The organism is Vallitalea longa, assembly GCF_027923465.1.
Taxonomy (GTDB): Bacteria; Bacillota; Clostridia; order Lachnospirales; family Vallitaleaceae; genus Vallitalea; species Vallitalea longa.
Window position 1 is genome coordinate 1 of the sequence record NZ_BRLB01000003.1, and the last position, 57,671, is coordinate 57,671.

The following is a 57,671-nucleotide window of genomic DNA, read 5'->3' on the forward strand; positions in this document are numbered from 1 at the left end:
AAGTTTACCTTTCTAATGATAATCACCTCTGTCTTTAAAATACATGAGGTTTTATTATATACCATAATTAATAAATAGGACATAATCAATTGTGGTACACTAAGACATTATCATAAATCAATCATACTTTCATAACGATTTTATTTTTATTATTGACATATAGTGATTCATAAGGTAAACTAATAATATATACACGATAACCGATAGGAATATTCGGTATTAAGAAAGGGGATTATAATTATGAGTAATATATATAATAATATATTAGAATTAGTAGGTAAAACACCACTAGTGAAAATCAATAAATTGAATGATACACATGCAAATTTGTATGGAAAAGTAGAATACTTTAATCCAGGTGGAAGTGTTAAGGATAGAATAGCTCTTGCTATGATTGAAGAGGGTGAGAAAAAAGGTCTAATCAATAAAGATACTGTTATACTGGAACCTACCAGTGGAAACACAGGAATAGGAATAGCTATGACTGGAGCGGTAAAAGGATACAAAGTCATATTGACAATGCCTGATACAATGAGTAAGGAAAGACAAAACTTATTAAAAGCATATGGCGCTGAATTGGTTTTAACACCTGGAACTAAAGGAATGAAAGGAACTATCGATAAAATAGAAGAATTGAAACAACAATATCCTAATCATTTCGTACCACAACAATTCAATAACCTAGCTAATCCAGAGATTCATAGAAAAACTACAGCTTTGGAGATAATTAATGATACTGACAGTAAAGTCGATATTTTCGTAGCTGGAGTAGGAACAGGAGGAACTGTAACTGGAATAGGAGAAGTATTGAAAGACAAAATTGATGACGTCAAGGTGGTTGCAGTAGAGCCAGATAATTCTCCAGTACTTTCAGGAGGTAATCCTGGCCCACATAAAATACAAGGTATCGGAGCCGGATTTGTTCCTAACGTATTGAATGAAGATGTAATAGATGAGATAATCAAAGTGAAAGATGAGGATGCTTTCAATACTATGAGAAGACTTGCAAAAGAAGAAGGATTACTTGTAGGAATATCTTCTTCAGCGGCAGTCTTCGCAGCGATTCAACTAGGTAAAAAAGAAGAAAATAAAGGTAAAAACATAGTTGTTGTTCTACCTGATAATGGAGAAAGATACTTGTCTATGAATATATTTTAGATAGAGGTGTACTTATGAACATATCCAATAAAAGCAGATATGGACTGAGAGCAGTAGTTTATTTAGGGATTAACTATCAAAAAGAAAATGTCTCTCTAAAAGAGATATCAGATAAAGAGAATATATCTAAGAGATATCTTGAACAAATATTTGCTGAACTGAAAAAAGGTGGTATCATCAATAGTACTAAAGGGACAAAAGGAGGCTATTTCTTAACACGAAAAACTTCTGATATTACAGTTAAAAGTATTATTGAATTATTTGAAGGAAATTTAGAAGTTGTAGAGAAAACGGATAATTACAATATTGAAGATCTGGAATATACCATCATAAATAAAGTATGGAACAAGATGTCAGATGCATTGGTTGAAGTAATTGACAACATCAATATTGAAGATATAATCAACGATTATAATTCATTGAGCAGGAGTATGTTTTATATATAATAAAATTCAATTATCCACTATCAATCATATAGTGGATAAAGAACTGAAAATTCGCTTTGCAGAGTAATAAGGCTATTAAGCTATTATTCTGCAAAGCTTTTGCTGGTTTCTGAGTGTTTGTTTTAATACATACAAAACAATGGTATAGATGATTCGTTTAACAATAACAACAAAAGAAAAATATATATAGTAGGAGAAAGAAAAATGAAATTAGGTACATTATGTTATATAGAAAAAGATGGAAAGACTCTTATGCTTCATAGGGTCAAGAAGAAAAACGATATTCACGAGGGTAACTGGATTGGGCTTGGCGGAAAAATAGAGAATGGGGAATCACCCGAGGAATGTGTCATTAGAGAAATAAAAGAAGAGAGTGGTCTTACAATTAAGAACCCTACATTGCGAGGAATATTGACTTTTCCTGAATTCGGCAAGGATGATTGGTATGTTTTCTTGTATACTGTAAATGATTTTGAAGGTCAACTCATTGAATGTGATGAAGGTAATCTCAAGTGGGTAAATAATGAAGATGTGCAGAAATTGAAAATGTCCCAAGGAGATAATCTTTTTCTTGAATGGTTAACTAAATATAAGATGTTTTCTGCCAAATTCACATACAAAGATAAAAAATTAATTGATTATGACTTGGTGGTTAATTATTGAGTTATAATTAATGGTAAGAGTTAATAATAAAACCATTAAATTAATGAAATTTAATAAAAAATTAATAAAAAATATAAATAGTGACATATATTTGACATATACTGCATTGAATAGTAAAATTAATTGCATAAATTTGTGAAAAAAAATAAAATAAATAACATTTGAGCTGATTATAGAGTATATTGTCGTATTTTATCTTTTTTGTAGATGTTATTATAATTAACACGTAGGCAAAAGTGGTTTTTCTAAGCTCAATTTATACCTCTAAATATATTGGATATAAAAAACTATTCATATATAAATTTATTATAATTCAATTTAGAGTGTATAATCATTAAAATTTAGCTCTAATGCTATTAAAATGAGAGGAATGATATATTATGAAAGATGCAATAATTTATATTTCGGATTGTATGTATATAAATAAATATGTGAAAAAGTATTGTAGTGAATACTATAATTTCTTGATTCTTCAAAAAAATAGTTTTTATTATAAGGATTCAGCAAAAGCTACGTATGATGATATAGGATTTATTGATGATATTTCAAATATAGATAGTATTAAAAATATCATAGATGAAAATCCGAATGTTAATGTAATAAGTAAAATAATAACTTTTGATGAGTTTTCAATAGAAGTAGCAGCGGAACTTAGAGAGATATATAATGTAGATGGTACAGATCTTAAAAGTTCTAAATATGCAAGAGATAAATTTTTAATGAAAGAATTAATGGTTAAAAACGGTATAAAAACTGCCAGATATGAAAAAGTTAACAGCTTTTCAGAGATAAAAACTGCCGTAAAAAAAGTTGGTACTCCTTTTATTATTAAACCTCTTAGCGGAGCAGGTACGATTGATACATATAAAATAGAAGATAATGAGCAATTATTAGAGTTGAAAAATAAAATGCTTAAAAATTTTCCATATATTATTGAAGAATATATAGATGGAAGAGAATATCATTTAGATTCAATTTCATACGAGAACAATGTTGATTTTGTAGCAATTTCTAAATATACGGAAGATTCGATATTGAAAGCCATAACTGAACAAAAGGCATATGGTTCTGTGACATTTCCACAAAAATATCATGATACGTGTTTACTGAAATCACTTATTGAAGTAAATGAGAAGGTAATAAAGGCGTTAGCTATAAAAAACGCTGTTTACCATGCTGAATATTTTGTAACAGATTATGGGGATATATATTTTGGAGAAATAGCAATTAGAGTTGGAGGAGGGCCAAGAATAAAAGCTTGTATTGAAAATACTCATGGTTTGGATATTTATGAAGCGGCTTTACTTGTAAATATTGGGAGGCGAGATTTTACAGTCAGCCATAGAGAAGTATTTACAGGAAGAATGAATTTTAATATTCCTTCTAAAAGCGGAGTAATTAATAAAATCTCAACTCCGGAACAATATCAAAAACAAGAAGGGGTTATTGAAACATTGATGCTAAGAAAAGAAGGTGATGTAATTCCAAAGTACAATAGTAGTGCAGTTCGCTTAGGACATATCATTATAGAAGATGAAAAATATTATCAACTAAAATTAAAATTGAAAAACTCGCTAAGTCAATTTGTTTTAGAGACTAGGAGTGAAGTTTAATAGAGTGATAATTTTTGTATATAATATGAAGTATTGTAGATTACAATTTCTATGGTGATAATAAAAGGGATTCAACTATGTAAAAACCAATATGGGGTTTTAAAACAAATAGAAGAATAACAGAAAATTACACTATAAAATTTTATTTAAAAATACCGGACATTTAATATCGCATTTATATAATTTGAAATATTTATACAATATTATTGGAATTATATGATATAATGTATAAAACTAAAGAAGGTGCAAAAGTAATGAAAGTGAAATATACTATTATATTTTTAATAATTGCAATATTAGTGGGTTGTGTAAAAAAAGAAACTCTTTTAATTGAATCAAAATTATTGATAAATAAAATACCTATGGATGATGATATTGTTGTACCATTAAGTTATTATAAAGTAAAATCAGCAGATACCCAAACATATTTATTAATGAATGATAATATTGAAAAGTATGATGAAGTTTATTTACATGCATGTATAGATATTGTACCTTCAAAAGCAATAAAACGCATTAGCCAGAAACTAAATTTTGAAAAATCTTTTCAAGAATTAAAGGAATCATTAATTAAGTATTCTTCTCAAAAAGATTATGAAGCCTTTTTTGTAGAAGCAAAAGATGGATTAAGTTGGAAGATTTATATACTTGATGAGGGAAAATTAAATGAAATGACTATAAACCACAATAAAGAGATGAATATACAAGATGTTCAAATAGATGAAAATGTTATATATATATATTCTGAAAAGATATATAAAATTAATTTGATTGATTACAGTACAGAAGTAATACTCGATGTTAAAGAAAAATTGGGATTAGATGGGACAGGAAATAAAGTATTTATCAAAGATAATATCTGTGTTCTATCAATTAATTCAAGTTCCAGTAAGTCCAAAGGAAATAAAGGATTATTGATAAAATATGATTTGGATAGAGAAACATTGTTGACAGTCGATGAAAAAGATAGGATAAATCAAATATTTCCATATAAGAATGGATTCGTTGCTACATGTAGCCAAAATGATACATGGGATCCAATTGTAAAGTATTATGATTCTGAATTTAACTTAACGATGGAAAAGAAGCTGAATATTGATTCCCAATTTGGTCATGTAACTTTTCCATACTATGGAAACTTAGTATATATATTTAATGATAAAATTTATACTTGTATGGAGGTAGATGGAAGTCATATAGAAGAAATTGTTATTATAGATATTGAATCTAGCGAAATACTATATCAACTGGAAATATCATATAAGGACAGGCAAGGGTTTATATTGTCAGGACCAAGTTTTTACAAATTGAATAATGGTAAATTGATAAATCTAAAAAAATTCTAGTGGTATGAAAATCAGATAAATAAATTGAATAAATATTCATTGACAAGTGTATTTATTAGTGATATAATTAATAAAAATATTTTATCGTAAGAAAGTTATACAGTATAAAAGCAGAGAAAAGGAAGAGTATAATATTCTAGATTTATAGAGAGGAGATGCTGGTGGGAATTCTCCATGAAGGAATATTGGAAGGTAGCCTTGGAGCTGTGAACCGAAATCGTAAGAGAGTAGGCTTCAACGGAATCCCACCGTTATTGGGGAGCTAATATCAGATTATGCATCTCGTATTAGACTAAGTGGCATAACATGCAAAATAGGTGGTACCGCGGAGATAATACCTTCGTCCTTGTAATTAAGGACGGAGGTTTTTTGTTTAAATAAAGAATTCAACTTCCTATTTTTATTAGAAAAAATTTTTTTATAAGAATCATATTTTTTATTTTTTACAACCATTAACTAATAATAATAAAAATATTAAAAAGGAGATGTTACATATGTTATTAACTGGTGCAGATATAGTTGTTGAGTGTTTGAAGGAACAAGAAGTAGATACCATATTCGGGTATCCGGGAGGAAATGTTATTCACATATACGATTCATTGTATAAAAATAAAAAGTATATTAAGCATATATTAACTGCTCATGAACAAGGAGCATCACATGCAGCTGATGGTTATGCAAGGTCTACAGGTAAAGTTGGAGTATGTATCGCTACTTCTGGACCAGGAGCTACTAATCTGGTTACTGGTATCGCTACAGCTTATATGGATTCTGTACCTATGGTTATAATAACAGGTAACGTTCCATTATCTTTACTAGGAAAAGATAGTTTTCAAGAAGTTGATATAGCAGGTGTTACAGCACCAATTACCAAACATAATTATATCGTAAAAGATATAAATAGATTAGCTGATACAATTAGAGAAGCTTTCTATATTGCAAAGGAAGGTAGACAGGGACCTGTACTTATCGATATTCCAAAAGACATAGCAATGGGTACTACCGATTATGAATATAAACAACCCAGATTGGTAAAAAGAGCTTGTAAGAATATTACGGATGAAGCATTAAATAATGCTGTTGAACTTATTACTGATTCCGAAAGACCTTTCATATATATTGGTGGAGGAGTAGTCAGATCAGAAGCATCAAAGGAATTATTATCATTCGCTGAGATGATAGATGCTCCAGTTACCTCTAGCTTAATGGGACTAGGAGGTTTTTCTGGCAACCATGAATTATTTACTGGTATGATTGGAATGCATGGAACAAAAGCATCCAATAAAGGTATAAATAAATGTGATTTGGTAATTGCCATAGGAGCAAGATTCAGTGATAGGGTAGTAAGTAAAGTGGAGAAATTTGCACCTAATGCCAAAATACTTCATATTGATATTGATCCTGCAGAAATAAATAAAAACATAGTATCCTATCATTATATAGTAGGAGATATAAAAGAAGTATTATCAAGGCTGAATAATCAATTACAAAAACAAGATAAAGTAGATTGGGTTAATGAAATTAAAGGATACAAAGAAAAATATCCGTTAAGATATAAGAACAATGGACTGAAAGCACAATATATAATTGAAAAGCTTAATGACCTGACTGATGAAAATACAATTATAGCAACTGAAGTTGGACAGCATCAGATGTGGACAGCTCAGTATTACAAATTCAATAGACCAAAAGAATTTTTGACATCTGGTGGTCTTGGAACAATGGGATTCGGACTTGGAGCAGCAATAGGAGCACAAATTGGGAATCCGGATAAAACTGTTATCAATATCGCTGGTGATGGCTGTTTCAAAATGAATCTTATTGAACTTGCAACAGCCGTTAATTATAATTTGCCAATAATCATCATACTCATCGATAACAACTCCTTAGGTATGGTTAGGCAATGGCAGACACTTTTCTTTGAAGGAAGATATTCAGAAACTACTCTTAATCATGTAACTGATTTTGTTAGGTTAGCAGAGGATTTTGGAATGAGAGGATTAGAGATTAGTAATAAAGAACAAGTAGAAGAGGTATTGAGTGAAGCTATAAATTGTAAAAGACCAGTATTGGTTCACTGCAGAATCAATGAAGACGATAAAGTATTCCCAATGGTTGCTCCAGGGGAATCTATTGATTCATTGATTATGGAAGGTTAGGATTGATAATTTTCTGTAGGTTATTAAACAGGATGCTATAATAAAAAAACATATTACAACATAATATCCTATATTAACAAAAAATATTTAGCGATGAAGAGTTGCTTACATTAGCAAAGCTCGCTTTGCAGTCGAACAAATACATACTTGTCATTGCAATAACAATTTTCATCTAGTTAATAGTTTAATAGTCGGTATGGTTCAAGCAATAAATTTGGAATTGGCTAATGAATAAAGCTAACAAATAAGAAAAAGTAAGAAAGATTAATACTGAAGTGCTCCCTGACAATAGACAGCAAAAATAACAAAACTTTTTATATCTCTAACCATTAAAGAAAGTGGTTAGAGATATTTTGATAAATATTATTATATAAGAGTAAAAGGGTATAATGGTTCAGGAAAATATTTATTAAGATGTAAAAATTATAATAAATCTACAAAAATAACTTTAAATGATCAAGTGGAATTAGCAAAATTAGTTAATACTCTAAAGACTGTTTCTTCAAGACTTATTAGGAAAAAACATAGTGAATATTTAAAAGAATATTACTGGAAACCCGTATTTTGGAGTAGAAGTTATTGCATTTTAACAACTGGAGGAGCAACAATAGAAATGATTGAGAAATATATTCGCTCTCAAGCAGGAGTTAAAGATTAAAAACCGTTCCGATTCATCTCCCTCCTAGTTAGAGGAGGTGGTTTTCTCGAAACATCTAGATAAAAAAACAATATTGTTGATGAAATTTTTCTGATATGTAATTTTGAACTTTAATAGATAATTAAATAACTATAAAGAAGTTCCAGTTACAACTACTGTAATTGGAGCTTTTATTTGTGAGTTCATGGACACAATCTTATAGATGAAATCCCTAGTGACGGTTAATAGTACCAAGAGCTAAGCTTAAGATAAAAGCACATACTTTGAAATCTAATCTTCTAAATTCACTTTGTTAAAAACATACTATTGCTACACAGAAAAAACATGGATTTACAATATGTGTTATTAATGATATAATAATTAATATTTAAAGAGATACTGATTTAAATTAGTGAAAAAAGTTAATGAAGGAAGTAATTATGAAAAAAGTTGTAGGAATACTAATTATTCTGTTAATTGTTATAATGGGTTGCATTCCTAATGTTAAAATAACAAATAAATCTTATAATGATACAACCCAAAATTGTTTATATAACTATAGCGAATTTTTAAGAGGAAATATAAGTGTTAAGGATAATAATGACATGATTGAAATAAGTGATATTTATTCCTTAGAAGAAAATTACAATAGATACACGCTTTTTGACTCTAATAAAAATGGTATTCCGGAACTGCATCTATCATCCATGAGAGAATATAAAATTATAGAGTGTGATGAAGACACTTTACAAACGATATTTTCAGGTTCTGGATATGATACATTATTGAATAATGGTGCTATATTATATAACAGATTTGGTAGTGGTCCTGAACATGTTAGTTATACATATACAGAGTTAGATGAAGATAACATTGTTACTCAAATAACATTTGATAAGTATAATACAATGAATAATATATTAGATGATGATTTATATTTATTTGAAGGCAAAGAAGTTACAAAAGAAGCATTTGAAGAAAAAACAAAGAATTACTTGGATGTAGGTTCTGACATGATAATATGGTCAGATTATTGGACGTTCCTAGTTAAAAATTACAACAATATTATATCAGCAACAAGAAAATTATGATGATGACATGAAGCTATATTCACAATCAATATATAACCTACAGCACACTGAAAATATCTCCAGTAAACTTAGAGAATTGCAAAAAGCAAATATATGATTAAAGTTGTATAATTTAACTGGATTTTAGCAATAAAAATTCCTTAACATATAGATTCTGAAATTACAGAAGCTATATCTATTAGTTTACAGGTACATATACTTCCCAAATTGTATCTTCTATATTATCAGTAATAAAGCGATTGCCAATTTTAATGATAAAAACACTGCCGGTAATCTCTAGTCCATTGTATTCTGCAAAGGATTGTATACGTTCAATGGACTTGTCAGCAAGATCTGGATGACCGAAATGATAAGTGAAGATTACATCTCCAATCTGCTTTACTTCAGGATTTGGGTAGCCTTTAGAAGAATAAGTCATTTTCATAATGGATTTAACATGATTATCATAAAAATAATTCGCATCATACAGATTATTGAACGCTTTACTTCTCTTTAAATCAAATTCATAAACTAAATTGTAATGATGAATATCTTGAGTATCCAGTGGGTGCTTTTTTTCAATTTCTAGTTGTGCTTCATTAAAATGATTCCAGTCTTTTATCCTTTTTGCAGATATTGTTATGCCCTTTAATTCAAAATCATGAATTATATGAATTGGTGTATTACCATTTTTTATATGTTTAAGAGCATTATCCAGACGTTGGAGCACATCTTCATATTCTTTTTGTTGGTATTGAAGTTTACGTATTAAGGCATCAAAGTCACTTTTTCTGTCGTGAAGGGTGCTTACCGAATCTTCAATGTTATCCAATGCATAAAAATCATTGATTTCACTTAATGAAAATCCTAGTATTTGTAAAAACTTAAGTCTAGAAAATTCTACGAATTGCTTGTTGCTATAGTATCTGTAATTATTTTTCTTATCTATGTATTCAGGTTTGATTATACCTCTTCGCTCATAATATCTTATTGCTTGCTTACTAAGGCCTTTGAGTTTGGCCATTTCACCAGTTTGCCAACTTTTATTCATCTTTTCACACACCTTATATAAAAAAACTTGACTGTATACCAAGTATATACTTTAGAATAACATAAAAGTAAGAAAATGACAATCATTATCAATTATTTCTAAATTGTCAATCGCATGAAAAAGAAAAAGTATATAATAAGGTATATAAAAGTAAAAAAATAAGAAGGAGGTTTAATAAAATTTTTAATCATTTAGAATATTTTGTAGACATGAGAATAAATTATGGGGGTAATGATGATTAGTTTAAAAGAGAATAGAAAAAATATGAATATATTAATAACATTTTTCTCTGCAACAGGTAACACAAAAAAAATTGCTGATGTGATACATAAAAATTTATGTGACTCTAATTTTTCTGTTACTATGGTAGATATTACTTCTTTTTTTAGCAGAAAAAAGGAAATTCAGATAGACCAATACGATGCTATTGTTTTTGGGTTCCCCATTTACTCAATGAGAGCTCCACGTGTATGTAGGGAATGGCTACAAACACTTGACGGAAAAGGAATGAATTGTTCAGTTTTTTTTACTTATGGAGGTTTTGGAAAGGATCCAGCCCATTATTTCATAAAAAGATTATTGGAGAAACAAAATTTTAATGTTGTGTCAACAGCAGAATTTCTAGGAGCACATACATTTAATCATAGTGGATGGAAAGCTGTTATGGATCGTCCCAATCAATTAGATTTTAAAGTTGCAGAAGAGTACATATCGAAGACGGTTAGACGATTTTTAGGTGATGATTTAAATGAATTAGGAGATTTTGATAAGCCCATATATGAAGAAAATTTATTTGATAAAGCAGAAAAATATAGATTCGGTTTAATTACAAAGCTTCCCACAAGGGATTCAAAAGATTGTTCTATGTGTGGTCTCTGTGAAAAACTATGCCCTGTAAATGCTATGGATATGAAAAAAGGTATTGCTGATAATCGTTGTATTGCATGTTTTAGATGTATAGCAAATTGCCCTGATGGTGTTTTGCATACAAATGATTTGTCAAATAGTTGGGATAAAAAATTAGAGATGCATAAAATGACAGAAGAAGAAGTAAATGATTTAGAAAGTAAAATATATTTATAATAAGTTTATTGAATAAGAATGCTATATATGACCTTATATAACCTCATATGTATGACCTCATTAATGATTATAGATTATATCCCATATTTTCACACAATATAACATCACTTTAGTGTATAATCAAATGACATACAATTATACAATATATTCAACAAGTCAAATATTAAGAAATATTAGTTAGTGAGGAATTTAATATGAAAAGCATTCAAAAAGTAAGATTAATAGTTCAATTAATATGTGTTGTATTGACGCTAATTGGATTTTTTATGAATTTTCGAGTAACCATGATCATTATTATGGTAACTACATTAATAGGTGGAGCCTACTACTGTGGGTGGGTTTGCCCATTTGGTACTTTGCAGGATATAGCCAGTAAAATTGGAAAAATGTTAAAAATCAAGAAATATAAGATGCCTAAGATTATTCAGCGATACCTAAAATATTCAAGATATGTTTTACTCGTTGCATATCTAGTCTTTAGCTTTGATATTATTTATGCGATTTTCTCGTATGATCCAAGAGTAAACTTGATAAAATATCTTGGTGGATCATTTTCAGGTATTGTTCCGTTGATTATTCTAATTTCTTTCTTGGTAATAGGGATGTTTTTTGAAAGACCGTTTTGCAATTATTTGTGTATAGAAGGGGCAAAGTATGGGGTAATCAGTTCATTAAGAGTTTTCACTATTAAGAGAGATGAAGCTAGCTGTGTAGGATGTACCAAGTGTGATAAGGCTTGTCCCATGAATATTGAAGTATCAAAAATGGAACAAGTTCAATCACTTCAATGTATAAACTGCTTTGAATGTGTTAGTGCTTGTCCTATAAAAGATACTCTATCCTATGAAAAAATATCATTTACTCATAAAATGAAACGTAAATATACTGCCGCAATCTGTATCATTGCGTCTATTGCAGTTGTTTCATTCATTAGTATCGGCATAACAGGAAAACTCCCATTGGGTATGAAATTGGGAGAGGATAGATTAACTAATACAACAACAGGAACCTCATCAGAAACTACAATAGATGGTAAATTAGTTTCTGTGGGAGAGGCAGCTGGAATTGATGACGGTGTATATGAAGGTACGGGGATGGGTTTTAGAGGTGAGATAAAGGTAGAAGTAACAGTGACTAACGAAATAATTATTAAAATTAAAGTAATAGAAAACATTGATGATAAAAAATTCTACAATCGTGCTGAACCTGTTGTTACGAAAGATATTATTGAATCACAATCTTCCGATGTAGATACTGTAAGTGGTGCAACCTACTCTTCCATAGGAATAATAGACGCAGTTGCCGATGCTCTGGAAAATGCTAGAAAGTAGATTGAAACTTATTTAGAAGAAATAGGCTACCAGTAATACCATTATGATGGTTTTAGTAAATAATTTTCATCAAGAATCCGCTAATATGTGGATTCCTGATATTATTTCTTAATCATATTGATTATATTCTTAACTTTGAAAGATGTACCAGCTGGAACAGTTGGAGTTACGATATCACAATTTTTACATAGACAATTCATTGACCTGTCTTTTAACATGGTTTTTCTGACTTTGTTGTATTTATCGTTATTCCAGATATCTATAAGCTTATCTTTAGTCAAGTCCCCCATAGTGACTTTACCAGTAGCATCGTTACAGCATAGACTGAGTTTACCATCAGGTCTTACTACTGCTTGTTCAAATGGATATAAACATGCGGATTTCAATTTGTGTTTTTTCTTTGTTCTGTTTTTGGCTTGTCCACTTCTGTTTAGCAATACTTCATTTTGTTTTCTAAGATATATGTGTACTTTATCTTGATAAGGTTTTGTCAAGGCATATTCGTATACCTTTTTAACTGGTTCAATAAGAGTAAGATCATCATTGTAATTATCAATGGTTATCCAATCTAGGTATTTCATCAATTCTTCAAATTTTTGTATAGTTAGAAGTGAACCGTTGGTAAATAAATATAATGTAGCGTTGGGCAGTGATTCTTTTGCTGTTTTTAAGAATTTGAATAATCTTTTATCAAGTAGTGGTTCATTATTAGAGTACAAACCTATACTTCCGTGATAGTCTAAGTCTTTTAGCTGATTGATTATTGAGTTGAATAATTCCGCATCCATCATCTTAAAAGGTCTAGGGTCAATGTTATGGTTGATGGGACAGAAGGAACAACTACCGTTACATCTGTTGATAGTTTCAATTTCAATTGTTTTGAATAGTGGATATTCTATTTGTAGATAATAATCTTTTGCTCTTTTTATACTTCTTTTTTTATATATTCTGTCAAATAATAATAGGCTATTGGGTAGAATGTATTTCTCAAATGCTTCAGGATGTTTAGTTTCTAGAGAAGATTTTACCTTCCCGATTAAGTTTTTATATGGATTAACAATCATGGTTTTTCTCCTTATTTTGTGTATTTTGGTATGTGATTTATTTTAATGTAACTAAAATTTATAATAGAAATAATAAATAGATTAAAAAGTAGTATATATGTTTTGATGAAATTATCATTGCATTATAAATTTTAGTTGTGTGAATTAAGTGTTATTACACTTATAATAATGAATAGATATTAGATAAATTACTTACTGATCTTTTTTAACACATAATAACTAGGTTTTGTATGTCTGTAAACATAATCTCCAGATTTCCATTGTATATATAGATACTTTTCATTATTGATTTCTTCAATTACATATGCCGCTTTTGTTTGATCAAGAGGAAAATTCATTACAAAACCATTCGTCCAACTTGAAAGAGGTTTCTCATCAATACTTCCATTTTGTTTAAAAGTAAGGCACTCAAATATAAATTCATTATCATTATTCTTAGGTATATAATTATTGTAATCTTTAACAAAATCAACTGTTTTCCATGTTCCTACAAGGTTAGTGTCTTCAACAAAAGGTACTTGTGTATCATCAATATTTCGATGAGAATAAACATAATATTGGGTGGTAAAATTAATTAATACAATAGTAATTATTATTAATATAATTATCTTTAAGTTCTTTGCTCTATTTCTATATTTATATCCTAAAATCTTACATAAAGTAATTATACAAATCAGAGATATTATAATTAACATAGTGATCTGATAAGATTCTATAAGATATATATTTATAAAATAAAAACCTAATAATAAACCATTATTAATTGTTATTAATTTAATTATTAATATTAAACTTAAAATACATATCAAAGCTGATAAAATTTGAATTTTAATATATTTATTTAATATAATATATATTAGTGTAGTTAATATGTAAAAAGTGAATATTAGATTTGTGATTACAAGTATTAATAAAGGTGGATTAAAGTTATAAGAGTTAACATAAATATATGCTATTATTATTCCAAAGATAATACAATCCATGTATACTACTATGCAATTTGCCATTACTATTTGAAATACACTTTTAGGTATTAGCCCCATATGTTCTCTATTACGTAATGTATCGTTGACAATATGATTAAGTCTTTTTAATAGAATTATAAAGGAAATACATAATAATATTATAGTTATTGAGATAGTAGTGTTTTTGTTAGTTAAATCATAAATTGATATATAAATAATAGAAAAAATTATAGTCATAACTAATAAAGCCCATATAAAAACTCTATCTCTTTTTAATTCATACTTTATTAAGCTTTTCATTTCATCACCTCTCTAAAAGTTTTCTCGATAGACTGACCCTTTTCAATTCGTAAGTCCTCACAATCATGTATACCTAATATCTGACCTTTTTTAATGAATATAACTTTATCAAGAAGTTTTTCAACTTCAGATATAAGGTGTGTAGCAATAATTATTGTTGAATCCATATCTATTTCATTTATAATGGTATCTGTCACTTGGTCTCTTACAAGTGAATCCATTCCACCTAATGGTTCATCTAATAGATAAAGACCACATTTACGAGAGATAGATAGAGCTACTCGTAACATCTGTATAGTTCCTTTGGAAAGATGTTTAATCTTTTTATTGTCAGGTATATCAAGATTAATATTCTTGAGTATGGAATAGAATTTATCTTTATTGAAATCATTGAACATTTCAGTATGGAAATTCACTATATCCTTTAAATTCATCCATCTTGGTATGGCATTGTTTTCAGTAAGTAATGAAACATAAGATTTTGTCTTTTCACAGGGACTCGTTCCGTTAATTAGTACTTGACCTTTTTTATATGGTAAAAGTCCAGAAACTACATTCATAAAAGTAGTTTTTCCACTGCTGCTAGGACCTAACAATCCAACTACTTCTCCTTTATCAATATGGATACTTATATCATTTAACACTCTATGTTTACCATAATTTATTGATAGATTCTTAATGTCCAACATATTCTTATTCTCCTTCCACATATGAATCAATAATCTTCATAATCTCTTTTTTGCTAAATCCCATATTAATCATACGATTAGCGAAATTCATAACCGTATCTTTTGCAATTTCGTCTCTAAGATTTATAATGCTATTACTGTCACTAGTTACAAAAGAACCCATACCTCTTTTGGAAACTATTATACCTTCGCTTTCTAATTCACGATAAGCTCTTTGGACAGTGTTTGGATTAACTTTTAGATCTTTTGCTAATTCTCTAACTGATGGCATTTTTTCACCTTCTTTCAATTGTCGCTTGATAACTAATTCTTTTAGATATGATAATATCTGAATATATACAGGAACATTATTATCAAATTCCATAATCACCCTCCTATCGAATACTGTATTAATACTATAATACAGTTATAGCATAATGTCAAGAAGTTATTTCTACGTATCTTACAAAAATGTAAGTTTATAGTAATATTTGTAAGATGAATTTATTGTTAAGTAGAGCGGTTATGTTTATAATATAACCTGTAATCAAGAAATAGTTGATATTAAAAATATTTTATAAATATTTCATAGATAAATGAGGAGGATAATATGAAACAAATAATAAAAGTTAGCAACGTAACGAAAATATATGGTTCTAAGATGAACAAAACAACTGCACTTGTAGATATTAATTTTGAGGTGAACCAAGGAGAATTCGTTGGTATTATGGGACCATCTGGTTCAGGTAAGAGTACACTTCTAAATGTCATATCTACAATAGATAAAACCACCAGTGGTACAATTAGCTATGAAGGTAGAGATATTGGACAGTTGAAAGAGGATGATTTAACTGATTTCAGAAGAGATGAATTAGGTTTTATATTTCAAGATTTTAATCTATTGGATACTTTAAGTGTTGAAGAGAATATTATTCTTCCATTAGCTATATCTAAGGTACATGTAAAAGAGATCAATAAAAGATTAATGGAAGTAACCAAAATTCTTGGTATCAATGATATACTAAAAAAATATCCATATGAAATATCAGGTGGTCAGAAGCAGAGAACAGCTGCTGCAAGAGCTATTATCAATAATCCAAAATTAGTATTAGCAGATGAACCTACAGGAGCTTTGGATTCAAAATCATCAGCAGAACTGCTTTCATGCATGAAGAAATTGAATAAAGAATATGACAGTACTATTCTTATGGTAACTCATGATGCTTTTGCAGCAAGTTATTGTGACAGGATATTATTCATAAAAGACGGAAATATCTATTCAGAACTTATTAGTAATGGCGATAGAAAGCAGTTTTATAATAAAGTTATTGATGTTCTTGCAATGATGGGGGGAGACCTTAATGACGTATTATAGTATTATGTTCAATAATATGAAAAAGAATTTTAAAAATTATTATATATATATCATGTCGACTGTATTTAGTGTATTGATTTTTTATTTGTTTAATTCAATTAAGTACAATAAAGAGATGATGGCGGCTGTTAATTCATCTGGGAATGTGACAGCTGTGTTTAGTGCTACTAGTTATATAGTTTTGCTATTTTCATTAATTTTCATATGGTATTCTAATTCTTTCTTTGTTAAGAAGAGAAAAAATGAAATAGCACTTTATTCATTATTAGGTTTGAAGAAAAAGAAAATAGGAAGAATGCTTTTTGTTGAGAATATGATTATTGCTGTAATTGCACTAGTGATTGGTATTGCTGTAGGTACACTGTTTTCTAAATTAATTGTAATGCTCATTCTAAGAATGCTAAATGAATTCGTTTATGTTAGTTTTTCATTTTCAATTAGGGCAGCAAGAGATACTGTAATATTCTTCTTGATTATATTTTTGATTGCATCTATTCATAGTTATAGGTTGATTTATAAAGTCAAATTAATAGAATTATTTGCCTCTTCTAGAAAAAAAGAGAAACCTTTTAAGACAAGACCAATATTTGCAATAATTTCATTAGCTCTTGTCATATATGGATATTACTTATCTCAGCATATGGTTAATGCGCTTTTTGTAATTAATGTATTTATTGTACTTGGTACCGTAATTGCAGGTACTTATGGATTATTCTCATATTTTCTAGTATTTATAGTAAGAATGCTGAAGAAAAGAAAGAAAATATTATATAAGGGTAATAATATATTAGCGATTTCAAATATAGCTTATAGAATCAAAAGTCATACGGTTACTTTTGCAACTATCGCTATACTTAGTGCTTCTACTATAGCGGCATTAGGAATGGTAGATAGTGCGTATTATGATTTTAAAACCAATGAAGCTGAGAATTACCCATATACATTCACTTATAAATATATTGATGAAGCAACTAATGATAAGGTGTTAGACATAGTTAACAATAGTGATAAAAATGAACTTATAGGTAATATGAAGATTGATAGGGCTAAAGTTAGTGGTATGATAAATTATGATTTTGAAACAAAAGTAGCTGAATGGAATCTAGGAAGTGATCAAACATTTTATACAATTTCCAATTCTACTTTTAATAAAATGATGGATATCAGAGAAATGGATAAGCAGATAAAATTAAAAGATGATGAGTGTGTTCTGAACTTTTCAAGTGTCCAGTTGTATGATCTCCATAAATTGAAAGGTTCTACAATAGACGTAAATGCCAATGACATATCAGCAGGAAAACTGACTATCCAAAAATTATATAAACAAAGTATTGTAAAAAACGGATATGATCCTATGTATTTAGTGGTTAGTGACAATATTTATGATAAAATCATTGAAAGTGGAGCTGAAACCAATAGTTATTATGCTGTAAAAGTAACAGATCCACTTGATAGCAAAGAATTATCAGATGAAATAATTAAAACTGTTCCAGCCGATAATGGACTTACTACATACTACTATCATTTTAAAGATGCGAATGAAGCTTATGTAACTATACTTTTTGCAGTATTTTTTGTGGGAATTATTTTCTTGATATCAACAGGAAGTATAATATATTTCAAATTAATAACTGAAGCTAATGATGAAAGAGACAGATATACAATACTAAGAAAAATCGGTGTAAGTAAAAAAGATATAACAAGGTCTGTCAAGAAGCAGATATTACTGATGTTCTTGTTACCGCTAATTGTTGGTCTCTGTCATTCAGGATTTGCACTTAGTGCATTTAATCAAGTATTGAATGCTCATATATTAACTCCTGTAATTGTTACTATGGTAGGGTATTCAGTAATTTATTTAATATATTATTTCCTTACTGTCAATTACTACAAGAAAATCATATTAAAAAAATAATTATTATCTTTATTTTTCATTTCAATATTAGATTTAAAAAAATGATTGCTGCTTTTGTAGAATGAAATTATAGTAGACATTAATATATTCATTCTACTAAGCAAACCTTTTTAGGGCTGTCTTAAAATATTAAGTGGCTCTTTTTTTAATTACTGAATGATAACTAAAACATAGCATATAAGGTAATAACTTGAAGATTATCCTGTTTGTTAAGTTATTAACTCAATTTTCCCGACATTTAATTTAATGCAGGTAAATAAAGGTTATAGGTTTGGTTTACGCAATAAAAAGTTAGAAAAAATACTTATATTCTATTCTGAAAAGCCTTTTGATTAGCTTGTCTACATAGAATATTGAAGTGGGAAAGTTGATATATCAACTTAAACTATTTAAAAAAATATTATAATAGCAATTGTAAAAATCCTTAAAATTAGTTATAATAGTCTGGGAAAACCTAAAATATGACCTTATTTGTCATTTTCAATATTGTCATAGGTTTTAATATAACAAAACATAATTATGTATTTGATAAAAATTTATCAATATGACTAATCAAGAGAGGAAGATATTTATGAACTACACTCATGAAGTGAAAAACATGTGTTGTGTTGCAAAAGGTCCTAATCATGGTCCAGCACCAATTCCTCAAGAAGGAAAATGGGTTCAATCTAAAGAAGTAAAAGACATTTCTGGTCTTACTCATGGTATTGGCTGGTGTGCACCTCAACAAGGAGCATGTAAACTTACTTTAAATGTAAAAGATGGTATTATTCAAGAGGCATTAGTTGAAACACTTGGATGTTCAGGAATGACTCATTCAGCTGCTATGGCATCAGAAATTTTACCAGGAAAAACTATTTTAGAAGCTCTTAATACTGATTTGGTATGTGATGCAATCAATACTGCAATGAGAGAATTATTCTTACAAATAGTTTACGGAAGAACTCAAACTGCATTCTCAGAAGATGGACTTCCAGTAGGTGCAGGTTTAGAAGATTTAGGAAAAGGTCTTCGTTCTCAAGTAGGTACTATGTATGGTACACTTGATAAAGGTCCTCGTTACCTTGAAATGGCAGAAGGCTATGTTACTAAAATCGGATTAGATGAAGATGATGAAATTATTGGTTATGAATTCATTCACTTCGGTAAAATGATGGATATGATTAAAACTGGTATGGACGCAGTAGAAGCTATGAAAAAAGCTACAAGCATATATGGTAGATTCACAGACGCTGTTAAAACAGTCGATCCAAGACAGGAATAGGAGGTTAGTAATATGGCATTATTTGAAGGATACGATAGAAGAATTAAAAGCATTGAAAAAACTTTAAAAGAAAATGGCATCGGTTCTATTGAAGAAGCAAAACAAATATGTGATGAAAAAGGAATTAATGTAAGTGAAATTACTAAATCTATTCAACCTATTTGTTTTGAAAATGCATGTTGGGCTTATACTTTAGGTGCAGCAATTGCTATAAAAAGAGGGATTAAAGTTGCAGCAGATGCAGCAGAAGTTATTGGAGAAGGATTACAAGCTTTCTGTATTCCTGGTTCTGTAGCTGATCAAAGAAAAGTTGGTATTGGTCATGGTGGTTTAGGAGCTATGCTTCTTAGAGAAGAAACTAAATGTTTCGCTTTCTTAGCTGGTCATGAATCATTTGCTGCTGCTGAAGGTGCTATCGGTATTGCACGTTCTGCAAACAAGGTAAGAAAACAACCTTTACAAGTAATTCTTAATGGACTTGGTAAAGATGCAGCTTATATTATTTCAAGAATCAATGGATTTACTTATGTACAAACACAATTCGATTATAATACAAGTGAATTAAAAGTAGTTAAAGAAAAAGCTTATTCAAATGGAGAAAGAGGAAAAGTTAGATGTTATGGTGCTGACGATGTACGCGAAGGTGTTGCAATCATGCACAAAGAAGGCGTAGACGTTTCTATTACTGGTAACTCAACTAACCCAACTCGTTTCCAACATCCAGTTGCTGGTACTTATAAAAAAGAATGTGTACAATTAGGTAAAAAATATTTCTCAGTAGCTTCAGGTGGTGGAACAGGTAGAACTCTTCACCCAGATAATATGGCTGCTGGACCAGCTTCATACGGAATGACAGATACAATGGGTAGAATGCACTCAGATGCACAATTCGCTGGATCTTCATCTGTACCAGCCCATGTAGAAATGATGGGACTTATTGGTATGGGTAATAATCCAATGGTTGGTGCTACAGTTGCAGTAGCTGTTGCAGTACAAGAAGCAATGAATAAATAATAATCATATTTGATTAAGAAAATCTCTAACTATAATTGGTTAGGGATTTTTTTATTTAATAGAAGTTTTACTTTCTGTTTTCCTCGAAATCTTTTTATGAGGTATAGCCTATTTATTATTTCAATAAATGTATGATTGTGTATGTTTAGTGTAAAAAAATGCTATGAAAATACCAAAATGCTATTTTGCATTATTAGGTTGAATATATGTCTTGAAATGGCATATAAGTGAAGAAAATAGTAAGATTTTATAGAGATTTAACATTATTAATAAGCTATAATTCTTATTGTACTAGATAAGCTAAGTTTGTTGATAAGCTTATATGTATAAACTTAAGATAATTAGGAGGAAGACTAATGAAAAGATTTATAAGCTTGTTGTTATGTACTATAATGATTTGCTCTATGTTTGTGGGGTGTAGTAATAAATCAAATGATGATTCAGCTAAAGATGATACAAAAAAATCTGATGTGGTTAATGAAAATGATACATCAGAAGAAGTAACATCTAACAAAAATGATGGGGATGAGAAGTCAGAAACAAAAGAACCGATAATCATGAAATTTGCACATGCCCATCCTGCAGGTTGTCCGAGAGACCAATCAATTCAGTATTTCAAAGAGATAGTAGAAGAAAAAACTAATGGAAACATTATTGTAGAAGTATACCCAGCTGGTCAGCTAGGAAAAGAACCAGAATTAGTTGAAGCAGTTAAAATGGGTACAATTGAAGCTGTTAGAGCAGGAGTCTTCGATGCTACAGCAACAGAATTAATGGTATATACAATGCCTTTTCTATTTGAGAATCTGAAAGATTTTCAATCAATCTGTCGTGGTCCTATTGCAGATGAAATAGCTGAAGCTACCAAAGAGGTAGGAATAACAGTTACAGCAACTGGTGATGGTGGTGGATTCAGACAATGGACTAATAATGTTAGACCTATTAAAGAGCCAGACGATCTAAAAGGATTAAAAATGCGTACTCCTCCAATAGACAGTATAGTTCAGACAATGGAAGCATTAGGAGCTAATCCTGTATCAGTACCTTATGTTGAGACATATATGGGGCTGAAGACAGGTGTTGCAGATGGAGAAGAAAATCCAATTATCAATATAGGTACTATGAAATTCTATGAAGTGCAGAAATATATAACAATGGCTAACTATCAAGTACATCCTGATCCAGTTTATGTCAATACAGAGTGGCTTGAATCTTTACCAGAAGATCTAAAAGATATTATTATAGATTGTTCAAAAGAGATGATGGAATATAGTGATAGCTTAATATATGAAGCAGAAGAAAAATATATGGAAGAAATGAAAAATAGTATGGAAGTAACTATTCTATCAGCTGAAGAAAGACAGAAATTCATTGATGCTTCAAAAGTTGTGTGGGATAACTTTGTGGATCAGGGTTTGATTAAAAAAGAACATCTAGATGCAATTCTGGAAGAATTAGAATAGTTATAATATTTAAGATGAAGAGGAGTTGATAAAACTTCTCTTTATAAACATATTAATACTTTTGAAAGGATAAAAGAAAATGAAATATATAAAAGATATGTTTAAATTTTTGGATAAATTTTTAGAAATATTCAATGTTTCTTTAATGGGTATTATGGCTGTTTCTGTTATTATTACGGTATTCATGAGATATGTTCTAAATATTACATTCATCTGGGTTGAAGAGTTAATAACATTCGTATTCATTGCAACAACTTATTTCGGCATTGTATTGTGTGTAAAGGAAAAAGAACATATAGAAATAGATTTTTTCAGGAATCTGGTACCTGGTAAATTAAAAATAATTACTGAATCTATAATAACAACAATTGTAGTATTTACATTAGTTTATTTAGCTGTCATTAGTTTTGGATGGATTGATAAGGTCGGCAATACGTTATCATCTGGATTGAAGCTTAAATATAAATATGTTTATATAATGATGCCGATTTCTTTTATTTTGAGTGCATTATATGAGATAAGATCAATTATTCAAAAATGGTTTGTAGTAAAAGTACAAATAGAAAAAGCAGGGGGTAGGACATGAATATCTTAATTTTGATTGGATTTTTCTTGGTATTAGTAGTGTTAGGAGTTCCGATTGCGTATTCAATTGGTGCTTCAAGTATAGTATATTTAAGTATGCATGCTCCACAATTCTGTTGCATGTTGCCTCAGAGAATATGGTCTGGAACTAATAGTTTCATAATTATGGCTATGCCTTTATTCGTGTTAGCCGGAGAATTAATGAACACTGGTGGTATTACAAAACGGATAATTAATTTCAGCATGTATTTAGTTCGACCTTTTAAAGGTGGATTAGGGGAAGTCAATGTTGTAGCAAGCATGATTTTTGGTGGGATTTCAGGTTCGTCTGTAGCTGATACATCTGCACTTGGTTCTGTGCTTATTCCACAAATGACTGAAAAAGGATATCCAAAAGCATTCTCTGCTGGTGTTACAGTTGCGTCCTCTACAATGGGGATGATAATCCCACCTAGTATACCAATGCTTATGTATGCAATGGCATCAGGAGAATCAGTGGGATCTCTTTTTCTAGCAGGGTTGATTCCAGGGATTATGATAGGAGTATCTCAAATAGCTATAGTGTATTTAATATCTAAAAAGAATAATTATCACCCTACTTTCGAGAAATTTGATAGAAAACATTTTGCATATACAATGAAAGATGGGACGTTAGCTATTTTGATGCCTATAATTATAGTTGTATCAGTTTCCACAGGAATCGCGACAGCAACTGAATCAGCAGGAATTGCGGCATTATATGCAATCATTATAGGAGCATTGGTATATAAAGAATTTAAATTAAAGAAATTATACCCTATACTCAAAAGAACATTTTTAACATCAAGTAGTATTATGATTATAGTAGGTTTCAGTATGATTTTTTCTTGGATATTGGCTGTTGAACAAGTACCTCAAATTGTAGCAGATTTCTTTTTGAACATGAATATAGGTAAAAACTGGATTTTATTGATATTAATTATAATCATACTTTTTATAGGAACGTTTATTGATGTTGCACCTGCATTATTACTTGTTGTACCTATATTATTACCAGTTATGAAGGGGTTAGGTATAGATGGCTTGCAATTCGGTGCAATGATGATTACAGGTTGTGCTATAGGGCTTGTAACACCACCGATAGGTATGTGCTTGAATGCTGCTACGAAAGTATGTAAGTTACAGATAACGGATATATTTAAGGCATCACTTCCATTTATTGCATGCAATTTTATTGTTTTGTTACTTGTTACTTATGTACCAGCTATATCACTTTGGCTTCCTAATCTACTGTTGAAATAGTTATAAAGCATCAATTACATATTTAGATAATTATTAGCTGCATTACGGTAATCTTTGGGTGTTATGGATTCTGAATTTTTGAATGCTCTTGTGAAATAATTAGAATCATTATAACCAACTTTCAATCCAATAACGTTAATTGCCAAATCAGTATTTTTAAGAAGCTCTTTTGACTTATTTATACGTACTTGAGATAGATAGTCGCTAAAAGTAACTAATTTTTGTTCTTTGAAAAGCTTGCTAAGATAATGACTGCTTAGATTAACTTTGTTGGATACTTGTTTTAAAGATATATTATTCATGTAATTATTATTTATATAGTTGCACACTCTATCTATAACTGAATCACAAGGGATAGCATTATGTTGTTTCAATAAAGAAATAAAATAGATAACTTGTTCTTGTAAAAAACAGTATAGGCTAGATTTTGATAATATATCTTTTAATTGAGTTTTATAATTAACATTGATACTCAAAGTATTTTGTAGGGATTTGTTAATTTTGATGCATATTGATTTTTTTATAAATATAAGCATATCATATACATATTGTTTTATTGTATCCAAACTATAATCTTGTTCATATAGGTAATCAACATAATCTTTTACTATAATCAAACTAGAAGATTCATTGAGTATTAAAATATTTTCTAATAATTTGTTTTCATTATCTAGTATTTGATTAGAATTCATTGGCGATTTAAACTTTGGTTCACAAGAAATTCTTAAAGAAGGATGAGTTAATAAGTATTGCTTATAATTAATAAACATATCTTTTATACCCATCAAATCTTCAGTTGAATGACTTATGACTAAACGATTCCTTATAAGCAGGTTTGATTCAATATATATAGAAGTTTTTCTTAAAACGGTTTCAATATTATTAGTATCTATTTTGCTTTTGGTTAATAAAAGAGCATAAATCATATTTTTATTATAATTAGCAAGACATTGAAAAGATAAAGATGCAACGTCTTGTTTAATAATTTTGATTGCTCTTCTTTTTATCATGGTTTCTTTTAGTGATGATGCATCATGTATAGTATTGGAATCAAGTTCCATAACTAAACAATAAAGATAATCGAAATCAATGTTCAAAGCATTAAAATATTCTATGATCTGTGATTTTTTGCATTCAGCAAAAAGCAGATAATTAATTAATTCATTTTCAAAATAAGTACTAATTTGTTTGAATTTACATTCAATGGAAAATTTCAACTCACGATCCATAAATTCAGCTTTCGTAAGTTTAATCATTTTTTCTAATACACTTATTAGATTTTCGTTTGATACGGGCTTTATTAAAAAATCACTGGCACCGATAGTTATGGCTTCTTTTGCAAAATCAAAATAGTTATATGCACTTAAAAATATTATTTTGCAGTAGGGTAGAGTTTCTTTTATTATCTTTGCTGCTTCTATGCCAGAAATACCAGGCATTTTTATATCCATAATAATGAAATCCGGTGAAAATGAAGAAGCGATTTGAATTGCGTTTCGACCGTTGTTTGCGGTTTCAATTTTATTAATAGGCAGATTGCTATTGGAAATTATGTATTTTAATGCTTCTATTTCTATATGTTCATCATCAACAATTAATAGTTTATACATAGTTGACCTCCTGTATTACTTTATTATATAGGAAAAACAATAACTGTTCAAGTTCAACAATAATCTGGAAGGAAGTATTTTACATGAATAAATATTCAACTAAATTTGTTAGGTTAATATTACTTTTTGTGGCATTATTATATGGTATTAATCCCACTGTAGTAAAGTTAGGAATTAAAAATATGCCTGCTTTAACATTTACTACTCTAAGATTATTAGTAGCGACTATTTCCTTTTTAATTCTTTTAAATCATTCCAAGACCTATAAAAAAGTTAAGAAAGCTGATGTACATAAGTTTATATTTATGGGACTGGGAGGATTGGTTTTTCAATTAGGATTAATTTATGGATTGAAATATGTTACAGCGGCAACTGCATCTACTATTATTGCAGTAATGCCAATAAGTGTTATGATGATTAATCGTTTCGTTAAGCACAAAATCATAGAAAAAAATAAATATATAGGTGCTATTATAACAATGATGGGAATTTTCCTAATTACTCAAAATGGTGTTAATTATAATTATGATTCTAATACAAGTAAGATAGGTATCATTTTATTATTAATTGCACAATTGGCAGCAGCTATCTATACTGTCATCTCGGAAGATTTGGTGAAAAGATATTCTCATTATCAGGTGTCTACTATAATGTTCGGTTTGGTTTTTCTAGGATTCATTATAATTTCTTCTAGTGAATTAATTCGATTAGATATTAATTTGGTACCTTTAACGGGATGGGTGTGTATTCTATATGGAGGTATTTTTAGTTTGTGTATCGCTAATACACTATGGATTTTTGGAGTTGAAAAAATTGGAAGCAATGAAACATCTATTTATAATAATTTACCTCCTGTTTTCTCTTTATTGAGTGGTATGATAATTCTTAATGAAAAACCTTTATATTTACAGATAATAGGGATATTTATAGTAACAATAGGAATGTATATTTTTAGTAAAAATCGTGATAAAATAGATGGATGAGAATATCCACTTACTTAGAAAGGAGTCCTAATGATTTGAAAAGAATTAAGATAGCTATTATAATATGTTTTTGCCTTATTTTCATGTATATAAATTATGCCCGATTTTTTAACAAGGGAAATAATACGTTAGTAGATAATAGACAATTAATATTTAGATTAGCAGAAAGTAGATGTTCAAAACATCCATCAGTTAAAGCAACACAAAAATTTATTGATTTAGTTAAAGAACGAACTAACGGTGAGATTGAAATCATTAAATTCGATTCTAGTGATTTAGGGAATGAAACCAATATAGCTGAACAAATTGAATTTGGAGGAATTGACTTCGCGAGAGTAAGTACTCTTTATTTAAGTAATTATGTTGATGAGATAAATATGTTTTTTCTACCTAATATATTTAAAGATAGAAATGATATTGAGCTTTTATTAGATGGAGAAATGGGTAGTTTATTTACTGAAAGACTTAAAAATGAGAAAATTAATTTGCTAGCATGGTACGAAGGGTCTAGAAGAGGAATATATACCAATACTAGTATGATATATTTAGAAGGATTGAAAATTGGTGTACCTGAAAATGAAACAAAGATGAATGAAATGATTTCTTTATCATTTTCACCAATTCCTGTTAAGGTTGAAGATATATATAATTACATAAAATCCGGGTACATTCAAGGAGCAGAAAATGATTTGTTAGAATATTATTACAATAACAATTACGAAGTGGCTAAATATTTTTATTTTATGTCTTGCTCCTATGCGCCAGAAGCGTTGATCGCTTCAAATACTGCAATTAAGCAATTGACACCTGAACAACAAAAAATTATCAGTGAAGCAGCAAAGGATTCAGCAGTATATGAGAAAGAGGAAATAATAGAAACGGAAACTAAAGTTATTGAAGAGTTAAAGAAAGCAGGTATTAATTTTGTAGAATATGATCATATTGAAAAATTCAATGAAGCCTTTGAAAAACTATATGTACCTTTTAGAGATAAATATGTTAACTTACTTAATGAAATTACTAGAATAGGAGAAGACGATGAAAAGTAAGTATGAATATATCATGTGTAATTTAAATATGATTTCTAGGTTAGCTTTAATGAAGAATGAAGAAATCATTCAAAAAAGTATTGATGAATTAATAGAGATTATAAGGTATAAAGAACATACGGAAGATGAAATTTACATACTTCAAAGAGAAATTGATATTGTGAAAATGATGATAAATCTATATAAGATCAAAAGGGGAAATATGTTCAGAGCAATAATAAAAACCAGTTATCCTGATGCAAGAGTTTACATACCAAAAGGAATGGTCGTATGTTTTGTTGAAAATGTTTTTACTCATGCATTTTATGGTAACAAAGAAATATGGGAACTGAAGCTGATAGTAGAATCTGCACAAGATTATTGCGATATTATTATTCAGGATAATGGTGTTGGTTTTGAAACGGCTAAATTAGATGAGGATAGTAATAATTATAGATCTATAAACAATATGATATGTAAAGTTACTAAAATTGGTGAGATAACTGTTAAAAGCACACCGTGTATAGGAACGAAGATATCTATTCATTTACCTATCTAACTTATTATAATTCACTATTGAGCAGGAGTGAATAACATGAGAAAATTTCTGGAAAAATTCTTATATCCATTAGGTTTGAAGCAAAAGTTAATGTTATTTGTATTAATCATAATTATTTTTATAGTTATGGAGAATGCTTTTATTATTAAACGAGATTATAATATTTTAAGTAATTATAAAAAAGATAATAACAGTTACTCCAAGATTAGTTTACTTAAAAAGACGATTAGAATGAATAATCAGTACCTGAATGATTATTTAGATGAATCTGTATTAAAAGAAACTCAGACATTTAATGAATCCACCTTGAAAATATTATCTAATTTTAATGACACTGGATACAAAGCATTTGATGTAATTAATGAAATCGAAAAAAACTCAATCATACAAGAAGAATATTTGCTTATTCATGCAATCAAGAATGCTTTTGATATTTATAGAGATGAAGCTAATGTTACAATAAGGCAGTATAATGATAATATAACAACTAATCAATATAAAGTTAATAGAATGTATAATTATATAATAATATATATTGACCAACTTCTAGAACAATCGTCAAAAGCCATTAATGAACAATACAGTAACTTATTCTATTATTGGAATAAGACTACTAAAACAACTATTATAGTTGTCATTACATTAATTGCTATCATAACATTTATAGGAATATTTTTTTCTGACTACCTTACCAAAAATATAAAGCAAATCATAAGGATGCAGACAAAAATAGCAACAGGAGAATTAGAAATGAAAACTTATAATACTGATCTCCCAGATGAAATGGGTGAGTTGAATAGATCTCTTAACAACATGCAGATTAGTATTAAGAAAAAAATAGATCATCTAAATGAAAAAGCTATTATGGAAAAAAGATTACACCAAGAACAACTCATTAATCTTGAGATGCAGAAGTCGCTGGATAATGCTAAGTATGCTATGTTACAGTCACAGATTAATCCTCATTTTTTATTTAACACATTAAATATTATTTGTAGAAAAGCTATGTTTCAAGATTCAGAAGAAGCAGTACGACTTATCCAAGCTTTATCTGAATTGTTCAGACATACTTTGATGGATGTATCTGAATGTGTATCTCTAAAAAAAGAGTTGGAGGTTATTGAAAAATATATGTATATCCAAAAAACACGTTATGGTGATCGTATTGAATTCAATATAGATAATAGATGTTCTAATATGGATATACTGATACCTCCACTCATATTACAACCAATGGTTGAAAATGCGATTATACATGGACTTGAAAATAAAGAAGAAAATGGTAAATTAACAATTTGTATAGAAGACACATCATTATCAGTTATAGTTACAATAATAGATGATGGAGTAGGGATAGATGAAGAGAAGATTAAAAACATAATGAATGATAAGAGAAAGTTACATGATGGTAATTCAAAATCCATAGGAATAATTAATGTTAAAAATAGAATGAGATTATTTACTAAGAGAGAAGATTGTTTTTGCATCAAAAGCAAATTGAATGAAGGTACAAGTGTTGAATTCATATTTCCAAAATAAAAGATATATTTATTATTCTATAAAAAAATTTTGATTTTTACAGATTTTATGTTATACTATATGTAAGTAGTCGTTTTAATCACTACTTATATATAGTATAATAAAAAGATTTTCAGTTTTAGTTTTTTTCTATTATACATAGTTATTTTTCTAATTCATATCTGAATAAAATAAGTTATTTCTTATTTTCATATTGGATTAATTTTAGTTGAGAAAACAATAATTAATTATAAAAAAATATATTAATTATTTCTAGATATGACCTAATTATAAACATAATTGTAAACTTTTATCTATAAGTTTATTTATTGAACAATAAATAAGATGCATAATTATAATATACGCAATAATTATGCTTATTTTCTGAAACAATATTTCTTTTTAGTAATAAAACAATAAATTTAACCATGGTTTATTAAAAAGTTTATTTGCCTTTATTAATAGGCTTATACCATATATCTATTATTATATTTTTTGAAGGAGGAATGTGAATGGATTGGAAAAAAAATCTAATTACGACTGGGGAGGAATTGAAAGAATATATTCCTATGACTAGAGAAGAACAAATGTTATTTGATGATATCACCAAAAAACATCCATTTTGTACTACTAAGTATTATTTATCATTGATAGATAGAGAGAATGCTAATGATCCAATAAAGAAAATGCAAATACCTTCTTTTGGAGAAAAAAGTGAAGAAGGAAATTTTGATACTAGTGGTGAATCAGAAAATACTAAAATGCAAGGACTACAGCATAAGTATAAGACTACAGCGTTATTATTAGCAACTAATTCATGTGCAATGTATTGCAGGCATTGTTTTAGAAAGAGATTGGTGGGGCTCAGTAACAAAGAAATATTGAGCAATTTTGAACATGCGGTATCTTATATTAAGCAACATAAAGAGATAAACAATATTTTAATCACAGGGGGAGACGCTTTTTTCTTACCTACTAAGATATTAAAAGTTTTTATGGAAATATTATCTAAAGTTGAACATATTGATTTTATAAGATTTGGAACACGAATTCCTGTGGTTCTACCAGATAGAATTATAGAAGATGATGAACTTATTAGTGCTCTAGAACATTATTCGAAAATAAAACAGATATATGTAGTAACTCAATTTAACCATCCAAGAGAACTAACCAGTAAATCAATAGAAGGAATCAATAAACTTAAAAAAGCAGGAGTTATCATTAATAATCAAACTGTATTATTAAAGGGAGTTAATGATGAACCTAAAGTTCTGGCGAAATTAATGAATGATTTAGTTAAATATGGCGTTAATCCATATTATGTATTCCAATGTAGACCGGTTAAAGGTGTTAAGCATAGTTTTCAAGTTCCTTTAACAAAAGGTATCAAAATTGTAGAAGAGGCTAAAAAATCCTTAAGTGGCCATTCTAAAAGATTCAAATTCATTATGTCTCATAAAACTGGTAAAATAGAGATTCTAGGAGAATTCAACAACAAGATTTTATTTAAATATCATCAATCTCCAATAGATTCAAGAATGGGAACGGTCTTTAGTGTAAAAGTTTCGGAGAAGCAAGGTTGGCTAGACGATGATATATGTATTGAAGAAGACAATTTGAAAAAAATCGGTTGAGTTTTTTTGAGGGTTGAAATGTTGAATAATTAGAAAATAATTAATTTATTTGTTATATGTTGAAATAAATGAATACTAATGATATATTTAAAAAAGATAATCTGTTTTTTATAGGTTATCTTTTTATAATGCATAGAAGGGACATGTAATTATGTTTAAAGTTTTTATAGTTGAAGATGATACTACAATTGCAAATATTATCTCTAATAATCTAATTAAATGGGGTTATGAAACTAAGGTGGCCAAAGAATTCTCTGATGTTTTCTCTGAGTATGTGAATTTTAAACCTGATTTAGTTTTGTTGGATATCGTATTACCATTATATGATGGGTATTATTGGTGTTCAAAAATAAGGCAGGAATCAAAGGTACCAATCATATTTATATCATCAAAAGACTCCAATATGGATGTTCTAATGGCAATCAATATGGGTGCTGATGATTATGTGACTAAACCTTTTTCAATGGAAATACTTCTTGCCAAGATTAGTGCTCTCATAAGAAGAACTTATTCTTATGCCTATAATGAAACTAATCTTATTGAGCATAAAGGTGCGGTTCTTAATATTGATGATGGAACACTTATGTATAATGATGATAGAATAGACCTGACAAAAAATGAGTACAGAATATTGTATGTACTGATGAGTAATAAAGACAGTATAGTTTCAAGAGATACAATAATGAGAAATCTCTGGGAACATGAAAGTTTTGTTGATGATAATACGTTGACAGTAAATATCAATAGATTAAGGAAAAAATTGGACAAAAAAGGTCTTAATGATTTTATTGTTACAAAAAAAGGACAGGGGTATATTATAGAATGAGCAAGTTAAGGTTCTTAAGGGACAGGGTAGGTCTTATAGTTATATATATGTGTAATTTATTGATTATCAATTTGATTATTATTTTGGATGAAAACAATCCCATGAATATCAATAATGTTTTTTACATGGATATTTTATCTGCATTCATTATCATTGTGTATCTGGTTTATGATTATAGAAAATATAATGATATATATAAGAAGATTGATTATAAGATAAAACATCATTATTTTGAGGAGTTTGACATAACTGGTACTATGCCATATATAAAAAAGAAGTATTATCAATTATTCAATGAATTTTATAGAACAGTTAATACTTCAAAACAACAATTGAATAAGGATAATGATGAATATTATGATTTTATAACATCTTGGGTGCACGCTGTTAAGATTCCAATATCTGCAAGTAGACTACTGATCGAAAGTCATCATAATGAGGCAGATACTAAGGAAACTTTAGCCAATATTGAAAATGAGATTGAAAAGATTGAAAGATATGTTGAACAGACGCTCTATTATTCAAGGAGTATGAGTTTTTCTAAGGATTATTTAATTCAAGAATATAAACTCAATAATATCGTTAATAAATGTGTGAAAAAATTTGCCAAGACATTTATTGTTAAGAGAGTTTCACTAAATGTTAATATGGATAAAGAAATTAGTATCTTTACCGATAAGAAATGGTTTGAATTCGTATTGGAGCAGTTGATTTCCAATGCTTTGAAATATACGGATATGGATACGGGGAAGATAGATATCAGCAGTTATGAAGATGATAGAGAGTACAGATTATTAATAAGAGATAATGGAGTTGGAATTAAGATTGAAGATATAAATAGAGTTTTTGAAAGAGGATTCACTGGGTTTAATGGGAGATATTATGAGAAATCTACTGGAATGGGGCTGTATCTTGCAAGAAAATTAGCTAGGAAGTTGGGGCATAAGATTACTATTGAATCTAAGACGGGGGAATATACGTTGGCTAGGATTCATGTTAGTAAGGTAGGGGATTATTTTTTAAGATAACATTAGAAGTGATTATTTTTGGCGATGGGGTGGCAGGTGCACCAGATATTTAATATTGTAATTTATAATTGTGGATGGATTTCAAGAAAAGCCTTGACAGTTGTGGGTTATATGATAAAATAGGAAGTAAATTATTAATATGTATATATGAAAGGCAATGAGAGTGTTAAGTAGGTGGTTATGTTACTTATAGAGAGAAGATGCGATAGGCTGAAAGCATTTTTAAGTTCTCGTAACTAGTGAATTTCCCACTTGAGCTGTATTTCTGAACGTAGATAGTAGTTATTTATTAGTAGGAGGTAACGTTGAGCGCGTTAAGTTAGTTGAGTGTCTAATTAGGCTTAATTATATGTAATTTGTTAGAGTAAGTCTATTGAAATTAGGGTGGTACCGCCGAATTGTGACTCGGTCCCTTGTATGTAGGAAGGGGATGGAGTTTTTTTATTGCGCAATAAATGATATATGAATTTATTTATTATAAGGTTGAAAGGAGTAAATAGCATGAAAGATAAGTTACAGGCTATTAAAGAAGAAGCTTTAAAAAGTATTGATGAAGCAACAGACCTAAAAGTTATTAACGATATTAGAGTTAATATCTTAGGTAAAAAAGGTGAGTTGACTAGTGTTCTTAGAGGAATGAAAGATTTATCTAAGGATGAAAGACCAGTAATAGGACAATTAGCTAATGAGGTTAGAAACATAATAGAGCAAAAGTTAGAGGAAGCAAAAGTTGACTTAGGTAAAAAACAAAGAGAAAAGCAATTGACAGAAGAGGTCATTGATGTTACTATGCCAGCCAAGAAAAATGTTTTGGGACATAGACATCCAATGAATATTGTACTTGAAGATATTAAAAATATTTTCATAGGAATGGGATATGAGATAGCTGAAGGACCAGAAGTTGAAAAGGACTATTATAATTTTGAAGCCCTTAACATACCTGAAAACCATCCTGCCAAGGACGAACAAGATACATTCTATATTAATAAAGATATAGTTCTTAGAACTCAGACATCTCCTGTGCAGATAAGGGTTATGGAAAATCAAAAACCTCCTATCAGGATATTGGCTCCTGGTAAAGTTTATCGTTCAGATGAAGTTGATGCTTCACATTCACCTGTATTTACTCAAATAGAAGGTTTGGTGGTTGATAAAAATATCACTATGGCGGATCTAAAAGGTGCACTTGAAATATTTGCAAAAGAACTTTATGGTGAAAAAGTTAAAGTGAAATTCAGACCTCATCATTTTCCATTTACAGAACCTAGTGCGGAAGTAGATGTATCATGTGTAATGTGTGGTGGAAAAGGATGTCGTGTTTGTAAAAATACTGGTTGGATAGAGATTCTAGGTTGTGGTATGGTTCATCCGAAAGTACTTGAAATGGTAGGTATAGATCCAAAAGAGTATAGTGGATTTGCTTTTGGTATGGGACTTGAACGTATAACAATGTTGAGATATGGAATTAATGATATTCGTTTGTTCTATGATAACGATGTAAGGTTCTTATCTCAATTCTAGTGAGCTTAATATAATTTATAGTTTGGTTTTGTTTATATTTAATGTACAAACGTATTAGTTAAACTAATAAAAATATATATGAATTTTATAGATATATCGGTAATATAATTTTTTGAATATTTAAAAGGAAGGTGTAATAAATGAACGTACCTATGCAGTGGTTGAATGACTACGTTGAAATTGATTGTGATATAGATACTTTTACTGACGGAATGACAATGTCAGGTTCTAATGTAGATGGATATGAAGAGTTAGGTAAAGAAATCAGCAAAGTTGTGGTTGGTAAGATATTAAAGATCGAAAAGCATCCTGATGCTGATAAATTAGTTGTGACACAAGTTGATGTAGGAGAAGAAACTATACAGATCGTTACTGGAGCCAATAACATCAATGAAGGGGATTATGTGCCTATAGCCCTTAATGGTTCTACATTACCTAATGATATAAAGATTAAAAAAGGGAAATTAAGAGGAATTGAATCTAATGGTATGATGTGTTCTGTTGAAGAATTAGGTTTGACAAAAGAAGATTTTCCAGATGCACCAGAAGATGGTATCTACATCTTCGATAAAGAATATGATTTAGGTATGGATGTAAAAAGCATCTTTGGCTTAGATGATATTGTAGTTGAATATGAGATTACATCTAATCGTCCTGACTGCTTTAGTATTTTAGGTATCGCACGTGAGGCAGCTGCTACTTTCTCAAAGGATTTCAAATATCCAGAGATCAAAGTGGAAGAAGTTGGTGGCAATGCTGATGATTATGTCAAGATTGAAATAGATGATAAAGAGTTATGCGCTAGATTTGCTGGAAGAGTTGTTAAGAACCTTAAAATAGGACCATCTCCACGATGGATGAGAAAAAGACTATTATCATGTGGGGTTAGACCTATCAATAACATAGTTGATATAACTAATTTCGTTATGTTAGAATTTGGTCAGCCTATGCATGCTTATGATTTAGATAAATTACAAGGTAAAAAAGTTATCGCAAGACGTGCAAAAGATGATGAAAAGATTATGACACTAGATGGAGAAGAAAGAACTCTAGATTCATCGATGCTTGTTATAGCTGATGAGAATAGAGCAGTTTCCATAGCTGGTGTTATGGGTGGAGAAGAGACTAAAGTAACTGAAGATACTACTACATTACTATTTGAAGCAGCTAATTTCGAAGGAACTAATATTCGTTTTACATCTAGAAAATTAGGGCTTCGTTCGGATTCTTCTGCTAAGTTTGAAAAATATCTGGATCCAAATAATATTGATGAAGCAATCAATAGAGCATGTCAGTTGATTAATATGTTAGATGCTGGTGAAGTTGTATCTGGAATGGTTGATGTTTATCCTGTAAAGAGAACAGAAAAAGAAGTTCCTTATACAAAAGAAGGAATCAACAAGTTATTGGGAACGGATTTATCAGATGAAGAAATGATTAAGTTCTTTGAAAAAGTAGATCTTAAAGTTGATACAGAAAAAGGTGTAGTTGTTGCACCTACATTTAGACCAGATATTGAAAGAGAAGCTGATTTGGCTGAAGAAGTTGCACGTATATATGGTTATAATAATATACCTGTTACTCTTGCAACAGGTACTCCAACTGTGGGTAAAAAAAGTTATAAGCAAAAGATTGAAGATATTACAAGGTCTGTTATGGAAGACTGCGGTTTAAATGAAGCTATGACATATTCATTTGAAAGTCCAAAAGTATTTGATAAAATTAAACTTGATAAAAATGATCCATTAAGAAAAACTGTAACTATCTCTAACCCTCTTGGAGAAGATTTCAGTATTATGCGTACGACTACAGTTAATGGAATGCTTACAGCATTAGCAAGCAATTATAATAGAAGAAATGAATCAGCTAGTCTATATGAATTATCATATGTATATCTTCCAAAAGATGCTGATATTAAGGAACTTCCTGATGAAAGAATGCAATTGACAATTGGTATGTATGGAGATGTTGATTTCTATCATATTAAAGGTGTAGTTGAAACACTTTTAGATAGATTAGGAATTTATCAAGGTTATGAATATAACCCTGATGCATCTGTAAGTTACCTACATCCAGGAAGACAAGCAAAAATTACTATAAATACTAAAGATCTAGGAATCATTGGAGAAGTTCATCCTGATGTAGCTGATAATTATAATATTGACACTAGAGCATATTTAGCTGTAATCGATATGCCTTTATTAGTTAAGAAATCTAGTCTAGATCGTTCATTTGAACCATTAGCTAAATATCCAGCAGTCAATAGAGATTTAGCTCTTCTTGCTAAAACAGAAGTTCTAGTTGGTCAGATAGAAGCTATAATCAAACAACGTGGAGGTAAAATATTAAAAGACATTAAGCTGTTTGATGTTTATACTGGTTCTCAAATAGAAGAAGGATATAAATCATTAGCATTCTCACTTACTTTTAGAGCTAATGACCATACTTTAAAAGAAAAAGAAATAAGTAAAACAATGAATAAAATTCTTAACGGTCTTGAAAACATGTTAGATGTTAAATTAAGACAGTAGAATGATAATAGAGCATTCAATAAATTGATTTGGATGCTCTATGTATTTATATTGAATGATAAATGGATATATATTCAAAAATTCTAAAAATATTCAATAATATAAATTTTATCTTTTTAAGGTGCATTAGTATCTTAATCCAAATGTTTTGTACAATATTACCATAATACCTATGTTTTTTTTTGTATATATATTTAATTTTACCCTTGTATTATTAATCATAATAATGTATAATTATGCTAAGTTTTTAATAAATATACAAGAAGTTGTATAAATAATGAATATTAAAGATAAAATGTAATTTGAAAGGGTGGACATACAATGAAAAAGAAAATTATAAGCATTAGTTTATTATTAATATTAGCACTATCTATGACATTATTTGCTGGGTGCGGTAAGAAAGATACAAATACAACAGCAGATAATGAAGGAGTTCAAAAAGAAACAGAAAATACAGGTGACACAGATACAACAGATAAGGCGGATAATACAGAAACAAAAGATGTTATTGTTATGGGTACTAACGCTGAATTCCCACCATTTGAAAGTGTTGAAGGTGGAGAGTATGTAGGATTTGATATTGATATATCAAAAAAAATTGCAGAAAAACTTGGTATGGAATTAAAAGTTGAAAATATGCAATTCAGTTCATTAGTTGCAGCACTACAAACAAAAAAAGTAGATTTTGTTGCAGCAGGTATGACTTATACTGAAGAAAAAGCAAAAGAGGTTAATTTCTCTGATAATTATTTCACTACGACTCAAGTAATCATTGTGAAAAAAGATAATGATACCATTAAGTCAAAAGAAGATTTAGTTGGTAAAAAGATTGGTGTGCAAGCTGGAACTACTGGTGAAGAGGAATCTAGAAAAATAGAAGATGCTACAGTTGAATCATATGATGCGGGTTATGCTGCTGTGATGAATTTGACTAATGGAAATATTGATGCTGTTGTAATCGATCAAAAACCAGCAGAGAGATTTGTTGCTAATAATGATAAAATCATGATTCTGGAAGAAGAATTGACAACAGAATCTTATGCTATTGCAGTCAATAAAGATAATGAAGAATTATTGAATACTATAAATGAAGTATTTAAAGAATTACATGAAAATGGAGAATATGACGTTTTATATAATAAATACTTCGGCGAAGAAGAAGTAGATTCAACAGAAGCAGAATAATTATCATGCGAGTTAAATAAAGAAAACTATCTTTCTTTATTATAACAATTATATCCTTTCAACCTTACTTTCAATATATTTTGAGAGTATGAGTTTAGTAGTTAATACTACTTACCCAAATAGGAAAGCGGACTTCCCATCTGCTTTCCTAACTCCTTAATAATGTGTGTCTAGGCACACTTTTATTTCCTTATAGGAAAGTAGAAAATTGCAAAGTTATACTTGATGATATATGAATTCATTAATGAAAATTAGTATTATTCTTAGATAATAAGGGTTATTATTTACGTTAAGTAATTAAGAAAATTATAGTTTGATTTTGCAATTTTTTATAAAAAGGAAAGTTTTGTTCTAACTAAATTATGAATATAGGTGATTATGTGAATTTTTTAATGATTAATATATCAGAGATAACTGAATACTTCAATCACTTCTTCCAATTGGTTTTTGGACCAGAGAATGGACCAGGAAGTTATCCGAGATATATGTATTGGTTACAAGGTATAAAGTTTTCTTTACAACTTACTCTTTTAGCAGCAATTATAGGAATTGCTATAGGTATATTTATCGCCATGTGTAAGTTGTCAAAAAGAAAATTCATAAGATTCTTTGCAGGTTTATATATTGATTTAATCAGAGGTACTCCTGTACTTATTCAGATATTGTTTATTTATATGGTAGTATTTGCTTCAAGTGGTTTACCAAAGCTTGTGATTGGTGCTATAGCATTTGGTATTAATAGTGGTGCGTATGTTTCTGAGATAATAAGAGCTGGTATACAAGGTTTGGACAAAGGACAAATGGAAGCAGCTAGATCGCTTGGTATGCCCTATGGAATGGCAATGAAAAACATAATTATTCCCCAGGCAATAAGAAATATTTTACCAACATTAGTTAATGAATTCATTGTGCTTCTAAAAGAAACGTCTGTCATAGGATATATAGCTGGTAATGATATATTGAAGGCTAATAATATAATAATAGGACAGACATATTCAGCTGTCGAACCATTGATGACATCTGCAGTAATATATTTGATATTGACATCAATATTTACATTCATAATGAGAAAAATCGAGAGGAGGTTGAGAGCTGGTGATACGCGTTAATGATTTGCATAAGAATTTTGGTAATTTGCATGTTCTGAAAGGTATCAATACACATATAAAAAAAGGAGAAGTAGTAGTCGTAATAGGACCTAGCGGTTCTGGCAAGAGTACATTCCTTAGATGTCTCAATTTATTGGAAATGCCTACAAAAGGTAATATAATATTTGAAGGCGTAGATATAACTAGTAAAAAAAATAACATTAATGTTCAGAGACAGAAAATGGGAATGGTATTTCAACAGTTTAATCTCTTTCCTCATATGACAGTTCTTGATAATATAACTCTTTCACCTATAAAAGTGAAGAAAGTGGCAAAAGATGTTGCTGAAAAAAAAGCATTATCACTTCTTACTCGTGTTGGATTAGAAGATAAGGCAAAAGCTTATCCAAAACAACTATCAGGAGGACAGAAGCAGAGAATCGCTATTGTAAGAGCATTGGCTATGGAACCTGATGTAATGCTATTTGATGAACCTACATCAGCACTTGATCCTGAGATGGTTGGAGAAGTTTTGGATGTTATGAAACAACTTGCTTCAGAAGGTATGACAATGGTAGTGGTCACTCATGAAATGGGATTTGCAAAAGAAGTAGGTACTAGATTATTTTTTATGGATGAAGGTGTCATTGCTGAAGAAGGGGACCCAAATGAAATATTTAAGAGTCCAAAAAAAATAAGGACCAAAGAATTTTTTAGTAAAGTTCTTAAGTAAAATAATTAGATTAAAATGGATAATTTTTACTATAAATGAAAATAAATGTAGATTTTTGTATGGAAGCACCTTATAATATAATAAGGTGCTTTTTTGCGTCTTGTTTGAATTAATATTAACCATTTAGGGGGATTATATGAAAAAAGTATTTTTATGGCTTAATATAATAATTATAACTATAACATTATCATGTACTTCAGATAGTATATATGCAAAAGGAGATTCTGATCAAGAATTAAGAATCGGTCTAAGGCAATGTTATGAACATAAAGAATCAATTCATGTCAATAATAAAATACTGAATATGGGTTATAAAATAGATGATGAATATAAGTCAGAACAAGTTTTTATGTCTGACAATGGTTTTACTTTTATGCCTGCTTCGAATAACTATTTAATATCTTTAGATAGTTATGAAACTTATGAGGATGTCCAGAAACAAGCACATATATTAATGAAACAAGATTATGATGTTTTTCCGGGATATGCATCTGTTGGTGTTTGGAAAATATATATTCCAATAAAAAATAAAAAAGAAACTAGTGAAATACTATATAAATTGAATCTAGATAAGAATGTAGCTTTTGAAATCGTTAATGATAATGGCTTCCGAACCATAATGGAATTCTCAAATGATATTATTGTTATGGAAAATACTTATGAACACGTACAATTCTTATCAATGGATGAGGATAACGAGGTTAGTGCCATTGATTTAGGACAAAGACAGTATAGAGGGAGAATGGAGTTCGGAAGGTATGATGAAGAAGGCATAACGGCTATTAATATCATTAATCTTGATGAATATTTGTATGGAGTTTTACCTTCTGAAATACCATATACTTGGCCAATGGAAGCTCTGAAAGCACAAGCTGTCGCTGCAAGAAATTATGCTGTCTACTATAAGAACAACAATAGTAAATATAGAGATAAGCCTTATATCTTGTGTGATACGACTTCATCTCAAGCATACAAAGGTTACTCTGTTGAAAATGAAAGAACGAATAAAGCAGTAAATGAAACTGATGATAAACTGATAACTTATCAAGGTGAAGTTATCCAAGCAACTTTTTTTTCAACAAGTGGTGGTCATACAGAGAATAGTGAAAATGTATGGAATGGGTCAGTGCCTTTTCTTAAGGGAGTTCCAGATATATATGAACTAGAACCGGCTGCTGAACCTTGGACTAAAGAAATAACTTCTGTTGAAATAAAAGACATATTGGCAAAATATGATATTGATATTGGAGATATTACTGATATTATTCCTATGGATTATACTGAAAGTAAACGTGTTACTAATCTGGAGATTATAGGAACTACGGGAGAACATGTAATAAAAAAAGAGACCATAAGGTCTTGGCTAGGGTTGAAGAGTAGAAAATTCACTGTAGTTAAAGAGGATTATCAACCTAGAAAGATGTTCAATGTAATGTCAGCAGGTTCTTATGAAAAAGTTCAAAATATAGATGACATGTTTGTTGTAACTGGTCCTTATAGTAAGGGAAAATTGAAGATTGATGATGATCAATTAATTATACTAAGTAAATATAATATTGATAATATACCGCTTATAGAAGGTAAGAAAGATACATATACTTTTGTGGGGCAAGGATACGGTCATGGGGTTGGAATGAGTCAGTCAGGAGCTAAGACTATGGCAGAACAGGGGTTTACATATGATGAAATTCTAGAATACTATTATACTGGCGTAAAAATCAAATAAAAATATGTTTATGACCAATAGCTTATATAACGGAATTAAATCTAGGGTATATTAATAATAGATAATTTTTATAGACAAAGATTTATATATTATGTTAGTATGTATTACATGAAGTTCTAGAAAATTGATAGAGCACGAAATATATTTATATATTATATTAAAGGAAAATATAAGGAACAGGAGACATAAATGAAACGTAAAGATTTTGATTTTGAGCTACCACAGGAACTGATTGCACAAGATCCTCTAAAAGATAGATCAAGTTCCAGATTACTAGTTCTTGATAAAGAAACAGGGAAAATAGAACACAAGATTTTTAAAGATATATTGGGTTATTTGAATAAAGGTGATTGTTTAGTATTGAACAATACAAAAGTTATTCCAGCTAGGCTAATTGGTAGTAGAGAAGAAACTCACGGGAAGGTTGAATTTTTACTATTAAAGAGATTAGAAGGGGATAATTGGGAAGTAATGGTAAAACCTGGACGAAAAGCTAAACCAGGTGATAGAATTGAATTTGGTAATGGATTATTGAAAGCAGAAGTACTTAAAGTGGTTGAAGGTGGAAATAGAATCGCTAGATTTGAATACGAAGGAATATTTGAGCAAGTACTTGATGAACTTGGACAGATGCCTCTTCCACCATATATAACTCACCAATTAGAAGATAAAGAAAGATATCAAACAGTTTATGCAAAACATAGAGGTTCTGCCGCAGCACCTACAGCAGGTCTGCATTTTACTCCAGATTTGTTGAAAGCAGTTGAAGAAAAAGGAGTAAAAATAGCTTATGTGACTTTACACGTTGGACTTGGAACTTTCAGACCAGTCAAAGTAGACGACATTCTAGATCATACAATGCATTCAGAATATTACTGGATAGAACAAGATGAAGCAGATAAAATTAATGAAACCAAGAAAAACGGTGGACGAGTTATAGCGGTTGGAACAACTAGTAGCCGAACTTTAGAGTCTGTAGGCGATAATGATGGTCATGTTAAAGAATCTAAAGGGTGGACGGATATATTCATATATCCAGGTTACAAATTTAAAGTTGTAGATACACTCATTACTAATTTCCATCTTCCTGAATCAACACTTATTATGTTGGTTTCTGCTCTTGCAGGTAGAGAAAATGTATTGAATGCTTATAAAATAGCTGTGGAGGAAAAATATAGATTCTTTAGTTTTGGAGATGCTATGCTTATAAAATAAAATTAGCTAAGTTGAAGTATAGAAATATAATAAAAGAGATATGTTAACCGTATACATTGATAAGTATTATTTTTACATTTGTTGATTATCTTATTTAAAAGATATGACAAGCTGTAAAAGTTATTATCTTAGTATACGGTTATTTTTGTTATTCCGTTTAAATTGATTGATATAAAATTTATTTGATTTCCTAACCTTTGCTGAACTAGATAAATAAAGGTAAAAAAAGATTATAATTTATTCTGATTTGATTTCAGTCCACTTGTTATTATATATTTTGGTCATCTCTGGTCCTAGATCAATAAAAACTTCACATCTTTCTAGAATCTCATCCAAAGGATAAGCAGCTTTATCATTAATTACTTCATTAGGTAATTGTTCTTTGACACCTGTATGTGGAGTAGAAAAACCAATAAAATTAACATTAGCTAGTGCAATATCAGTTCTATTGAGAAAATTAATAAACATTTCTGCTTCTTTTTTGTGTTTTGAAGTATTAGGTATGCATACCCCATCAAACCAGAGGTTACTACCTTCCTTAGGAACAACATATTCTAATGAAGAATTAAGATCTTTAGTGAAGATAGCATCACCAGAATATACTACTGCCAAATAAGCTTCATTTCCAACCATTTTATCTTTTACTTGGTCATTAACATAACCAGAGACCAATGGCTTTTGGTTGATGAGTAACTGTTTAGCTTCTTCTAACTTATTTTCTTCTATGCAATTAAGAGAGTATTTTAATTTTTTCAATGCAACTGCAAAAGTATCACGAACACTATCTTGCATAACAATGTTTTTAGCGTATTTTTCATCAAAAAGGATATCCCAGCTGTCAACAGGTTCTTTGACAAAATCTTTATTGTACAATATACCTAGAGTTCCCCACATGTATGGAATGGAATATTCATTATTAGGGTCATATGCCAAATCTTTGAAATTATCTTCAATATATCTATAATTAGGTACATTATTAAAATCAATTTTCAGCAACATATCTTCTTTTATGAGTTTTTCAATCATGTAATCAGATGGAAATAGAACGTCATAATTCTGTGCGCCTGATTTCAGTTTAGCATACATAATTTCATTAGAATCAAATTTATCATAATTAATTTTTATTCCTGTTTCTTCAGTAAATGTATTTAATACATCTTCGTCGATATAATCTCCCCAATTGTATATGTTAAGGGTAACGGTATCATCTTTTTTACAACCAGCAAATAAAGATGATGCGATTACAAGAGTTAACAATAAGCAGAACATTCTTTTCATGAACAATAGCCTCCTAATATATTTTCTACAAAATTATTTTGAAATTCAATACTTAATAGCAATTTTTATTTAAATTCTTTTATGTGGCTGAGCTTCTTTGTCTGTTTTTATTCGTTTGTTAATGATTATCAGTAAGATCAATACGGTAACAAACATAACAGTTGATAGAGCATTAATTTCTGGTTTTACACCACGTTTAGTCATTGTATAGATGGTTATGGACAAATTGGATATTCCATTACCTGTCGTAAAATAACTTATAACAAAATCGTCTAGAGATAAAGTGAAAGCTAATAAAAAACCTGTTATCACACCTGGCATTATTTCAGGTAGTATTACTTTCGTTAATGCATAGCTTTTGGTTGCTCCAAGGTCAAGAGCAGCTTCATATGTATATTTATTAAGCTGTTTTAACTTTGGTAGAACACATAATATAACATATGGTATATTAAAAGTAATATGAGCCAGTAATAAGGATGTAAATCCTAGTTTCAGATTAATGAAAATGAATAATAACATCAAAGCTATACCTGTTACAATGTCAGGGTTCAAAACAGGTAGATAAGTAAGGTTCATTACAGTTTTTTTATAGAATCCTCGCATGTTGCTAATACCGATTGCAGCAATTGTTCCAACTATAGTAGCTATAATAGCTGATAGCAAAGCCACTATTAGAGTGTAATACAATGCTTTTGCGATGGAAGGATCACTTAACATACTTTCATACCATTTAAGTGAGAAGCCTCCCCATTTTGCGCGAGACTTATTCTTGTTGAATGAGAATATTATTAGAGTCACGATAGGTGCATATAGAAAAGTAAAAATCATTACCATATATATTTTTTCTATTGATTTTCTTACCATAAATGCACCTCTTTCTCATCGTTATCGAATCTAGATAGTATTGTCATAGTAATCAATATTATAATCATAAGAATCAGCGATAATGAAGAGCCAAATCGCCAATCATAGTTCATTATGAATTGATCTTCAATTATGTTCCCTATAAGATGTACTTTGCCACCGCCTAAGAGGTTAGGGATAACAAATGATGTAACAGCTGGCATAAATACCATTGATATGCCACTCATTACACCTGGTATACTAAGGGGTAAGGTTACTTTTGCAAATGCGGTTTTAGAATTAGCTCCAAGGTCTGAAGCTGCTTCTAATAATGACTTATCTATTTTGATAAGTGTGTTGTATATTGGTAAAACCATAAAGGGTAGGAAATTGTATACCATTCCTAAAACTACAGCATAAGGTGTATTAATAATATTAAGGGTTGGCAAACCTATAAATCTTAATGCTGAATTAAGAAGTCCATTATTAGTTTCCAATATGGTTAACCAAGCATATGTTCGTAATAAAAAATTCATCCACATAGGTAAAATGAAAATAAATATCATAGTACTCTTTTTAGTCGATTTTCTTGAAAGTATAAGCGCTAAAGGATATGCAAGAAGTAAACATATTATAGTGCTAATGCCTGCTAGCCTTATAGAGCGCCACATTGCTTTCAGATATAAGGGTTGAAATACTTTGGCAATGTTATCAAATGATAGAACTATCCCGTTATCAGTATTGATAGTTATTCCATAATACAAAATCATGCTAAGTGGAATAATAGTAAATAAAACTATCCATATAAGATAAGGGGTGGATATATAACTCTTTTTCATATTAACTTATCCCTCCACTAATTTTTTCATTATATGAATATTGAATGGTATGACGTTAATACCTACTTTGCTTCCTATTTCATATGTCTTAGTATTATGTACAGTCCAGTTGTATCCTCGTGATTGGATATTCATTTCATAGTGAACACCTTTGAATATAGAAGAAGTTACTACACCATTAAATAAACCAGTATCAATTTCTGCTATTTCAACATCTTCAGGTCTTATGACTACATCAACAGGCTCATGGGTTGCGAAACCTTTATCTACACAAGGTATATTCTTATCAAGAAATTTAACTAAGCAGTCTTCTAACATGATTCCGTCGATGAGATTACTTTCACCTATAAAATCAGCTACAAAGGCATTGGCAGGTTCGTTATAGATATTTTCCGGAGTACCTACTTGTTGGACTAGTCCATTATTCATAACTACAACAGTATCAGACATAGTCAATGCTTCTTCTTGGTCATGAGTGACATAGATGAACGTTATGCCTAATTCTTGCTGTATTCTTTTCAATTCGTACTGCATATCTTTTCTAAGTTTCAGGTCAAGAGCTCCTAATGGTTCATCCAAAAGTAAGACATTTGGTTCATTAGCTAAAGCTCTAGCAATAGCTATTCTTTGCTGTTGACCGCCACTTAACGAATCTATTGATCTGTTTTCAAAGCCTTTCAAATTAATTAGTTCAAGAACGGAATTCACTTTCACTGTAATTTCTTTTTTTGACATTTTCTTGATCTTTAATCCGAATGCAATATTATCAAACACATTCAGATGTGAAAAAAGGGCATATTTCTGAAAAACGGTATTAAGATTTCTTTTATAGGGAGGTATATGAGTTATATCTTTTCCCTCAAAAACAACTTTTCCAACATCAGGATTTTCAAATCCACCAATAATACGAAGTGTCGTAGTTTTACCACATCCACTAGGACCTAATAAAGTAAGAAATTCATTTTTCCTAAGTGATATATTAATATTATCAAGAACAATATTATCACCATAAGATTTTGATATATTTAATAAGTCAATAATTGTACTCATATACATTAACTCCTTTTTTATTATTTAGAAACTCGGTGGAGAACTTACCCATATAAGTTCTGCTGAATGATTAGTTGAATTGACAATATAATGTTTTTTGCTTGCTGCAAAATAAAAGGATTCACCTTTTTTGACTTTGTATACATTGCTGCCAATATAAATATTAATGCTACCTTTTAGAACATAACCAAATTCTTCGCCTTCATGTGGATTATCAGGTAGTGTAGAACCTTTTGGTGCAAGTGTTAAATAAATTGGTTCCATTGTATTTTTTTGGGCATTAGGTATAATCCATTTTATTTCATTATTTAATTCAGTATCTATTTTTTCAAAATAGTCTTCTTTCTTGAAGGTTATCTTTTCGTCTTCCATATCATTAAAAAAATCTTTCAAATTAGTACCAAGACATTGAAGAATGTCAACAAGTGTAGCTATAGAAGGAGATGTTAGATCTCTTTCAACTTGCGAAATAAAGCCTTTGGATAATTCTGCTCTGTCAGCAAGTTCTTCTTGAGTTAGTGCATGCATTACTCTTAAACTTTTTATCTTATTTCCAATTTTCATAATATCTCCTGTTCTTTTATTATAACTAAACTTATAATTTAGTATTACTAAACTTAATCACAAAAATAATTATATATATTATTATAGATATGTCAATAGAATTTTAAATATATTTAATTTAAAAAGATTTTTATCGAAAAACAAATTTTTATTAAACATTTTTGCTGAAATTAACTTAGCTTATATAATTTATTATTTTGTTGCTGTATTAGAAAAAATTTTACGGAAAATTTATACAATATTATATGGAAAAATTGTTAATAAACTGTTAATTTAAAAAATAATTTAGTAAATAATATAGACTAATAATAATAAATGTGTTAAGTTAATAAGAAAGTAAGAGAAAAGGCTAATGAAATCCTAACCAATTGAAAGATTATTAACTAGTTACTTGTTTTTATATAGGAGATGATATATATGAAATGTTCAATGTGTCATAAAAATACAGCAGTTGTTTTTGTTTCTAAGATAGTCGATGGAAAACAAGAACGATTAGGTTTGTGCCTACCATGTGCACAGAAAAGTGGCATTGCACCTCTTGACCAGCTAATGGGTCAAAGTGGTATGAGCCCCGAAGAATTTGAGAATGTCAATAAACAGATGATGACTATGTTCGAAAATGTAGATATGGATGAGTTAACATCTTCAATGAATGATCCTGATGCTGCAACAGAAGGTGGAAATTCTTTTATGAATTTATTAAATAGTGCATTTTCAGGCATGAAAAATAGTAAATCAACAGAATATCAACCAGAAGAAGAAATGAAACAAGATGAAATTCCTAATGGTAACACTGGTGGTATAAGAACTAAAAAGAAAAAGGCTACCAAAAAGAATAAACGAAAATATCTAGACACATATGGCATTAATTTAACGGATAATGCTATGAATGGCAAAGTAGATAGAATTATTGGAAGAAACAGGGAAATCGATAGAGTCATACAAATATTGAATAGACGTTCTAAAAATAACCCTATTCTGATTGGTGAACCTGGAGTAGGTAAAACAGCTATTGCTGAAGGATTAGCTGTAAGGATAGTAGAGAAACAGATACCTGCAAAACTAATTGGAACAGAGATATATCTGCTTGATTTGACAGCTGTTGTTGCAGGAACCCAGTTCAGAGGACAATTCGAATCTAGGATGAAAGCAATTATAAATGAAGCAAAAGAATGTGGAAATATTATACTTGTCATAGACGAAGTTCATAATATTGTAGGGGCTGGTGAAGCTGAGGGAGGTTCAATGAATGCTGCGAACATTTTGAAGCCTGCTTTAGCCAGAGGTGAAATTCAAGTAATCGGTGCTACTACTCTTGATGAATATAGGAAACATATAGAAAAGGATACAGCGCTTGAAAGAAGATTCCAACCTGTCCAAGTAGATGAACCAAGTAGAGAAGATAGTATTGAGATATTAAAAGGTATAAAAGGTTATTACGAAGACTTTCATAAAGTTAAAATATCAGATGAAATTGTTGAATATGCAGTTAACTTATCTGAAAGATATATAAATGACAGATTTTTACCTGATAAAGCTATTGACGTTATTGATGAAGCTGGTTCACGTGCTAATCTATTGAATTTAGGTTTAGTTGAATTAGAGGCATTGAGAAGAGAATTAGGTAAAGTCATTGATGAAAAAGAAACAGCTGCAGCAGAAGACGACTATGAAAAAGCTGCAAAGTGTAAAGTAAGTGAATTCGATTTGTTATCTAAAATTGAAAAAATAGAAAAACAATGTAATAATGTGATTATCAATAAAGAAGATATAGCTTATGTGATAGAAGCATGGACAAAAATACCAGTTCAAAACATATCTGAATCAGAAGCCAAGAAATTGCTTAATCTAGAAGAAAGATTGCATGAAAGAGTTATTGGGCAAGATAATGCAGTTGTTAGGCTATCTAAGTCAATAAGAAGAAATCGTTCAGGATTCAGAAAAAGGAAAAAACCTTCGTCATTTATTTTTGTAGGTCCTACTGGAGTAGGTAAAACTGAATTAACTAAAGCTTTAGCTTTTGAATTATATGGAACAGAAGATGCAATGATTAGATTTGATATGTCGGAGTTCATGGAAAAACATACTGTATCAAAACTTATAGGAGCACCTCCTGGATATGTAGGATATGACCAAGCTGGTCAGCTGACTGAAAAAGTAAGACGCAAGCCATATTCTGTAATACTATTGGATGAAATAGAAAAAGCTCATGCAGATGTATTTAATATTCTACTACAGATATTAGAAGATGGAAGATTAACTGATAATACTGGTCGTGTGGTAAGTTTTGAGGATACTGTTGTAATAATGACATCAAATGCTGGTACTGCCCAAAAGACGAATGGTATAGGATTCGGTAAAAATGATTTTGATTCATTAGAACGCAAGTGTAAAGAAGCGTTAGAACAAGTGTTTAGACCAGAATTCTTGAATAGGGTAGATGAGACAGTAGTATTTACTGAATTAAGTAAAGATGAACTTAGAGATATTATTGACTTGATGTTAAATGAAGTTATAGCAGAAGCTGAACTTAAAAATATCACAATTAAAGTTGCTGATGACATAAAAGAATTTATTTTAGAAAAAGGTTATGACGCTAAATATGGAGCAAGACCTTTAAGAAGGACTATACAAAGATATATTGAAGATGAGATTGCTGAGAGTTATATAAGAGGTAATATCAAAGATGGTGATACAGCAATTCTTAATTTAGAAAATGACGATATTGTTATAAAAGTAAAAAAAGAAGATATAGATGTTATCGAACATGCATAGTACAGTAATTTAAAGGGCTGCCAATGGCAGTCTTTATTTTTACAAAAAATTACTTAAATATTTTTTATTACACATATTGACAAGGTAAAAAAAAAATGATAATCTTAGTATGAATTTAAATCCTAGTATAATACTAGGAATTGAATTGAGGTGTTAAGATGAAGCTATCAACTAGAGGGCGATATGGCTTAAGAGCCATGGTAGATTTAGTTATCAATAGTAAAGAAAATAATATATCATTAAAGAGTATATCCAAACGGCAAGGCATTTCTGTGAACTACCTTGAACAAATTATTTCTATACTGAAAAAGGCAGGTTACGTAAAAAGTGCAAGAGGTGCAAAAGGTGGATATTCACTTGCCAAATCACCAAAAGATATTTCTGTAGGTGATGTACTTAGAGCATTGGAAGGAAATCTTAATCCTGTAGACTGTGCTTTAGTTAATGAAGGAAAACAATGTGATGAAGCTGATTTCTGCATTACAAAAGTTGTTTGGAAAAAAATAAGTGATAGTATTAATGATGTTGTTAATAATATGTCGCTGCAAGATTTGGTAGATGGTCATGACGACTGTGAGAAATAAATGTATTCTTAGAATTTTATATAATATACAGTTAAAAAGAGGAGATAAAGATGGAAAAAAGAGTTTATTTTGATAATGCAGCAACAACTCCAACCCATCCACAGGTAGTTGAAGCAATGTTGCCATATTTTACACAAAGTTTTGGAAATCCTTCTAGTATATACGAAGTAGGACAAATAAATAAAAGAGCCATAGATAATGCACGACAACAGGTTGCTGATCTAATTAATGCTAAGCCAGAAGAATTATTTTTTACTAGTGGTGCTACAGAAGCCGATAACTGGGCTGTAAAAGGTATAGCAGAGAGCTATAAAAATAAAGGAAATCATATTATTACTTCTAACATAGAACATCATGCTATATTACACACATGTGAATATCTAGAAAAAAATGGATTTGAAGTTACTTATTTACCTGTTGATGAAAATGGATTAATTAAAATTGATGACCTAAAAGATGCAATAAAAGATACAACTATTTTAATTACAATCATGTTCGCCAATAATGAAATCGGAACCATTCAACCGATTAAAGAAATTGGTAAGGTAGCTAAAGAAAAAGGTATCATTTTTCATACAGATGCAGTTCAAGCAGTTGGACAGGTTCCTATTGATGTGGAAGATATGAATATAGATATGCTATCATTGACAGGACATAAATTTAACGGACCTAAAGGTACAGGTGCTTTATACGTAAGAAAAGGTATTAAATTAAAAGCTTTCATTCATGGTGGAGCTCAAGAAAGAAGACGCCGTGGAGGAACAGAAAATGTACCTTGTATAGTTGGTTTGGGTAAAGCGGCAGAATTGGCTAAGGTTAATTTAAAAGTTAAAATCAGTAAATTAATTAAGTTAAGAGATAAATTAATAAAAGGTATTAAAGAAGAAATACCTTATTGTAGATTGAATGGAGATGCAGTCAAGAGATTACCTAACAATGTAAACTTCAGTTTTGAATTTATTGAAGGTGAGTCATTACTAATTATGTTAGATATGAAGGGTATAAGTGCATCTAGCGGTTCGGCATGTACATCAGGTTCACTAGATCCGTCACATGTATTATTAGGTATAGGACTTCCTCATGAAATAGCACACGGTTCATTAAGGTTAACTTTAGGAAATGACAATACTGAAGAAGATGTGGATTATCTATTAGAAGTTTTACCGGATATCGTAAAAAGGTTAAGAGATATGTCTCCATTATATGAAGACTTCATTAAAAATAAATAAATACTATGAAATAAAAATAGTTGTAATAAAATAAAAAAAATGATTGAGGTGTTAGTTATGTATACTAAAAAAGTTATGGACCATTTTGTAAATCCTAGGAATATGGGTGTATTGGAAAACGCAGATGGTGTTGGTACAGTGGGAAATGCAAAATGTGGAGATATTATGCGTATATATCTAAAGGTAGAAGATGAAGTTATTAAAGATGTAGCTTTTAAAACATTTGGATGTGGTGCTGCTGTAGCAACTAGTAGTATTGCGACTGAATTAGTTAAGGGAAAAACTATAAAAGAAGCACTCAAGATTACTAATGATGCAGTTGTAGAAGCACTTGATGGACTTCCAAAAGCGAAAATACACTGTTCATTATTAGCTGAAGAAGCTGTACATGCTGCTTTATGGGACTATTCAAAAAAACATAATATCAAAATTGAAGGGCTAAAAGAACCAAAAGCGGATATTCATGATGAAGACATCGAAAACATGGAAGAAGCATAGATACTATTATTGAAGATTCCATTGATATAATTAAACTATTAGAATAATACTAAAATAAGTTGAGTAATATAATTAAAGGTGATGATATGGACAGAGAAAAAGTAGTAGTTGGTATGTCAGGTGGAGTTGATAGTTCAGTTGCAGCTTATCTACTAAAAGAACAAGGCTATGATGTTATTGGAGTAACAATGCAGATATGGCAAGATGAAGAGATAGATGTTCAAGAAGAAAATGCAGGTTGTTGTGGACTTAGTGCGGTAGATGATGCGCGTCGTGTTGCAGAAGCTCTTGATATCCCCTATTATGTTATGAATTTCAAGGGAGAATTTAGAGATAATGTTATAGATTATTTTGTTGAAGAATATCAAAAAGGTAATACACCTAATCCTTGCATAGCATGTAATAGATATGTTAAGTGGGAATCAATGCTAAAAAGAAGTCTTGCTATAGGAGCAAAATATATTGCTACAGGACATTATGCTAGGGTGATTAAATTACCTAATGGAAGATATACATTGAAAAAAGCAGTAGGTATAAGAAAAGATCAAACTTATGCATTATATAATTTGACACAATATCAATTAGAGCATACTTTAATGCCGGTTGGTGACTATTCTAAGGAAGAAGTTAGGAAAATCGCTGAAAAGATAAATGTTAGGATTGCCAATAAACCTGATAGTCAAGAAATTTGTTTTGTACCTGATAACGATTATGCCTCTTTTATAGAAGAATACACTAATAAAAAAATAGAAGAAGGCAATTTTGTTGATACCAATGGAAAAGTGTTAGGCAAACATAAAGGAATCATCAATTATACTGTAGGACAAAGGAAAGGCCTTGGATTATCTTTAGGTAAACCAGCTTTTGTTGTTGAGATTAGACCAGATACTAATGAGGTAGTTATCGGTGACAATAGCGATGTGTTTGACGATACCTTATATGCTGATAATCTTAATTTTACGGCAATAGAGAAATTAGAAAACAAGATGCAGTTAGAAGCAAAGATACGTTATAGCCATAAACCTGCTACTTGTACAATAGAAATGGTTGACGAAAACATGTTAAAATGTGTTTTTGAAGAACCTCAGAGAGCAATAACACCAGGTCAAGCTGTGGTATTTTATGATGGAGACATGCTTATTGGTGGAGGAAATATAATAAGAAAATAATTACACATATATAGAACTGTATCATAATACACTCTCTACAGTTGGTTTGACTGTTTATACCTATATAACAAGGTAATTGTATTATGATACAGTTCAATTATTTTATATGTTAAGTAATAATCAAATGTTGATAAATTCGATGTTTAAATAATAGTCAGCAAAATCGCTGGGTTTATTATAGATGTGTTATTAATATCATATGTTCAGCAATTTCGTAAGCTGTTTGATTTTTTTGCTGTTTGATAGAATGAGTTCAGCTGCTTTTCCCTTAAGAAAATCTATATTCCTATCAGATGAATCATCTAATTCAGAAGACATACCATTTAAAGATATTTCGAATCTGTATTCTTTAACATCGTCCATGCTATTTATAATATAATTATCACTTTCCATTTGAGAATCCATGTATGCAGTAAGTAGAGGTATACCATTTAATGGATTCATCCATCCGTATATTCCCCATTTTTTGACTTTCTTACACTCGTATGTTCTAACATATTCTCCAGTACCAAGTGAAACTATAATAAATTGTTTTGCATTAGGATATAGTTTTTTGGCATATGTATAAGCACATAAGGAGGGGTTATTACAGAATATACCTCCGTCAACAAAGCAATAGTGCTGTCCTCCAGTAAGGGATCTTATGTTAGCTGGTGGTAGATATGTTGGTGCAGCTGAAGACGATAGACCAACATCTTTTAACAAAAAATTATCATAGTAATCTTTGATATCTATCCGTTGTTTGAATAGGTAGGGTCTCATTGAAATCATGTCATATGTAGGTATTATCAGGTTGCAGAGAGAATCTCTTAGAGTAAGATTCCTGAAGTTTTGTCTTAATAATTTTTTTAATGGTTTACCAGTATATTTAGGTCTAAATAAATGTTTTATAGTCTGACATATTTCTATTTTAGCTTCTGGAAATATTTCTTTAGTTCCACTTTCATATAGATTCATTAATAAATCCAGTCTTTCATAATCAGTGTAATCTTTTGGAGGCTTTATTAACATTAATGATATCAATGAACCGGTAGATGTACCTGATATAACATCAAATAAATTATAAAATGGAGTTTTGTTTCCAAAACTATCAAGTTCTTTTCTGAGATGATCAAGGAAAATACAGGGTATCAGACCACGAACACCTCCGCCATCGATAGATAGAATTTTAACGGTATCTAAATTATTAGTCATGTCAACACCTAAAGTATTTCTTATTAATATATATAAGAAACCTCTTGTCTTTTATAACTAATGTAAATAAGTTTATATTATTAACTCGACTTTCCCACTTCAATATTCTATATGGTTAAGCTAATCAAAAGGCTTTGCAGAATAAAAATATAGTAGGTCTATATTAATTATTTTATTCATAGAAATATATTGACCTACTATATTTATTTGTAAATATTATAAGGTTTAAATGGGTATTTTAATATAGTCTGGTTTCCTTTTTTCAAATACAGTAAAATATTTGAAACCACAATCATGTAGTACTTCATAGGCTATATCAAAATTATAGGCAAGGTGTTCAGGATAATGAGCATCTGAACCAATAGTAATTATTTCTCCGCCTAACTGTCGATACCTTTTTATGATATCAATATTCGGATGAGGTTCATTGAAATTTTTTCTATAGCCGGAAGTATTAAGTTCAATTCCGTGACCTGTTTCAATGATTCTCGATAATATTTTATCGATGACTTCTTTATGGTCATGGTAGTATAGTTTTTTATCATCATAATGACCATAACGTATTATATAATCAAGATGGCCATAAACATTATAATCATCGTAATGAGTTACGTTATGATAAATGTCTTCCAAGTATCTGCTATAAGCTTCTTTTTTGGTTTTGTTTTCATAATACGAGCCGAAATAAGGGTCAAGCCTATCTACAACATGAGTTGAAGCGATAACAAAATCAAATGGATAACTATCGATAGTTTGTTTGGTGATGTCATATATATGGGGCTGGAGACCTACTTCAATACCAAATAATAGTTTTATTTGATTTTTATATTTAGCTTTAAGTTGTAAAAACGATTTATGGTAATTTGGTAAGTCGATATCAAATGCAAGTTCAGGTGTACTTGGATAATCATAATCATAATGGTCAGTGAAGCATAGTTTTACGAATTTGTGTTTAATTGCTTGTTGTATCATTGTTTCCATAGTATATTTACAGTCTCCTGAAAAAGATGTGTGTGTATGAAAATCATAGTAGCTTATTTTAAACACCGTCCTTTCTAAGAAATTATTAAAAATAATTTTATAAATTATTAGCCAAGTATACCAATATGAAATGTTTCGTTGGCAATTGCGTGCTTATTTTGAACAAATAAGTGAATGAGCTAATAATATTAAAGAATTTTAATAATAATATATAATAATATGAAATTATCATAGTATTTAGATTGAATAATTTAAGATTCATAATTCTTTTTAGCAAAATTATATAGTATAAACTATATAAATATTCATCTAAATATTATACTAAAAATAAATAAAAACAACAAGAGCTAGGAAGAAAGCTATTAGTTCTCAGTAGTATTTTTGGCATATTTACCAAAAAAAAAGATAAAAAAAATAATTATTGATAAACATTTTTGCTTGTTTTTAATGAAATGAGTATGATACTATTAGTGTGTTGTTAATATTAAGTTAACAATTTATTTACATACTATTAAATTTTGTATTTTAATTTGAGTTTAATTCTTTATATCTCTATGACAAAATATATATCATAATTAGGAGGAAATATCTAAAATGAATGGGCAAACAAAGGAATACATATTTATTTTTTTTGCATTTATCGGTGGCTTTGGAATGTTCCTATATGGTATGCACATTATGGCAGAAGGACTTCAAAAATCTGCTGGTAATAAAATGAAAAGTCTTCTTGGTGCATTAACCAATAATAGATTTTTAGCAGTTGCAGTAGGTGCTCTTGTAACAGCGATAATTCAAAGTAGTTCAGCTTGTACTGTAATGATTGTTGGTTTCGTTAATGCAGGTTTGTTCAATTTATCCCAGGCTGTAGGAGTCATAATGGGAGCAAACATTGGTACAACCATCACTTCATGGATTGTGTCAAGTCAAGAATGGTTAGAATTCTTGAAACCATCTCAATTTGCACCGCTAGCTATTGGTATTGGTGCTCTATTTCTATTTTTTGCAAAAAGTCAACGTAAAAAACAAATTGG

The 57,671-nt window shown here is 29.7% G+C and carries 50 protein-coding genes and 1 other annotated feature (1 of these 51 running past the window's edge); of the genes, 37 read left to right on the forward strand and 13 right to left on the reverse strand.

All coding sequences use genetic code 11. The features are described 5' to 3' along the window. The first annotated feature begins 240 nt into the window (after positions 1–240). The 8 genes from cysK to QMG30_RS07975 all read left to right on the forward strand — a co-directional run bounded on the left by cysK (position 241) and on the right by QMG30_RS07975 (position 9,113). Entirely contained in the window at positions 241–1,158 is a 918-nt protein-coding gene (cysK, locus tag QMG30_RS07940; protein WP_281814273.1) for a cysteine synthase A, read from the forward strand. A gap of 14 nt (positions 1,159–1,172) precedes the next feature. Continuing rightward, positions 1,173–1,604, forward strand: a complete 432-nt coding sequence (locus QMG30_RS07945) for an RrF2 family transcriptional regulator (RefSeq protein WP_281814274.1) — start codon at positions 1,173–1,175, stop codon at positions 1,602–1,604. A 204-nt stretch (positions 1,605–1,808) separates the two neighbouring features. Next, on the forward strand, positions 1,809–2,267 hold the full coding sequence (locus QMG30_RS07950) for an NUDIX hydrolase (protein ID WP_281814275.1): 459 nt from the start codon (positions 1,809–1,811) through the stop codon (positions 2,265–2,267). 380 nt (positions 2,268–2,647) lie between these two features. Next, positions 2,648–3,880 carry an ATP-grasp domain-containing protein gene (locus QMG30_RS07955; protein WP_281814276.1) on the forward strand — a complete coding sequence of 411 codons (1,233 nt, stop codon included), beginning with the start codon at positions 2,648–2,650 and terminating at the stop codon, positions 3,878–3,880. A 254-nt stretch (positions 3,881–4,134) separates the two neighbouring features. Continuing rightward, on the forward strand, positions 4,135–5,226 hold the full coding sequence (locus QMG30_RS07960; protein WP_281814278.1) for a hypothetical protein: 1,092 nt from the start codon (positions 4,135–4,137) through the stop codon (positions 5,224–5,226). Between the two features lie 104 nt (positions 5,227–5,330). Continuing rightward, positions 5,331–5,577: a binding site (T-box leader), on the forward strand. A 143-nt stretch (positions 5,578–5,720) separates the two neighbouring features. After that, the gene (gene ilvB, locus QMG30_RS07965) at positions 5,721–7,385 is read left to right on the forward strand and encodes a biosynthetic-type acetolactate synthase large subunit (protein WP_281814280.1); all 1,665 of its coding nucleotides are present in this window, start codon (positions 5,721–5,723) and stop codon (positions 7,383–7,385) included. 442 nt (positions 7,386–7,827) lie between these two features. Continuing rightward, a complete protein-coding gene (tnpA, locus tag QMG30_RS07970) occupies positions 7,828–8,043 on the forward strand; it encodes an IS200/IS605 family transposase (RefSeq protein ID WP_281814836.1) in 216 nt (71 codons plus the stop codon). Between the two features lie 419 nt (positions 8,044–8,462). Next, the gene (locus QMG30_RS07975; protein ID WP_281814281.1) at positions 8,463–9,113 is read left to right on the forward strand and encodes a hypothetical protein; all 651 of its coding nucleotides are present in this window, start codon (positions 8,463–8,465) and stop codon (positions 9,111–9,113) included. A 178-nt stretch (positions 9,114–9,291) separates the two neighbouring features. On the opposite strand, the gene QMG30_RS07980 is transcribed toward QMG30_RS07975, so the two are convergent. Continuing rightward, a complete protein-coding gene (locus QMG30_RS07980; RefSeq protein ID WP_281814283.1) occupies positions 9,292–10,143 on the reverse strand; it encodes a MerR family transcriptional regulator in 852 nt (283 codons plus the stop codon). A gap of 234 nt (positions 10,144–10,377) precedes the next feature. Between QMG30_RS07980 and QMG30_RS07985 the strand changes: the two genes are divergently transcribed. Together QMG30_RS07985 and QMG30_RS07990 are read left to right on the forward strand one after the other, a co-directional pair. Next, positions 10,378–11,226 (forward strand): EFR1 family ferrodoxin, encoded by an 849-nt coding sequence (locus QMG30_RS07985; RefSeq protein ID WP_281814285.1) that lies wholly within the window; start codon positions 10,378–10,380, stop codon positions 11,224–11,226. 194 nt (positions 11,227–11,420) lie between these two features. Then, entirely contained in the window at positions 11,421–12,557 is a 1,137-nt protein-coding gene (locus tag QMG30_RS07990) for a 4Fe-4S binding protein (RefSeq protein ID WP_281814287.1), read from the forward strand. Between the two features lie 101 nt (positions 12,558–12,658). Here QMG30_RS07990 and QMG30_RS07995 read toward each other — a convergent pair whose 3' ends face one another. From QMG30_RS07995 to QMG30_RS08010, 4 genes are all read right to left on the reverse strand, one after another. Next, positions 12,659–13,621 carry a radical SAM/SPASM domain-containing protein gene (locus QMG30_RS07995; RefSeq protein ID WP_281814288.1) on the reverse strand — a complete coding sequence of 321 codons (963 nt, stop codon included), beginning with the start codon at positions 13,619–13,621 and terminating at the stop codon, positions 12,659–12,661. A 188-nt stretch (positions 13,622–13,809) separates the two neighbouring features. Beyond that, complete coding sequence (locus QMG30_RS08000; RefSeq protein ID WP_281814290.1) at positions 13,810–14,886, reverse strand: hypothetical protein; 1,077 nt, start codon at positions 14,884–14,886, stop codon at positions 13,810–13,812. Then, complete coding sequence (locus QMG30_RS08005) at positions 14,883–15,575, reverse strand: ATP-binding cassette domain-containing protein (protein ID WP_281814293.1); 693 nt, start codon at positions 15,573–15,575, stop codon at positions 14,883–14,885. The genes QMG30_RS08000 and QMG30_RS08005 overlap by 4 nt, the downstream gene beginning before the upstream one ends. 4 nt (positions 15,576–15,579) lie before the next feature. Continuing rightward, on the reverse strand, positions 15,580–15,939 hold the full coding sequence (locus QMG30_RS08010) for a GntR family transcriptional regulator (protein WP_281814295.1): 360 nt from the start codon (positions 15,937–15,939) through the stop codon (positions 15,580–15,582). A gap of 225 nt (positions 15,940–16,164) precedes the next feature. Between QMG30_RS08010 and QMG30_RS08015 the strand changes: the two genes are divergently transcribed. The 7 genes from QMG30_RS08015 (at position 16,165) to QMG30_RS08045 (ending at position 24,451) form a co-directional block, all read left to right on the forward strand. Then, entirely contained in the window at positions 16,165–16,929 is a 765-nt protein-coding gene (locus tag QMG30_RS08015) for an ABC transporter ATP-binding protein (protein ID WP_281814298.1), read from the forward strand. Next, the gene (locus QMG30_RS08020; RefSeq protein WP_281814300.1) at positions 16,916–18,844 is read left to right on the forward strand and encodes an ABC transporter permease; all 1,929 of its coding nucleotides are present in this window, start codon (positions 16,916–16,918) and stop codon (positions 18,842–18,844) included. The genes QMG30_RS08015 and QMG30_RS08020 overlap by 14 nt, the downstream gene beginning before the upstream one ends. 571 nt (positions 18,845–19,415) lie before the next feature. Then, entirely contained in the window at positions 19,416–20,108 is a 693-nt protein-coding gene (locus QMG30_RS08025) for an iron-sulfur cluster assembly scaffold protein (protein ID WP_281814303.1), read from the forward strand. A 12-nt stretch (positions 20,109–20,120) separates the two neighbouring features. Then, positions 20,121–21,122: a GGGtGRT protein gene (locus tag QMG30_RS08030; RefSeq protein ID WP_281814305.1), complete on the forward strand. Its 1,002-nt coding sequence runs from the start codon at positions 20,121–20,123 to the stop codon at positions 21,120–21,122. Positions 21,123–21,478: 356 nt separating this feature from the next. Next, positions 21,479–22,585 carry a TRAP transporter substrate-binding protein gene (locus QMG30_RS08035; protein WP_281814307.1) on the forward strand — a complete coding sequence of 369 codons (1,107 nt, stop codon included), beginning with the start codon at positions 21,479–21,481 and terminating at the stop codon, positions 22,583–22,585. Positions 22,586–22,664: 79 nt separating this feature from the next. Continuing rightward, entirely contained in the window at positions 22,665–23,171 is a 507-nt protein-coding gene (locus QMG30_RS08040; protein WP_281814309.1) for a TRAP transporter small permease, read from the forward strand. Continuing rightward, positions 23,168–24,451 (forward strand): TRAP transporter large permease, encoded by a 1,284-nt coding sequence (locus tag QMG30_RS08045; protein WP_281814312.1) that lies wholly within the window; start codon positions 23,168–23,170, stop codon positions 24,449–24,451. Before QMG30_RS08040 ends, QMG30_RS08045 begins: the two co-directional genes overlap by 4 nt. A 14-nt stretch (positions 24,452–24,465) precedes the next feature. On the opposite strand, the gene QMG30_RS08050 is transcribed toward QMG30_RS08045, so the two are convergent. Beyond that, on the reverse strand, positions 24,466–26,061 hold the full coding sequence (locus QMG30_RS08050) for a response regulator transcription factor (protein ID WP_281814315.1): 1,596 nt from the start codon (positions 26,059–26,061) through the stop codon (positions 24,466–24,468). Positions 26,062–26,144: 83 nt separating this feature from the next. On the opposite strand from QMG30_RS08050, the gene QMG30_RS08055 reads away from it, so the two are divergent. The 14 genes from QMG30_RS08055 (at position 26,145) to queA (ending at position 43,636) form a co-directional block, all read left to right on the forward strand. Beyond that, positions 26,145–27,044, forward strand: coding sequence for a DMT family transporter (locus QMG30_RS08055; protein ID WP_281814318.1), 900 nt, complete (start codon positions 26,145–26,147; stop codon positions 27,042–27,044). Between the two features lie 35 nt (positions 27,045–27,079). After that, positions 27,080–28,093 (forward strand): TRAP transporter substrate-binding protein DctP, encoded by a 1,014-nt coding sequence (dctP, locus tag QMG30_RS08060; protein WP_281814321.1) that lies wholly within the window; start codon positions 27,080–27,082, stop codon positions 28,091–28,093. Further along, positions 28,083–28,631, forward strand: coding sequence for a sensor histidine kinase (locus QMG30_RS08065; RefSeq protein ID WP_281814324.1), 549 nt, complete (start codon positions 28,083–28,085; stop codon positions 28,629–28,631). The genes dctP and QMG30_RS08065 overlap by 11 nt, the downstream gene beginning before the upstream one ends. A 36-nt stretch (positions 28,632–28,667) precedes the next feature. Next, positions 28,668–30,170: a sensor histidine kinase gene (locus QMG30_RS08070; RefSeq protein ID WP_281814328.1), complete on the forward strand. Its 1,503-nt coding sequence runs from the start codon at positions 28,668–28,670 to the stop codon at positions 30,168–30,170. Positions 30,171–30,661: 491 nt separating this feature from the next. Then, positions 30,662–31,783, forward strand: a complete 1,122-nt coding sequence (locus tag QMG30_RS08075) for a KamA family radical SAM protein (protein ID WP_281814331.1) — start codon at positions 30,662–30,664, stop codon at positions 31,781–31,783. 151 nt (positions 31,784–31,934) lie between these two features. Next, positions 31,935–32,609, forward strand: a complete 675-nt coding sequence (locus QMG30_RS08080; RefSeq protein WP_281814333.1) for a response regulator transcription factor — start codon at positions 31,935–31,937, stop codon at positions 32,607–32,609. After that, positions 32,606–33,637: a sensor histidine kinase gene (locus QMG30_RS08085; RefSeq protein WP_281814335.1), complete on the forward strand. Its 1,032-nt coding sequence runs from the start codon at positions 32,606–32,608 to the stop codon at positions 33,635–33,637. Before QMG30_RS08080 ends, QMG30_RS08085 begins: the two co-directional genes overlap by 4 nt. Before the next feature lie 501 nt (positions 33,638–34,138). Next, positions 34,139–35,158: a phenylalanine--tRNA ligase subunit alpha gene (gene pheS / locus QMG30_RS08090; RefSeq protein WP_281814337.1), complete on the forward strand. Its 1,020-nt coding sequence runs from the start codon at positions 34,139–34,141 to the stop codon at positions 35,156–35,158. Between the two features lie 140 nt (positions 35,159–35,298). Beyond that, positions 35,299–37,689: a phenylalanine--tRNA ligase subunit beta gene (gene pheT, locus QMG30_RS08095; RefSeq protein WP_281814339.1), complete on the forward strand. Its 2,391-nt coding sequence runs from the start codon at positions 35,299–35,301 to the stop codon at positions 37,687–37,689. Positions 37,690–38,010: 321 nt separating this feature from the next. Continuing rightward, positions 38,011–38,874: a basic amino acid ABC transporter substrate-binding protein gene (locus QMG30_RS08100; protein ID WP_281814342.1), complete on the forward strand. Its 864-nt coding sequence runs from the start codon at positions 38,011–38,013 to the stop codon at positions 38,872–38,874. A 380-nt stretch (positions 38,875–39,254) separates the two neighbouring features. Then, positions 39,255–39,983 carry an amino acid ABC transporter permease gene (locus tag QMG30_RS08105; protein ID WP_281814345.1) on the forward strand — a complete coding sequence of 243 codons (729 nt, stop codon included), beginning with the start codon at positions 39,255–39,257 and terminating at the stop codon, positions 39,981–39,983. Further along, on the forward strand, positions 39,970–40,695 hold the full coding sequence (locus tag QMG30_RS08110) for an amino acid ABC transporter ATP-binding protein (RefSeq protein WP_281814347.1): 726 nt from the start codon (positions 39,970–39,972) through the stop codon (positions 40,693–40,695). Before QMG30_RS08105 ends, QMG30_RS08110 begins: the two co-directional genes overlap by 14 nt. A 136-nt stretch (positions 40,696–40,831) precedes the next feature. Further along, a complete protein-coding gene (locus QMG30_RS08115) occupies positions 40,832–42,421 on the forward strand; it encodes a SpoIID/LytB domain-containing protein (protein WP_281814349.1) in 1,590 nt (529 codons plus the stop codon). 189 nt (positions 42,422–42,610) lie between these two features. Continuing rightward, the gene (queA, locus tag QMG30_RS08120; protein ID WP_281814351.1) at positions 42,611–43,636 is read left to right on the forward strand and encodes a tRNA preQ1(34) S-adenosylmethionine ribosyltransferase-isomerase QueA; all 1,026 of its coding nucleotides are present in this window, start codon (positions 42,611–42,613) and stop codon (positions 43,634–43,636) included. A 237-nt stretch (positions 43,637–43,873) separates the two neighbouring features. Here queA and QMG30_RS08125 read toward each other — a convergent pair whose 3' ends face one another. The 5 genes from QMG30_RS08125 to QMG30_RS08145 form a co-directional block, all read right to left on the reverse strand. Continuing rightward, positions 43,874–44,914, reverse strand: a complete 1,041-nt coding sequence (locus QMG30_RS08125; protein WP_281814353.1) for an ABC transporter substrate-binding protein — start codon at positions 44,912–44,914, stop codon at positions 43,874–43,876. Positions 44,915–44,983: 69 nt separating this feature from the next. Then, positions 44,984–45,778 (reverse strand): ABC transporter permease, encoded by a 795-nt coding sequence (locus QMG30_RS08130; protein ID WP_281814355.1) that lies wholly within the window; start codon positions 45,776–45,778, stop codon positions 44,984–44,986. After that, entirely contained in the window at positions 45,772–46,596 is an 825-nt protein-coding gene (locus tag QMG30_RS08135; protein ID WP_281814357.1) for an ABC transporter permease, read from the reverse strand. Before QMG30_RS08135 ends, QMG30_RS08130 begins: the two co-directional genes overlap by 7 nt. 6 nt (positions 46,597–46,602) lie before the next feature. After that, positions 46,603–47,646, reverse strand: coding sequence for a spermidine/putrescine ABC transporter ATP-binding protein (gene potA, locus QMG30_RS08140; protein ID WP_330680699.1), 1,044 nt, complete (start codon positions 47,644–47,646; stop codon positions 46,603–46,605). 24 nt (positions 47,647–47,670) lie between these two features. Further along, positions 47,671–48,210, reverse strand: a complete 540-nt coding sequence (locus QMG30_RS08145; protein WP_281814361.1) for a helix-turn-helix domain-containing protein — start codon at positions 48,208–48,210, stop codon at positions 47,671–47,673. 417 nt (positions 48,211–48,627) lie between these two features. Here QMG30_RS08145 and QMG30_RS08150 point away from each other — a divergent pair, with 417 nt between their 5' ends. The 5 genes from QMG30_RS08150 to mnmA all read left to right on the forward strand — a co-directional run bounded on the left by QMG30_RS08150 (position 48,628) and on the right by mnmA (position 54,465). Then, on the forward strand, positions 48,628–50,985 hold the full coding sequence (locus QMG30_RS08150; protein WP_281814364.1) for an ATP-dependent Clp protease ATP-binding subunit: 2,358 nt from the start codon (positions 48,628–48,630) through the stop codon (positions 50,983–50,985). A gap of 158 nt (positions 50,986–51,143) precedes the next feature. Then, entirely contained in the window at positions 51,144–51,569 is a 426-nt protein-coding gene (locus QMG30_RS08155) for an RrF2 family transcriptional regulator (RefSeq protein ID WP_281814367.1), read from the forward strand. A gap of 50 nt (positions 51,570–51,619) precedes the next feature. Beyond that, positions 51,620–52,798: a cysteine desulfurase NifS gene (gene nifS, locus QMG30_RS08160; protein ID WP_281814369.1), complete on the forward strand. Its 1,179-nt coding sequence runs from the start codon at positions 51,620–51,622 to the stop codon at positions 52,796–52,798. Positions 52,799–52,855: 57 nt separating this feature from the next. Continuing rightward, a complete protein-coding gene (nifU, locus tag QMG30_RS08165; protein WP_281814372.1) occupies positions 52,856–53,296 on the forward strand; it encodes a Fe-S cluster assembly scaffold protein NifU in 441 nt (146 codons plus the stop codon). An 86-nt stretch (positions 53,297–53,382) separates the two neighbouring features. Further along, positions 53,383–54,465 (forward strand): tRNA 2-thiouridine(34) synthase MnmA, encoded by a 1,083-nt coding sequence (gene mnmA, locus QMG30_RS08170; protein ID WP_281814375.1) that lies wholly within the window; start codon positions 53,383–53,385, stop codon positions 54,463–54,465. Between the two features lie 195 nt (positions 54,466–54,660). Here mnmA and QMG30_RS08175 read toward each other — a convergent pair whose 3' ends face one another. After that, on the reverse strand, positions 54,661–55,659 hold the full coding sequence (locus QMG30_RS08175; protein ID WP_281814377.1) for a patatin-like phospholipase family protein: 999 nt from the start codon (positions 55,657–55,659) through the stop codon (positions 54,661–54,663). 225 nt (positions 55,660–55,884) lie between these two features. Further along, entirely contained in the window at positions 55,885–56,706 is an 822-nt protein-coding gene (locus QMG30_RS08180) for a histidinol-phosphatase HisJ family protein (RefSeq protein ID WP_281814380.1), read from the reverse strand. A gap of 528 nt (positions 56,707–57,234) precedes the next feature. Between QMG30_RS08180 and QMG30_RS08185 the strand changes: the two genes are divergently transcribed. Beyond that, positions 57,235–57,671, forward strand: the start of a protein-coding gene (locus QMG30_RS08185) for a Na/Pi cotransporter family protein (protein WP_281814382.1). It continues 1,234 nt past the right edge of the window; the window shows 437 of its 1,671 coding nt (coding positions 1–437); its start codon is at positions 57,235–57,237; its stop codon lies off the right edge, out of view.

What these genes read in the sequence shown, in the direction of transcription:
- cysK (WP_281814273.1), top strand. Translation starts at nt 241, where the DNA reads ATGAGTAATATATATAATAATATATTAGAATTAGTAGGTAAAACACCA.
- QMG30_RS07945 (WP_281814274.1), top strand. Translation starts at nt 1,173, where the DNA reads ATGAACATATCCAATAAAAGCAGATATGGACTGAGAGCAGTAGTTTAT.
- QMG30_RS07950 (WP_281814275.1), top strand. Translation starts at nt 1,809, where the DNA reads ATGAAATTAGGTACATTATGTTATATAGAAAAAGATGGAAAGACTCTT.
- QMG30_RS07955 (WP_281814276.1), top strand. Translation starts at nt 2,648, where the DNA reads ATGAAAGATGCAATAATTTATATTTCGGATTGTATGTATATAAATAAA.
- QMG30_RS07960 (WP_281814278.1), top strand. Translation starts at nt 4,135, where the DNA reads ATGAAAGTGAAATATACTATTATATTTTTAATAATTGCAATATTAGTG.
- ilvB (WP_281814280.1), top strand. Translation starts at nt 5,721, where the DNA reads ATGTTATTAACTGGTGCAGATATAGTTGTTGAGTGTTTGAAGGAACAA.
- QMG30_RS07975 (WP_281814281.1), top strand. Translation starts at nt 8,463, where the DNA reads ATGAAAAAAGTTGTAGGAATACTAATTATTCTGTTAATTGTTATAATG.
- QMG30_RS07980 (WP_281814283.1), bottom strand. Translation starts at nt 10,143, where the DNA reads ATGAATAAAAGTTGGCAAACTGGTGAAATGGCCAAACTCAAAGGCCTT.
- QMG30_RS07985 (WP_281814285.1), top strand. Translation starts at nt 10,378, where the DNA reads ATGATTAGTTTAAAAGAGAATAGAAAAAATATGAATATATTAATAACA.
- QMG30_RS07990 (WP_281814287.1), top strand. Translation starts at nt 11,421, where the DNA reads ATGAAAAGCATTCAAAAAGTAAGATTAATAGTTCAATTAATATGTGTT.
- QMG30_RS07995 (WP_281814288.1), bottom strand. Translation starts at nt 13,621, where the DNA reads ATGATTGTTAATCCATATAAAAACTTAATCGGGAAGGTAAAATCTTCT.
- QMG30_RS08000 (WP_281814290.1), bottom strand. Translation starts at nt 14,886, where the DNA reads ATGAAAAGCTTAATAAAGTATGAATTAAAAAGAGATAGAGTTTTTATA.
- QMG30_RS08005 (WP_281814293.1), bottom strand. Translation starts at nt 15,575, where the DNA reads ATGTTGGACATTAAGAATCTATCAATAAATTATGGTAAACATAGAGTG.
- QMG30_RS08010 (WP_281814295.1), bottom strand. Translation starts at nt 15,939, where the DNA reads ATGGAATTTGATAATAATGTTCCTGTATATATTCAGATATTATCATAT.
- QMG30_RS08015 (WP_281814298.1), top strand. Translation starts at nt 16,165, where the DNA reads ATGAAACAAATAATAAAAGTTAGCAACGTAACGAAAATATATGGTTCT.
- QMG30_RS08020 (WP_281814300.1), top strand. Translation starts at nt 16,916, where the DNA reads ATGACGTATTATAGTATTATGTTCAATAATATGAAAAAGAATTTTAAA.
- QMG30_RS08025 (WP_281814303.1), top strand. Translation starts at nt 19,416, where the DNA reads ATGAACTACACTCATGAAGTGAAAAACATGTGTTGTGTTGCAAAAGGT.
- QMG30_RS08030 (WP_281814305.1), top strand. Translation starts at nt 20,121, where the DNA reads ATGGCATTATTTGAAGGATACGATAGAAGAATTAAAAGCATTGAAAAA.
- QMG30_RS08035 (WP_281814307.1), top strand. Translation starts at nt 21,479, where the DNA reads ATGAAAAGATTTATAAGCTTGTTGTTATGTACTATAATGATTTGCTCT.
- QMG30_RS08040 (WP_281814309.1), top strand. Translation starts at nt 22,665, where the DNA reads ATGAAATATATAAAAGATATGTTTAAATTTTTGGATAAATTTTTAGAA.
- QMG30_RS08045 (WP_281814312.1), top strand. Translation starts at nt 23,168, where the DNA reads ATGAATATCTTAATTTTGATTGGATTTTTCTTGGTATTAGTAGTGTTA.
- QMG30_RS08050 (WP_281814315.1), bottom strand. Translation starts at nt 26,061, where the DNA reads ATGTATAAACTATTAATTGTTGATGATGAACATATAGAAATAGAAGCA.
- QMG30_RS08055 (WP_281814318.1), top strand. Translation starts at nt 26,145, where the DNA reads ATGAATAAATATTCAACTAAATTTGTTAGGTTAATATTACTTTTTGTG.
- QMG30_RS08065 (WP_281814324.1), top strand. Translation starts at nt 28,083, where the DNA reads ATGAAAAGTAAGTATGAATATATCATGTGTAATTTAAATATGATTTCT.
- QMG30_RS08070 (WP_281814328.1), top strand. Translation starts at nt 28,668, where the DNA reads ATGAGAAAATTTCTGGAAAAATTCTTATATCCATTAGGTTTGAAGCAA.
- QMG30_RS08075 (WP_281814331.1), top strand. Translation starts at nt 30,662, where the DNA reads ATGGATTGGAAAAAAAATCTAATTACGACTGGGGAGGAATTGAAAGAA.
- QMG30_RS08080 (WP_281814333.1), top strand. Translation starts at nt 31,935, where the DNA reads ATGTTTAAAGTTTTTATAGTTGAAGATGATACTACAATTGCAAATATT.
- QMG30_RS08085 (WP_281814335.1), top strand. Translation starts at nt 32,606, where the DNA reads ATGAGCAAGTTAAGGTTCTTAAGGGACAGGGTAGGTCTTATAGTTATA.
- pheS (WP_281814337.1), top strand. Translation starts at nt 34,139, where the DNA reads ATGAAAGATAAGTTACAGGCTATTAAAGAAGAAGCTTTAAAAAGTATT.
- pheT (WP_281814339.1), top strand. Translation starts at nt 35,299, where the DNA reads ATGAACGTACCTATGCAGTGGTTGAATGACTACGTTGAAATTGATTGT.
- QMG30_RS08100 (WP_281814342.1), top strand. Translation starts at nt 38,011, where the DNA reads ATGAAAAAGAAAATTATAAGCATTAGTTTATTATTAATATTAGCACTA.
- QMG30_RS08115 (WP_281814349.1), top strand. Translation starts at nt 40,832, where the DNA reads ATGAAAAAAGTATTTTTATGGCTTAATATAATAATTATAACTATAACA.
- queA (WP_281814351.1), top strand. Translation starts at nt 42,611, where the DNA reads ATGAAACGTAAAGATTTTGATTTTGAGCTACCACAGGAACTGATTGCA.
- QMG30_RS08125 (WP_281814353.1), bottom strand. Translation starts at nt 44,914, where the DNA reads ATGAAAAGAATGTTCTGCTTATTGTTAACTCTTGTAATCGCATCATCT.
- QMG30_RS08130 (WP_281814355.1), bottom strand. Translation starts at nt 45,778, where the DNA reads ATGGTAAGAAAATCAATAGAAAAAATATATATGGTAATGATTTTTACT.
- QMG30_RS08135 (WP_281814357.1), bottom strand. Translation starts at nt 46,596, where the DNA reads ATGAAAAAGAGTTATATATCCACCCCTTATCTTATATGGATAGTTTTA.
- potA (WP_330680699.1), bottom strand. Translation starts at nt 47,646, where the DNA reads ATGAGTACAATTATTGACTTATTAAATATATCAAAATCTTATGGTGAT.
- QMG30_RS08145 (WP_281814361.1), bottom strand. Translation starts at nt 48,210, where the DNA reads ATGAAAATTGGAAATAAGATAAAAAGTTTAAGAGTAATGCATGCACTA.
- QMG30_RS08150 (WP_281814364.1), top strand. Translation starts at nt 48,628, where the DNA reads ATGAAATGTTCAATGTGTCATAAAAATACAGCAGTTGTTTTTGTTTCT.
- QMG30_RS08155 (WP_281814367.1), top strand. Translation starts at nt 51,144, where the DNA reads ATGAAGCTATCAACTAGAGGGCGATATGGCTTAAGAGCCATGGTAGAT.
- nifS (WP_281814369.1), top strand. Translation starts at nt 51,620, where the DNA reads ATGGAAAAAAGAGTTTATTTTGATAATGCAGCAACAACTCCAACCCAT.
- nifU (WP_281814372.1), top strand. Translation starts at nt 52,856, where the DNA reads ATGTATACTAAAAAAGTTATGGACCATTTTGTAAATCCTAGGAATATG.
- mnmA (WP_281814375.1), top strand. Translation starts at nt 53,383, where the DNA reads ATGGACAGAGAAAAAGTAGTAGTTGGTATGTCAGGTGGAGTTGATAGT.
- QMG30_RS08175 (WP_281814377.1), bottom strand. Translation starts at nt 55,659, where the DNA reads ATGACTAATAATTTAGATACCGTTAAAATTCTATCTATCGATGGCGGA.